57 protein-coding genes (2 of these 57 only partly in view) are annotated in these 57671 nt (G+C 45.1%); 40 read left to right on the top strand and 17 right to left on the bottom strand.

Going from position 1 to position 57671, the window contains the following annotated elements:
* Together ACQCN2_RS14425 and ACQCN2_RS14430 are read left to right on the top strand one after the other, a co-directional pair.
* Positions 1-196 carry the end of a hypothetical protein gene (locus ACQCN2_RS14425; protein ID WP_426929627.1) on the top strand. The gene continues 662 nt to the left of window position 1, outside the view, so 196 of the gene's 858 nt are visible here — the last part of the coding sequence; its start codon lies off the left edge, out of view; the stop codon is at positions 194-196.
* An 88-nt stretch (positions 197-284) separates the two neighbouring features.
* Entirely contained in the window at positions 285-1856 is a 1572-nt protein-coding gene (locus ACQCN2_RS14430) for an ABC-F family ATP-binding cassette domain-containing protein (RefSeq protein ID WP_426929628.1), read from the top strand.
* A gap of 327 nt (positions 1857-2183) precedes the next feature.
* Here ACQCN2_RS14430 and ACQCN2_RS14435 read toward each other — a convergent pair whose 3' ends face one another.
* Positions 2184-3221 (bottom strand): phosphodiester glycosidase family protein, encoded by a 1038-nt coding sequence (locus ACQCN2_RS14435; protein WP_426929629.1) that lies wholly within the window; start codon positions 3219-3221, stop codon positions 2184-2186.
* Positions 3222-3414: 193 nt separating this feature from the next.
* On the opposite strand from ACQCN2_RS14435, the gene ACQCN2_RS14440 reads away from it, so the two are divergent.
* The 6 genes from ACQCN2_RS14440 to ACQCN2_RS14465 all read left to right on the top strand — a co-directional run bounded on the left by ACQCN2_RS14440 (position 3415) and on the right by ACQCN2_RS14465 (position 7619).
* Positions 3415-3561 carry a hypothetical protein gene (locus ACQCN2_RS14440; RefSeq protein WP_426929630.1) on the top strand — a complete coding sequence of 49 codons (147 nt, stop codon included), beginning with the start codon at positions 3415-3417 and terminating at the stop codon, positions 3559-3561.
* Between the two features lie 124 nt (positions 3562-3685).
* Positions 3686-4912, top strand: coding sequence for a DEAD/DEAH box helicase (locus ACQCN2_RS14445; protein WP_426929631.1), 1227 nt, complete (start codon positions 3686-3688; stop codon positions 4910-4912).
* A 108-nt stretch (positions 4913-5020) separates the two neighbouring features.
* On the top strand, positions 5021-5176 hold the full coding sequence (locus ACQCN2_RS14450; protein WP_426929632.1) for a hypothetical protein: 156 nt from the start codon (positions 5021-5023) through the stop codon (positions 5174-5176).
* 158 nt (positions 5177-5334) lie between these two features.
* Complete coding sequence (locus tag ACQCN2_RS14455; RefSeq protein WP_426929633.1) at positions 5335-6441, top strand: DUF3900 domain-containing protein; 1107 nt, start codon at positions 5335-5337, stop codon at positions 6439-6441.
* A gap of 36 nt (positions 6442-6477) precedes the next feature.
* Positions 6478-7320, top strand: a complete 843-nt coding sequence (locus ACQCN2_RS14460; protein ID WP_426929634.1) for a DUF1444 family protein — start codon at positions 6478-6480, stop codon at positions 7318-7320.
* Entirely contained in the window at positions 7317-7619 is a 303-nt protein-coding gene (locus tag ACQCN2_RS14465) for a hypothetical protein (RefSeq protein ID WP_426929635.1), read from the top strand. Before ACQCN2_RS14460 ends, ACQCN2_RS14465 begins: the two co-directional genes overlap by 4 nt.
* Positions 7620-7654: 35 nt before the next feature.
* Here ACQCN2_RS14465 and ACQCN2_RS14470 read toward each other — a convergent pair whose 3' ends face one another.
* From ACQCN2_RS14470 to ACQCN2_RS14485, 4 genes are all read right to left on the bottom strand, one after another.
* Positions 7655-8623, bottom strand: a complete 969-nt coding sequence (locus ACQCN2_RS14470) for a prenyltransferase/squalene oxidase repeat-containing protein (RefSeq protein ID WP_426929636.1) — start codon at positions 8621-8623, stop codon at positions 7655-7657.
* An 83-nt stretch (positions 8624-8706) separates the two neighbouring features.
* Positions 8707-8847 (bottom strand): hypothetical protein, encoded by a 141-nt coding sequence (locus ACQCN2_RS14475; protein WP_426929637.1) that lies wholly within the window; start codon positions 8845-8847, stop codon positions 8707-8709.
* Positions 8848-8930: 83 nt separating this feature from the next.
* Positions 8931-9380, bottom strand: a complete 450-nt coding sequence (locus ACQCN2_RS14480) for a DUF441 domain-containing protein (RefSeq protein WP_426929638.1) — start codon at positions 9378-9380, stop codon at positions 8931-8933.
* Positions 9381-9422: 42 nt separating this feature from the next.
* A complete protein-coding gene (locus tag ACQCN2_RS14485; RefSeq protein WP_426929639.1) occupies positions 9423-9722 on the bottom strand; it encodes a DUF1811 family protein in 300 nt (99 codons plus the stop codon).
* A 284-nt stretch (positions 9723-10006) separates the two neighbouring features.
* On the opposite strand from ACQCN2_RS14485, the gene ACQCN2_RS14490 reads away from it, so the two are divergent.
* On the top strand, positions 10007-11338 hold the full coding sequence (locus ACQCN2_RS14490; protein WP_426929640.1) for an APC family permease: 1332 nt from the start codon (positions 10007-10009) through the stop codon (positions 11336-11338).
* Between the two features lie 342 nt (positions 11339-11680).
* Here the strand turns inward: ACQCN2_RS14490 and ACQCN2_RS14495 are convergent, their stop codons facing one another.
* Positions 11681-12247 (bottom strand): cell wall hydrolase, encoded by a 567-nt coding sequence (locus tag ACQCN2_RS14495; RefSeq protein ID WP_426929641.1) that lies wholly within the window; start codon positions 12245-12247, stop codon positions 11681-11683.
* A 367-nt stretch (positions 12248-12614) separates the two neighbouring features.
* On the opposite strand from ACQCN2_RS14495, the gene ACQCN2_RS14500 reads away from it, so the two are divergent.
* Positions 12615-14216, top strand: coding sequence for a peptide ABC transporter substrate-binding protein (locus ACQCN2_RS14500; RefSeq protein WP_426929642.1), 1602 nt, complete (start codon positions 12615-12617; stop codon positions 14214-14216).
* 68 nt (positions 14217-14284) lie between these two features.
* Here the strand turns inward: ACQCN2_RS14500 and ACQCN2_RS14505 are convergent, their stop codons facing one another.
* Complete coding sequence (locus ACQCN2_RS14505) at positions 14285-14953, bottom strand: peptidylprolyl isomerase (RefSeq protein WP_426929643.1); 669 nt, start codon at positions 14951-14953, stop codon at positions 14285-14287.
* A 194-nt stretch (positions 14954-15147) separates the two neighbouring features.
* On the opposite strand from ACQCN2_RS14505, the gene ACQCN2_RS14510 reads away from it, so the two are divergent.
* From ACQCN2_RS14510 to ACQCN2_RS14550, 9 genes are all read left to right on the top strand, one after another.
* Positions 15148-15729 carry an RNA polymerase sigma factor gene (locus ACQCN2_RS14510; protein WP_426929644.1) on the top strand — a complete coding sequence of 194 codons (582 nt, stop codon included), beginning with the start codon at positions 15148-15150 and terminating at the stop codon, positions 15727-15729.
* On the top strand, positions 15716-16807 hold the full coding sequence (locus tag ACQCN2_RS14515; RefSeq protein WP_426929645.1) for a TolB family protein: 1092 nt from the start codon (positions 15716-15718) through the stop codon (positions 16805-16807). The genes ACQCN2_RS14510 and ACQCN2_RS14515 overlap by 14 nt, the downstream gene beginning before the upstream one ends.
* 13 nt (positions 16808-16820) lie before the next feature.
* The gene (locus ACQCN2_RS14520; RefSeq protein WP_426929646.1) at positions 16821-19058 is read left to right on the top strand and encodes a hypothetical protein; all 2238 of its coding nucleotides are present in this window, start codon (positions 16821-16823) and stop codon (positions 19056-19058) included.
* A gap of 1 nt (position 19059) precedes the next feature.
* On the top strand, positions 19060-19986 hold the full coding sequence (locus ACQCN2_RS14525) for an ABC transporter ATP-binding protein (RefSeq protein WP_426929647.1): 927 nt from the start codon (positions 19060-19062) through the stop codon (positions 19984-19986).
* Positions 19986-20837 carry an ABC transporter permease gene (locus ACQCN2_RS14530; protein ID WP_426929648.1) on the top strand — a complete coding sequence of 284 codons (852 nt, stop codon included), beginning with the start codon at positions 19986-19988 and terminating at the stop codon, positions 20835-20837. Before ACQCN2_RS14525 ends, ACQCN2_RS14530 begins: the two co-directional genes overlap by 1 nt.
* A gap of 48 nt (positions 20838-20885) precedes the next feature.
* Positions 20886-21065: a hypothetical protein gene (locus ACQCN2_RS14535; protein WP_426929649.1), complete on the top strand. Its 180-nt coding sequence runs from the start codon at positions 20886-20888 to the stop codon at positions 21063-21065.
* 106 nt (positions 21066-21171) lie between these two features.
* Positions 21172-21498 carry a DUF1292 domain-containing protein gene (locus tag ACQCN2_RS14540; protein WP_426929650.1) on the top strand — a complete coding sequence of 109 codons (327 nt, stop codon included), beginning with the start codon at positions 21172-21174 and terminating at the stop codon, positions 21496-21498.
* Between the two features lie 74 nt (positions 21499-21572).
* Positions 21573-22118, top strand: a complete 546-nt coding sequence (locus ACQCN2_RS14545; RefSeq protein ID WP_426929651.1) for a GNAT family N-acetyltransferase — start codon at positions 21573-21575, stop codon at positions 22116-22118.
* A gap of 16 nt (positions 22119-22134) precedes the next feature.
* On the top strand, positions 22135-22695 hold the full coding sequence (locus ACQCN2_RS14550; RefSeq protein WP_426929652.1) for a GNAT family N-acetyltransferase: 561 nt from the start codon (positions 22135-22137) through the stop codon (positions 22693-22695).
* Between the two features lie 30 nt (positions 22696-22725).
* Here the strand turns inward: ACQCN2_RS14550 and ACQCN2_RS14555 are convergent, their stop codons facing one another.
* Complete coding sequence (locus ACQCN2_RS14555) at positions 22726-23112, bottom strand: YflT domain-containing protein (protein WP_426929653.1); 387 nt, start codon at positions 23110-23112, stop codon at positions 22726-22728.
* A gap of 427 nt (positions 23113-23539) precedes the next feature.
* Here ACQCN2_RS14555 and ACQCN2_RS14560 point away from each other — a divergent pair, with 427 nt between their 5' ends.
* From ACQCN2_RS14560 to ACQCN2_RS14580, 5 genes are all read left to right on the top strand, one after another.
* Complete coding sequence (locus ACQCN2_RS14560; RefSeq protein ID WP_426929654.1) at positions 23540-25495, top strand: DNA gyrase/topoisomerase IV subunit B; 1956 nt, start codon at positions 23540-23542, stop codon at positions 25493-25495.
* A gap of 2 nt (positions 25496-25497) precedes the next feature.
* Positions 25498-28056 carry a DNA topoisomerase IV subunit A gene (gene parC, locus ACQCN2_RS14565; protein WP_426929655.1) on the top strand — a complete coding sequence of 853 codons (2559 nt, stop codon included), beginning with the start codon at positions 25498-25500 and terminating at the stop codon, positions 28054-28056.
* 2 nt (positions 28057-28058) lie between these two features.
* Positions 28059-28385, top strand: a complete 327-nt coding sequence (locus ACQCN2_RS14570) for a hypothetical protein (protein ID WP_426929656.1) — start codon at positions 28059-28061, stop codon at positions 28383-28385.
* A gap of 145 nt (positions 28386-28530) precedes the next feature.
* Entirely contained in the window at positions 28531-28734 is a 204-nt protein-coding gene (locus ACQCN2_RS14575) for a hypothetical protein (RefSeq protein WP_426929657.1), read from the top strand.
* 167 nt (positions 28735-28901) lie between these two features.
* Entirely contained in the window at positions 28902-31214 is a 2313-nt protein-coding gene (locus tag ACQCN2_RS14580; protein ID WP_426929658.1) for a S8 family serine peptidase, read from the top strand.
* Positions 31215-31255: 41 nt separating this feature from the next.
* Here the strand turns inward: ACQCN2_RS14580 and ACQCN2_RS14585 are convergent, their stop codons facing one another.
* Positions 31256-32890, bottom strand: coding sequence for a PucR family transcriptional regulator (locus tag ACQCN2_RS14585; protein WP_426929659.1), 1635 nt, complete (start codon positions 32888-32890; stop codon positions 31256-31258).
* A 145-nt stretch (positions 32891-33035) separates the two neighbouring features.
* Between ACQCN2_RS14585 and ACQCN2_RS14590 the strand changes: the two genes are divergently transcribed.
* Both ACQCN2_RS14590 and ACQCN2_RS14595 read left to right on the top strand, forming a co-directional pair.
* The gene (locus ACQCN2_RS14590) at positions 33036-34538 is read left to right on the top strand and encodes a CoA-acylating methylmalonate-semialdehyde dehydrogenase (RefSeq protein ID WP_426929660.1); all 1503 of its coding nucleotides are present in this window, start codon (positions 33036-33038) and stop codon (positions 34536-34538) included.
* Positions 34539-34598: 60 nt separating this feature from the next.
* Entirely contained in the window at positions 34599-35963 is a 1365-nt protein-coding gene (locus tag ACQCN2_RS14595; RefSeq protein ID WP_426929661.1) for an aspartate aminotransferase family protein, read from the top strand.
* Between the two features lie 90 nt (positions 35964-36053).
* On the opposite strand, the gene ACQCN2_RS14600 is transcribed toward ACQCN2_RS14595, so the two are convergent.
* On the bottom strand, positions 36054-37322 hold the full coding sequence (locus ACQCN2_RS14600; RefSeq protein WP_426929662.1) for a cation:dicarboxylate symporter family transporter: 1269 nt from the start codon (positions 37320-37322) through the stop codon (positions 36054-36056).
* A 191-nt stretch (positions 37323-37513) separates the two neighbouring features.
* Here ACQCN2_RS14600 and ACQCN2_RS14605 point away from each other — a divergent pair, with 191 nt between their 5' ends.
* The 4 genes from ACQCN2_RS14605 to ACQCN2_RS14620 are packed head-to-tail and all read left to right on the top strand — an operon-like array spanning position 37514 to position 40798.
* Positions 37514-38794 carry an ATP-binding protein gene (locus ACQCN2_RS14605; protein WP_426929663.1) on the top strand — a complete coding sequence of 427 codons (1281 nt, stop codon included), beginning with the start codon at positions 37514-37516 and terminating at the stop codon, positions 38792-38794.
* 1 nt (position 38795) lies between these two features.
* Positions 38796-39713: a response regulator gene (locus ACQCN2_RS14610; RefSeq protein ID WP_426929664.1), complete on the top strand. Its 918-nt coding sequence runs from the start codon at positions 38796-38798 to the stop codon at positions 39711-39713.
* Positions 39714-39730: 17 nt separating this feature from the next.
* Positions 39731-40045 carry a hypothetical protein gene (locus ACQCN2_RS14615; protein ID WP_426929665.1) on the top strand — a complete coding sequence of 105 codons (315 nt, stop codon included), beginning with the start codon at positions 39731-39733 and terminating at the stop codon, positions 40043-40045.
* 24 nt (positions 40046-40069) lie between these two features.
* A complete protein-coding gene (locus ACQCN2_RS14620) occupies positions 40070-40798 on the top strand; it encodes a DUF4184 family protein (protein ID WP_426929666.1) in 729 nt (242 codons plus the stop codon).
* Positions 40799-40834: 36 nt separating this feature from the next.
* Here the strand turns inward: ACQCN2_RS14620 and ACQCN2_RS14625 are convergent, their stop codons facing one another.
* Complete coding sequence (locus tag ACQCN2_RS14625; protein WP_426929667.1) at positions 40835-41137, bottom strand: hypothetical protein; 303 nt, start codon at positions 41135-41137, stop codon at positions 40835-40837.
* A gap of 564 nt (positions 41138-41701) precedes the next feature.
* Between ACQCN2_RS14625 and htpG the strand changes: the two genes are divergently transcribed.
* Positions 41702-43579, top strand: a complete 1878-nt coding sequence (gene htpG, locus ACQCN2_RS14630) for a molecular chaperone HtpG (protein ID WP_426929668.1) — start codon at positions 41702-41704, stop codon at positions 43577-43579.
* Positions 43580-43681: 102 nt separating this feature from the next.
* Here the strand turns inward: htpG and ACQCN2_RS14635 are convergent, their stop codons facing one another.
* The 4 genes from ACQCN2_RS14635 to ACQCN2_RS14650 form a co-directional block, all read right to left on the bottom strand.
* A complete protein-coding gene (locus ACQCN2_RS14635) occupies positions 43682-44413 on the bottom strand; it encodes an NPCBM/NEW2 domain-containing protein (RefSeq protein ID WP_426929669.1) in 732 nt (243 codons plus the stop codon).
* Positions 44414-44886: 473 nt separating this feature from the next.
* Positions 44887-45456 (bottom strand): RBBP9/YdeN family alpha/beta hydrolase, encoded by a 570-nt coding sequence (locus ACQCN2_RS14640; protein ID WP_426929670.1) that lies wholly within the window; start codon positions 45454-45456, stop codon positions 44887-44889.
* Positions 45457-45593: 137 nt separating this feature from the next.
* A complete protein-coding gene (locus ACQCN2_RS14645; RefSeq protein ID WP_426929671.1) occupies positions 45594-46031 on the bottom strand; it encodes a hypothetical protein in 438 nt (145 codons plus the stop codon).
* 83 nt (positions 46032-46114) lie between these two features.
* On the bottom strand, positions 46115-46531 hold the full coding sequence (locus tag ACQCN2_RS14650) for a GNAT family N-acetyltransferase (protein WP_426929672.1): 417 nt from the start codon (positions 46529-46531) through the stop codon (positions 46115-46117).
* Positions 46532-46872: 341 nt separating this feature from the next.
* On the opposite strand from ACQCN2_RS14650, the gene ACQCN2_RS14655 reads away from it, so the two are divergent.
* The 3 genes from ACQCN2_RS14655 (at position 46873) to ACQCN2_RS14665 (ending at position 49431) form a co-directional block, all read left to right on the top strand.
* Entirely contained in the window at positions 46873-47334 is a 462-nt protein-coding gene (locus ACQCN2_RS14655; protein ID WP_426929673.1) for a hypothetical protein, read from the top strand.
* A gap of 108 nt (positions 47335-47442) precedes the next feature.
* Positions 47443-49086 carry a long-chain-fatty-acid--CoA ligase gene (locus ACQCN2_RS14660; protein WP_426929674.1) on the top strand — a complete coding sequence of 548 codons (1644 nt, stop codon included), beginning with the start codon at positions 47443-47445 and terminating at the stop codon, positions 49084-49086.
* Positions 49087-49242: 156 nt separating this feature from the next.
* Positions 49243-49431, top strand: a complete 189-nt coding sequence (locus ACQCN2_RS14665) for a hypothetical protein (protein ID WP_426929675.1) — start codon at positions 49243-49245, stop codon at positions 49429-49431.
* A gap of 13 nt (positions 49432-49444) precedes the next feature.
* Here ACQCN2_RS14665 and ACQCN2_RS14670 read toward each other — a convergent pair whose 3' ends face one another.
* Positions 49445-49837: a hypothetical protein gene (locus tag ACQCN2_RS14670; RefSeq protein WP_426929676.1), complete on the bottom strand. Its 393-nt coding sequence runs from the start codon at positions 49835-49837 to the stop codon at positions 49445-49447.
* On the bottom strand, positions 49834-50364 hold the full coding sequence (locus ACQCN2_RS14675; protein ID WP_426929677.1) for a hypothetical protein: 531 nt from the start codon (positions 50362-50364) through the stop codon (positions 49834-49836). Before ACQCN2_RS14675 ends, ACQCN2_RS14670 begins: the two co-directional genes overlap by 4 nt.
* Positions 50365-50572: 208 nt before the next feature.
* Between ACQCN2_RS14675 and ACQCN2_RS14680 the strand changes: the two genes are divergently transcribed.
* The 6 genes from ACQCN2_RS14680 to ACQCN2_RS14705 all read left to right on the top strand — a co-directional run.
* Positions 50573-51922 (top strand): NAD(P)-dependent oxidoreductase, encoded by a 1350-nt coding sequence (locus ACQCN2_RS14680; RefSeq protein ID WP_426929705.1) that lies wholly within the window; start codon positions 50573-50575, stop codon positions 51920-51922.
* A gap of 86 nt (positions 51923-52008) precedes the next feature.
* The gene (gene preA, locus ACQCN2_RS14685) at positions 52009-53268 is read left to right on the top strand and encodes an NAD-dependent dihydropyrimidine dehydrogenase subunit PreA (protein ID WP_426929678.1); all 1260 of its coding nucleotides are present in this window, start codon (positions 52009-52011) and stop codon (positions 53266-53268) included.
* A 78-nt stretch (positions 53269-53346) separates the two neighbouring features.
* A complete protein-coding gene (hydA, locus tag ACQCN2_RS14690; RefSeq protein WP_426929679.1) occupies positions 53347-54732 on the top strand; it encodes a dihydropyrimidinase in 1386 nt (461 codons plus the stop codon).
* Between the two features lie 24 nt (positions 54733-54756).
* Positions 54757-55653 carry a nitrilase-related carbon-nitrogen hydrolase gene (locus ACQCN2_RS14695; RefSeq protein WP_426929680.1) on the top strand — a complete coding sequence of 299 codons (897 nt, stop codon included), beginning with the start codon at positions 54757-54759 and terminating at the stop codon, positions 55651-55653.
* A gap of 5 nt (positions 55654-55658) precedes the next feature.
* Positions 55659-56204, top strand: a complete 546-nt coding sequence (locus ACQCN2_RS14700) for a hypothetical protein (RefSeq protein ID WP_426929706.1) — start codon at positions 55659-55661, stop codon at positions 56202-56204.
* 249 nt (positions 56205-56453) lie between these two features.
* Positions 56454-57671, top strand: the 5' portion of a protein-coding gene (locus tag ACQCN2_RS14705) for an ATP-binding protein (protein ID WP_426929681.1). 639 nt of this gene lie beyond the right edge of the window; only the first 1218 of its 1857 coding nucleotides appear in the window; it begins with the start codon at positions 56454-56456; its stop codon lies beyond the right edge, outside the window.

Raw genomic sequence — 57671 nt, forward strand, 5'->3', positions numbered from 1 at the left:
CCATAGTGGGAAGGCGTTGGGAACTGAGCTGAAGGAAGAGGTACGCATCCTAAGGCGAATGGCGAGGGCTACACTGTTGAATATGTATGCCAATCAAATGACCATTCAGGAATTAAAGAATAGGCTGGATAAAGCTATTTTGTCAGGAAAAAGCTACAGCGAACTTTATCCAACCGACTATTTTACGAAATATTAGGGGAAATGGGAGATTTTCGAGTTGCTTTTTTGTGCCTCTATCCACTACAATTAAAATATTGTGCAAAAAACAAGCGAGGAGGAGCGTCATGAGTGTATTAATCGTTGAAAATTTATCCCATGGGTTTGCTGACCGCACACTTTTTACGGATGTTTCCTTCCGCCTGCAACCGGGTGAGCGTGTAGGGCTTGTCGGGGCGAACGGAACAGGTAAGTCTACCATGATGAGCATTTTAACCGGACAACAAATGGCGGATTCTGGAACTGTAGAGTGGATGCCTAAAATCGAGTATGGCTATCTCGATCAACATACCAAACTGGAAGCGGGCAAGACCATCCGTGATGTGTTGAAGGATGCGTTTCTTCCATTGTTGGAGCTGGAAGCGGAAAATATGGCCATTGCTGAGAAAATGGCAGATGCAACGCCGGAAGAGCTGGAAGAATTACTGGAGCGTATGGGTGAAATCCAGGATCGTCTCGACCATAGCGGGTTCTATCTGATTGATGCCAAGGTGGATGAGATCGGGAATGCTTTAGGTCTTAGCGCCATCGGGATGGAACGGGATGTAGCCAGTCTCTCGGGGGGACAGCGAACCAAGGTGCTTTTGGCCAAGTTGTTGTTGCAACAACCAACTGTACTTCTTTTGGACGAGCCGACCAACTATCTGGATGAAGAACATATTTCCTGGTTGAAAAATTACCTGAGAGAATATCCGTACGCATTTATGTTGATCTCCCACGATACGGAATTTATGAATGCAGTCGTCAATGTGATCTATCATTTGGAGTTCACTAAAATGAACCGCTATACAGGAGATTATGAATCTTTCCTTTCTCAATCCGAGACGAAGCGTAATCAGCACATTGACGCCTATGAGAAGCAAAAAGAGGAGATTGCGAAGACGGAGGATTTCATCGCGCGTAATAAGGCTCGTTACTCCACTTCAGGACGCGCCAAGAGCCGTCAGAAGCAATTAGATCGTCTGGAGCGGATCGATAAGCCGGAAACTGCCGCGAAGCCAACCTTTACATTCAAAGAAGCCCGTGTAAGTGGTCGCTTCGTCTTTGAAGCGGAAGACATGGAAATCGGTTATACTCATCCGCTGATGCCGAAGCTCTCCATGGTGTTGGAGCGCGGCGACAAAGTGGCGATCGTTGGGATGAACGGTGTCGGTAAATCCACTCTCTTGAAAACGGTACTTGGATCGATCCAGCCGTTGAGCGGTAAAATTGATCGAGATAACTTCTTGTATCCCGCTTATTTTGAGCAAGAGGTTAAGCCGAAAAATATCACGGCCCTGCAGGAAGTGTGGAATGAATTCCCGTCCATGAACAACCATGAAGTTCGTGCGGCTTTGGCTCGCTGTGGATTGACCAACGAGCATATCAACCGCAATATGAGCGCGCTCTCCGGGGGAGAACAAGCGAAGGTTCGTTTATGCAAGCTGCTGCAGCGCGATAGCAACTTCATCCTGTTTGACGAGCCGACAAACCACTTGGACGTTGTGGCGAAGGAAGAATTAAAGCGTGCGTTAAAAGAATACAAAGGGACTGTACTGTTGGTATGCCATGAACCTGAATTCTATGAGGATTGGGTAACCAAGGTATGGAACGTGGAAGATTGGGCCGGAAAAGAGAAGAAGCAAACCATTCGTGCTTAGTTGAAACAATATCAAAAAAAAGCGTTGGGATATTCCCAACGCTTTTTTTCTTAACATGACGGACTGATTAATTACTTTACAGAGATAAAGTAATTAATCAGTCCTTCCATTCGCGTAAGCCCGTTGCAGAAAAGACTTCGTCCATTAAAGCTCATTTTAAGCGAAACAAAGCACAGTGAACGAAAGAAGGAAAAGAGTCGGCATTCTTTACATCAGACTGAGAAACGAAGTGATTTTCTTGTCGACTCCCTTCTGTAGTGAACGGAGCGGACAGAAGATACTTCATGCGAGCTTAAACAGAGCCTTAAAGGGACGAAGTCTTTTCCACTAATAAACCATCCAAGCATTCGGTATCCAGCGTCCGCGTGGATCTTCGATGCAGGATTTGGTGAGGATTTTATTATCTTGTATCATCATGGCGGATGTGCCGCCATCGAGCGCCATCGCGTTTACGGCCCCATACTCTTCAAACAAGTCGGCCATATCCTTCATGCTGGCGCCAGGGGAGTGCTGCTGGCGACCATCAATTACGATCATGATAATCGTTCCGTCAGCTGTCTGACCAATCGCGGAGCGGGGAGCGATTCCCCAGCTGGTCGCGTCTTTTCCGGCAAACAGGTTCTTGCCGTTGACAATCAGTTGAGGGCGAAAAGAGACGGCATCTCGAATGCCCATTTTAATCAGTTGTTGACTCGTGTAGTTTCCGGTCACGAGCTTGCCTGAATAATCAATCCCTACTGCCGTATCGCCATTTCGTGGATCATAATCCTGAATCAGTTTACCGTCTACGATCACAAGACCTGCCGCTTGACTGGCATAGCCCATGTAGTTAGGGTCATAGAAACCGGATGCGTTGATTCCGCCGAGTGCATGAGTTCGTTCGGAGAATTCGTCAATCCATTCTCCACGAGGTTTTCCTCTGTTCTTTTTCACGACCGTTTGCACCAGATGAACCCGGCTCGGATCCGATACCTTCATGACATAACCTTTGAAGTAATGATAGCTGCTGATGTTCTTCTCGATCGGTTCTACTTGAACAAGAGGTACATCACCCGCTGGCTTGACTTCCTGTGGCTTAGGCGTTTGAACAACGGTGGAGACAGGCTCAGAGTTGATCACCTCTGGCTGAGCGATCTCTTTCTTCAGTTTGTTGAGGGCATCTTCACCGACAAACGTATACTTCGCCCATTGAGAATGCTGTGTCACAAGCAACGAGCCAGCCAACCAGAGTCTTGCGTCATATGACAAGACGAATGCGGTCGTTAGCAGTAAGAACATGATTCCTGACATGATTACGGTTCGCTTGAATGATTTGCGTTTACGCTTTTTTTTTGTTTGGGGCGTTCGAGAGGCTCTTGGTTCCATCCAGTTTCTCTGCTCCTTTATCATTTCTAATCTGATGATTGTATCAAAATAAGTAATTATACGAATAGGAGAAAATGCTACCTGTATTAAGACGAATCAGAAAGCAAAAAGTTTCACTTTTTCAAGAGAACGTTCAGGGCAAGAAGCATGAGGGAGAAGGGCAAGGGAACAATAGCAACAGGAGGTGAGTGTCATGGAACGTGGTTACGATAAAGAGTTTCAGGATCAAGTGGAGGAGTATCGTACCAATCCGCGTGGAAGCCACAACCAGCTTTCCGAAAAAGACCGGCATGACAAGATGGAGAAACGCGAAACACGCCTTGATACGAACAATCGCTAACTTAAAGGAATAAGGGGCACTCTCATCTGGCTGTTTTTTTTGGCTATGCCGGGTGGGGGTACCCGATACAAGCGGAATATGGTAAGCTATCCCTTATGAATGTGTACGTAGGAGGATACTGAAGTTGACATCATTTCAATCATTGGAGTTATCAGACAAACTGATTCAAACACTGCAAACTTATCACATAACGGAACCGACACCGATTCAGGCCCAAACGATTCCTGCTATTCTTCAGGGGCGCAACGTCATTGCTGCGGCTCCGACGGGCTCAGGGAAGACGTTCGCCTACCTGCTGCCGGCTTGTCATGCGATTGATCCTGCCAAAAAGGAACTGCAAGTGCTCGTTCTTGCCCCAACTCACGAGCTTGTTATGCAAATCGCCAAAGAAGCGGAGAAATTGCTAACTCCACAGGGCTTGCAAGTGGTTCCGTTAATTGGCGGGGTGGATCCGAAACGTCAAATCGAAAAATTAAAGCAGCATCCGGTTCTGGTCGTAGCGACTCCCGGACGTTTAAGGGAACTGCTTGAGCAACGAAAAATAAAAGTACATACCGTTCAAACGATCATTGTCGATGAAGCGGATCGTTTAATGGATGAAGGCTTTAAAGGGACAGTTGCCGATATCCAGCGCCGCTTGCTTCGAGATACGCAGCGGTTATATTTCTCGGCTACACTTTCTTCACAAATTTTGACCTACCTTGAATCAATTGTTCAGGAACCGGTGATCATTAATGTGGACCGTGAGCAGAATAGTGAGCAAGTGCTTCATTTTTATATTCTCACGGAGATGCGCAAGAAAGTGGATACCTTGCGACGCCTGATTCGTTTGCTCGATGCGAAACGTACCATTGTCTTTATTAATCATCTGGATCGTGTTGACGAGATTCAAGAGCGGCTTACCTATCATCAGATTGAATGCCGATTAATTCACCGAGACACTCCAAAAGAAGAACGCGCCAAAACTATCGAGGATTTCCGTGAAGCTAAGTTTCCAGTGCTGCTCGCAACCGATGTAGCGGCTCGCGGGATTGATATTCCCGATATTGAAGCGGTCATTCATCAGGACCCGGCCATTGACGCGGATGCGTACATCCACCGAAGCGGACGCACGGGCAGGATGGGAGCAGCGGGTTTGGTGTTCTCGATTATTACACCGCAGCAAAAGTTCATTTTGGACAAATTCCAGAAACAGACCAAGATCCCTATCGTTGAGAAAGCAATGTCCCACGGGACTCTTGTACATCCGGGTTCCATACGTAAAAACTCCGGTGCTTCCAAACAAGCTTCATCCAAAGCTGGATCAACAAAAACAAAAGCAGCCAGATCCCCTAAAAGACCACGGCCCTAGCCGTAAGGAGACTCTTCGCCATTTCACCCGTACAGATACATAAGAATGCCTTGGGTTGAACAACTTAGGTACAGGGAGTTCATGATACAGACTTGAGGAGGGTATCTGATGCGCAGAGATCGATTGTACGAGGAGGATCTTCTCGTCAATGGGCGAGTAGGCGGAGAGGTTCTGTCCAAGCAGGAACGGCAAACATTGAAGCGTGAATCCGCTGAGTTGAAAACACTGATGGAAGAAGCCAAGAACCAAGAAATTGTCGAATAATAGTTGTATACGTCTTCTCAAACAAAAAGCAGTTCAATCCCGACTGCTTTTTGTTTGTTTTATTTTATAAGAAAATGTGCTAGCTATAAACGCAAGCGGACCGTTTTTTGGTATAATCATCTCTGAATTTCTAAACGGTCGGTAAGGAGCAACATACCATGAATTTTAATATTGATTGGCTCTCGTTTTATTTACTAGAACAATCTGACGGAGATACCAAGAGAGTCGCCTTGTCCAAAATGCTAACCCAGTACGATTATGAGCGAAGCGAGCTAAAGGAATTTCTGGATGGGGAATTCACCAAAATCGCCAAGCGAAAAGTAGAAATGAATCCGAAAAGCGATGGAACTCCAACCAAAATCGGACAATTTATCGTAGAGGCTGGACATCCCCTGGAATCGAATCCTACCTATGGAATGTTCCAACGTTTACTGCAGGCAGAGACAACAGAATCCATCCAAGCGGCTTCGCAAGAACTGCTTCATCTGTACATGCGGACTTCGCAGGTGAGGGGTGGTGTTCTTTTATTTGTGAAGGCGCGACTGGATAAATATGATGACCGTTTTTTGTTCATATTAAAGTGTGATTTTGAACAGAAGACAGCTGTCATCACCGATGATAAAAGCCTAATTGCCAATGTCAACATGGCGATCAATGCGAAGAACATGAAATCGATTCTCTATCCGCATCTCATCGAACCGGGAATGGTCGATTTTTATCATATTAAAATCCATCAATTTTCTCATGCGCGGTATTTCGAAGAATTCTTAAAATTTATTGAGTATCCGGAAACAGTCCATGACGTTATGTCTAGAGAGGTTCTCTCTCTTGCCAAGCAGCACGTGGAGATGAACTATCCAGAGCCAACGGAAGAGAGGCTTCGGGAAGAAGAAGAGTTGGAACGGATCGCCGCAAGCCCCAAACGAGAGCTGGCCGAAAAGTGGGATCACGAGACCGTATTGGAGGCAGCTAACTGGTTTACAGAGCAACAGCCTGAGCTGGAGCTGAAACTGAAGCTGGATCATATGCAAATTCGCGCGCTGTTGGCTGACTATGGAAATAAAGTACATATCGCTAAGGCAAACGGTCGTTATTTTGTTCTCCTAGAGGGCGATTCAATCCTATTTGAAAAAGGATGTTCACCGGTTGAGTTTTTAAAACCTCAGGAACTTCATGAAGTATTGGAAACAATTCAATCTCAGCCGGCTGGTTCCATGAATATTCCCATGACTCATAATGAACAGGAAGATACACCGCCGTGGTAAAGTAAGAATACGTATGAAAAAAGAAAGGAGCTTCGCATGTCAGCAAATGAGTTAAATCGTATTCGAGTGTCTCTACAACGTCGAGTAATTGAGCTGTTAGAGCGGGAGCTCTCGGCAGGCTGGGAGTGTCGAGCCGTTCAGCAGGAGATTCTTTTGGTGTCAAACGCAACCGAACAGCCCATGGAGATTCCGATCTCATTAGAGAACTTGTATCAACGAGTAGAAAGCTACCCAGAACAAAGAAGAGAAGCTTTATATTCGTTCGTTTCCCATATCGTAGCCAGATTGAATGGTTTGCTTGACGACAGGGATCTTAAAAACCAAGAGAATCATGTCTACCCAGTGCTTCGACACATCTCGTTCACGTCCAATCATCCACAGAACAAGTTGGTCACCTCTCGGCATACGTCTGAATCGGTTGTGCTGTATGCGGTTGATTACGAGAAGGGGTATCGGCTGATCGATCAGACAATGCTTGAAGATGCAGGCTGGTCCAAAGAACAGCTGCATGAATACGCGATGAGGAATCTGCGCAAGCTTCCCTTTACGGTTCGGACACAGGTGGTGGCTGGAAACACGATTCATTTTATCAGTCCCCGAGATGGATTTGCGGCGAGCCGTGTTTTAATGACCGAGTTATTAGATCAATATGATCGAGAGAAAAAAGGGAAAACTTTAGGTGTAGCAATTCCTCATCAAGATGTACTTATCGTGGTCGATATCCAGGACGAATCCGGGATGCAATTGCTTTCTCGTCTCACATATGATTTTGCGAGCAAAGGTGATGTTCCGATCACTCCATTTCCATTCTTCTACGAGAACCAATCTTTAGAATCCTATATTATTGTGCAACATGCCAAGAAAGAAGGACAAACATGAATCAATCCAACTACCCGAGAAAACAAGTCAAGACGACGAATCAAGCGAAAACAAATAACCCAGGTAAATCGGCTCAACCAGTCAAGCCCGCTAGACCCATCCAATCAAAGACAGCCGGACAGGCTTCAGGCGGGGCTTTGACCAAGCAAGAGAAGGAATTGCTTGAAGAGTGCTTGGATGAGCTATATGAAGATTACGGGACATATCGCAAATCACTCAAACCTGGCGAAGAAATGAACGTGACTTATCAAATGTTTGCCAGCATTGTCAAGAAACTGGGTTTGCGTCAACCCAAATAGAGAAACTTCCTATTTTGTCGAGAGAAGGAAAAAGGTTACTTCCTTTCAAACGAGCTGATCGAATCGTGAGCAAGGAGTGCAAGGGCTAACTGTATGTATCTTCCTGATTCATGGAGGAGCCAATACGGCTTCTTAGGTCCTTGTATGTATTGCTCCCAGGCTTGATTAAGCATCCGCCGAACGCGCTCCCAGTCATTCATCTGGGCGGCCGCAAGCCCGATAAACATCCACGGATAGGGGTCACCTGTCTCAAACTCGTCAAACCGTGGAAAATGAGTGGTTAACTGCTGATAGAGATACGTTGCTTCTTTGGAGTCCGGTGCAATTAAATGATAAACGATCGGGAACATTTGACTGGTTGCATCGGGATACCATTTGGACCAAACAGGATAGGTAGAGTCGTACATCGCGAACGTTCTTTTGGAAGGATTATACATACCCTGTATTCCTGTCTGGCTGGCCTTCGCTCGAGCTTGTGCCTCTTCGGCAATGTGGGTCTCTCCAAGAATGGCAAAAAGCTCGGAAGCATCTACCAAGCCCTGATACACTTCGCAATTATCCATCAAGTACTTCACTTTGTAGCTGTGTTTGGCCCAAGTTAAACCATCTTTTTGTTGAAGCTCAACCAATGCGTAATAAATCCGCAGAAGTGTATCACGGACGCTTTGTAGCCACTCTATTTCCTCGGTTAGTTGGATGTAGGCTAAGAGCAAGCTGAAGAACGTGGCATGATAGCTGTCTTCACTGTCAGCCGATTTTGTGTTTATCTCTTGTCCTTTAATCAGACGGTAGTCGTTCACATAGCCATCGGAGGAGAGATGATTCATGTACCAGTTGAGATGTTGTTTCACTGGCTCATAATCGCCCAATTCGATTAATGCCAATAAACCTAGGTTCGTAAAATAAGGATTGATTCGATCACTTGTAGGCGATAAGCGGAAGGTACCGCTTGGCAATTGGCATTGAAGGAGATAGACATGCTGATGGTCAATTCGTTCTTCCATTCCACAGACTCCCTTCATCATGAATAGAATCGCTTTCTTTGCAGTTGAAAAAAGACCCTTATGATCAAGGGTCTTTTTGTTTTTTAGCCGATCATTTCCAGTACCATCAGGGTTGTGAGTAAACGTTTTTCAGCTTCTTCTGCTGTTTTTCCTGTTTTCACGAAACGCTCAGACTGGTATTCGATTTCGGCAAAATAGATACCGTTTTCTTCATAGATGTGCATCGTCCTCAACCCCTTTACTCGATACACCATTTCCTCATTGTATGCAGCTTGGGGGAGGTTGATTCCATTTCATAAATAAATCGTTATTTAGGAAAGACCTGCAAGACGAGCGACAAAATTCCGGCTGCAATTAATGGCCCGACAGGTACGCCTCGAAAGAAGGTGACTCCCAGAATTGTACCTACCACTAGGCCCGAAATGATCAAGGGATTTTGTGTCATCAAAGCTGTACCTTTTCCGCCAAGATACGCAACGAATATTCCAATGGCGACAGCGAGAAGCGACTGCCAATGGGTAAAGGTTTTGAGTATGGCGTCTGGAGGAATTCTTCCACTTGCGACAGGGGTAATTACCCCGATGGTCAAAATTGTGATTCCAATCTCCAATCCGTGTTGTTCGAGAAAGGGAAACATCCGATCCACGTGTAACAAGCGAATGAGCAGCAAGAAGATCGTTGCGATCGAGATGGCCGAATTATGTCCGACTACACCGAGCGTAAGGAGGATGATCAAGATGAGATTGGTCATATCCATTGTAGTATGTAAGCTCCTTTATCTTCACGATTTCGGTTTGTGTTAGCTTAGCATGCCAACAGGGAAACCAACGCACTCATTGGTGCCATCCAAAGTTCCCCAAGCGAACACCCCATTAAAATATTCAATGGTAAATGGCTGGTCATGACCATGTACTTTATAGGATTTGCCGATGAAGAATTCATTCGTCCCGATATAATATGATTTGGCCATAAAGAATTTTTGCTCCAGAATGCCAAATCCCACAAGATCTCCTTTTACTTTTTTCTCCTCTGCCTCTTTGAGCAGTTTTTCCATTTCCATTTGTAATTCAGCTAACGTCATTTGACTAAGTAGACGCATAAGACAACCTCCTTTTTCCTCATGTTGCATTGTAACAAGAAATTGCCTTGGAGGCCAACTCTCCAGCACAGTCTTTCACACATTGTAGAAAACAGTGTTGGATAAAAGAAGTCAATGGCTTATAAGAAATGGAGAGAATGGTAAACATAAAGTGAAACAAGTAGAAAAGACTTATTAAATTGCCGAGTATTCAAAATAGAACAAAAAAATAAACGAAAATAAAAAGTGTGGTATGATGTCTTTGTGCTCAATAGGTGGACAAAAGTATCTTCGAGGTGAACAAAATGCAAACCGACAACAAGGCTCAACTGAAAAAGGATGTAGGATTAACGCTCGCCATTTCATTGGTTATTGGGACCGTGATTGGCTCCGGTGTATTCATGAAGCCAGGGAAAGTAATTGAATACACCGGTGATTCATCAATGGCATTATGGGCCTGGGTTCTCGGGGGGATTATTACGCTCGCTAGCGGCCTTACCATTGCGGAAGTTAGCACGCAGATTCCCAAAACCGGAGGACTGTATGTCTATCTTGAGGAAGTCTACGGCAAGATATGGGGTTATTTATGCGGCTGGGTGCAAACGGTTATCTACGGACCTTCGATTATCGGGGCACTGGGGCTTTATTTCGGCTCACTTTTAGCCAATTTGTTTAGTTGGGGAGATGAGTGGAAGCTGCCGCTTGGGATTGCCGCGGTTGTATTCCTCGCACTGATTAACGGCTTGGGAACGAAGTACGGTGGATATATTCAGACCGCAGCTACGATAGGTAAATTAATACCGATTGCGCTCATTATCGTATTTGGTATCTGGATGGGCAATTCACAGGTTCTGCATATGCCGAGTGGTTTACCTGCTACCCATATCAGTATGGGGGCCGCCATACTTGCTACCTTATGGGCTTATGACGGTTGGATGCTTGTGGGATTTGTAGCAGGTGAAATGAAGGATCCGGGCAAAATTCTTCCTCGGGCGATTATCGGAGGATTATCGATCGTAACCGCGGCGTATTTACTGGTTAATATAGCACTTATGCATATACTTCCTGCCGATCAGATTGCAGCCTTAAAAGAAAATGCTGCAAGTACAGCTGCGACGATGATTTTTGGGGATGTAGGCGGCAAGCTAATTGGAATAGGGATTCTCGTTTCCATCTTCGGTTGCTTGAACGGTAAAATTCTATCGTTCCCACGTGTCCCATATGCAATGGCCGAGCGTGGACAGCTACCGGCATCCGGCTTGTTATCACAGGTTCATCCGAGATTTAATACACCAGTCGCTTCGATTATCCTTCAGGTGATCATTGCGACCATCCTAATGGTAATGAGTAACCCGGATCACTTGTCGGATATCGCTATTTTCTCCGTCTATCTATTTAACATTCAAGCCTTTGCGGCAGTATTTATCCTGCGCAAACGGAACAAAGGGGCTAAACGGGTATTCAGTGTGCCGCTTTATCCGATTATCCCTGTTGTTGCGATCATAGGAGCCGCTTATATCATTGTTAGTGCGATCATGGATAATCCGGCGGACATGCTGTCGGCGATTGCGATTACGGTCATTGGTCTCCCAGTCTATTGGCTGATAAATCGTCGCAAACAACAGCAAGTCGGGTAATGTGAAGCGAAAAACCACCTTTCAACTGTTGAAAGGTGGTTTTCGTTTTAAAAAAATGCATTCCGTTCGAGTTATCGAAGGGAATGCCAAGTTTGGGGGTTTTGAGAAAAAGCCGAATCGTCCTGAATATCGTATCGCTCTCACCCGATTGGATATCCTCGAAAACTTCGCACGCGGTAGGCATAATCAAGTCCTTGGACATGAGCATGCTTACCGCGTAGGCATGCTTTACCTGGAACGATTCAAAGCCGAATCTCACTTACGTTGAAACGTTGCTTACAAAAAGAATGATAAACCACAAATATAAAATGCCAATTAATTAAAAATAAAATATCATGAAAATTACTTAGCAAAAATGTGATTTCCTATCTTGACAGTCTGTGGTCGACTCCATATCCAGCTCGACGTTGCTGTTTTGGGATTGAAAAAATAAAGGGAACCCCTAGTAGGATCTTGTCCACTGATTGCGGCAGCCACTGCTTTATGCGCATTGTCATCTGATTGGGATGTAAGTTTACCGCCATGAACAGAGCTAAAGGCATTCTTCTGGAAGATGACGCTATGCAATTCATTCGGAAACTGGGGATCTTTCATCCGATTAAGGACAACAGCCGCAATCGCAACCTGTCCTTCCATTCGTTCGCCGCGACCTTCCGCATAGACTAACCGAGCTAATTCATCCTGTTCAGCTTTTGACAATGGCACAGCTTGTTCGCTTTGTGATTGAACGTCTTCTTGTTGATTAGGTCCGTCTTCTTTTTCGGTGGACGGGGAAATCGTCGCTTTGTTGTGCGCGATAGGTTCAGGAGCAATCGCTTCCGTAGGGGGAACAAGCACTCCAAATTCACTGCACAACAGAAACATGACACAAAATAAAAAGCGCATGAGCGCCTTGAATTGACGAATCATTTATTACACTCCTTTTCGCTAACTTTTCTCTTGACAATCAAGCGAATTGGTCTCGTGCCAGTATACGAAAGGACACTTTATTGACTCAATAGGGGATGGTTGGGATGAAATGCAAGATTAACCAGAACAATTGTCGCAGAAAAGGAGTATTTGACTATTGACGTATGGGAGAAAGTGTAGATGTCCTGAGGGATGGTGCCGATTGCTAAGGAAATTGGTGACTGAAAAGTAGAGTAACAACGAATGGATAAAAACGGGTCAACTGGATTTAACTTTCACCAAGAAAAATAGGAATTATTGGAATTTAATGGCTTGTTTATGGTATTTTAAGGAAGGTTGTAAAAATTCAATAGGTTCTGGAGGAATTATGAAGAAAATTCTCTTTTCATTGCTCTCTACCTTTGTGGCTGCGGGCTCTTTAACAGGATTGGTCCATGCTGAAGCTGGCACACTACAGACTTCACAGAAGGAAAAAGTACTCAAACTCAACCTACGCTCTGACGTGCCGTCAACTGATCCAGCATTAGCGGAAGACAACACATCCATAGCCATTGTCCGTGCTACCTTCGATGGATTGACCCGTACCGGGGTGGATGGTAAACCGCACAATTCAATGGCGAGTAAGATAGACGTATCCGAAGACTTGCAAACCTACACGTTTACCTTGCGTGATGCCAAATGGAGCAACGGTGACCCAGTTACGGCTTATGATTTCGAGTATGCTTGGAAACACGTTATTGATCCACAGTCTAATGCCAACTATGCCTACATGATGTATTCTATTAAGAATGCGCAGAAAGCCAATAGGGGTCAGGTCAAGTTGGATGAGGTAGGGATCAAAGCCCTCGATGATAAAACATTAAAGGTAACTTTGGAGAAACCAACGCCTTACTTCTTAGAGTTAACGGCGTTTTCTACCTATTTTCCTGTGGATAAAAAAATTGCCGAGAAAGGTCCCCAGTGGGCATCGGAAGCCAAGACTCACATCGGCAACGGCCCATTCAAGATAGAGCAATGGGAGCATCGAAAAAAGCTGGTTCTCGTAAAAAACAAAGCCTATTGGGATGCAGCCAATGTCAATGTCGATCGAATACACTTTAATTTGGTGGAAGATGAAAAAACTGAACTTGCCATGTTCGAAAAAGGGGAGCTTGATTGGGCTGGAAGGCCACTAACTGATCTCCCGATAGATGCGATTCCAGGATTAAAAAAGAGCGGAAAACTAAAGACGCAAGCAATTGCTGGAACCTATTGGCTGAAGCTAAATACAGAGAAGGCGCCATTTACCAACCCGAAGATTCGCAGAGCATTCTCCTATGCGATCAATCGTCAGGCAATCATTGATCAAGTGACACAAGCCAACCAGCTTCCTGCTACAGGCATTGTCCCGCCTACTATGCAGTTAAAGTCAGAAGGATATTTTAAGGATAACGATGCGGCTACGGCAAAAAAATTATTACAAGAGGGTCTCAAAGAGATGGGTCTCAAACAATTGCCGCCAATTACCTATTCATTCAATACTTCGGAGGGGCATTTGCGTATTGCAGAAACCATCCAAAAACAATGGAAAGACACTTTAGGAGTAGAGGTTAAGTTAGAGAACAAAGAATGGAAAGTTTACATTGAAGACTTGCATAATGGTCAATTCCAGATAGGACGAATGGGGTGGTTAGGAGATTTTAACGATCCGATTAACTATCTGGAACTGTTTAAAGATAAACAGGGAGGTAACAACGATACACTCTGGGAAAACGCCAAATATAAAGAACTGTTGAACCAGTCTGATAAAGAAACGGATCCAGCAAAGCGAACGGAGATTTTAGAGCAAGCAGAACAAATTATCATGGATGAGTCACCGGTAATTCCGATCTACTTCTATACCGATTCATGGGTCCAAAACGATAAGGTAAAAGGTGTAGTCATTGACGGTTTAGGCAACATCGATTACAAATGGGCTACGGTCGAGTGATGAAGCAGTAACTAAATTTAGTCAGGTTAAACACAAAAGAGGGAACTCCAAGGAGCTCCCTCTTTTAATTATTTCTCTTCAATGGTGATGTTTTTAATGGAGACGGTTTCCGTCGGCTTGCTTGGTTCTCCTGAATTCGGGTCAGTGGTAACTGGTGTGGAAGCGATCTTCTCAACTACGTCCATACCTTCAACCACTTTTCCAAAAATCGTGTAGTACGGCATGTTATTCAAATTCTTCACATCGGCACCTGTTCCGATGAAGAATTGGCTGCCATTCGTGTTGGTATTAGGGCCGGAATTCGCCATGGCGACCACGCCTGGCTCATACTGGTGTCCGTTGTTTAACTCATCCTCGAATTTGTACCCCGGACCTCCTGCACCCGTACCTGTTGGATCCCCGGTCTGAATCATGAAGGTTTTAAGGATCCGGTGAAAAACGATATTGTCGTAGAATTTGTCTTTGGACAAGAAGACGAAGTTGTTCACGGTTTTGGGAGCGTCTTTGGCAAACAGTTCGATGGTAAAATCACCTTTTGTGGTCGAAACCTTTGCCCGATAGGTTTTGTTTGGATCAATCTGCATGTCAGGTGCTTTTGCATACTGCTTTTTGGGTTGGGCTGCCTGGTTTGTATCCGGTTGTGCAGCAGGATTTTGTGGTGCGGGATTTTTGCCGCAGCCGACCGTAACGAGTGCTACCAGGAGAAGAATTCCAAGACCTTGCCAGAGTTTCTTCATAGAATGACACCTTCCTAACTTTGATGTTCTTATGTAAGTGAATCTACCGAAGGATTATAGCATACAAGGCTACGTTTTTTCTAATTTAAACCATGTTTAGACACTTCATGATAAAATTATTTTTGCTAGTCAGTGACGTTTTTGTTCAATCTCTCGTCAGTACGGATAGTTAGATTGAGCATGGAGGAAGAGGGATGGGAATGCCATTGAAACAGGAGGAAAATAAGTTTTCTCCAGGAAAGAGCCATCCGACAGGACACTACGAGAGTAGAGATTTTTCTGAGCTCTATGACGAGTATTTTGATCGGGTCAATCGTTACTTGCGCTGTCGTGTTTTTAATTCATGGGATGCAGATGATTTAACTGCTGTCGTGTTTATCAAAGCATTGGAAAAATTCGATCAATACAGCCGCACCAGTCCATTTGCTTCGTGGATCTTTCGGATTGCTCACAATGCGTTTGTTGATTTTTTACGCAAGAATCGGGAAGTGCCAGTTGAGCACGAGGAAATCCTGGAAAGTAAGTCTGACGATACCTGGCAACCTGAGCTGCAAGCTTTGACCAATGAAGAGATTCGCCAGTTAAAAGATCGGCTGGATCAGTTGACAGCAGACCAGCGAGACGTACTGAGCTTGCGGTATTTTGCCGATCTGAAAATTCAACAGGTGGCTGAAGTGTTGGGCAAAACCGAATCGAGTATCAAAATGATATCCCACCGAGGAATTCAACAGCTACAAAGATTATACATGGAGGGAGACTGCCATGAGAGACGATGAACGCAGTTTAGACCAAGACTTGCAGGACAAGACGATATCACAACTCCTACGACACCTCAAGCAAATTCGTCAGGCAGTGCCCGTAAATTACCAATTGAAGGCGGATTTGAAACAAAAATTACTGGAACAGATGCGACAAATGGAAGCGACGAAGCATTTGGAACGCCAGTCGGAAATACAAGCTCAACCATCAAAGCAATCACGCTGGAAGCGCTGGGTGACGCTCAGTATCGGAGCAGTTGTCGTCGTGACCGCAGTCGTTACGATCACCATGTTTGGGAGCCATTCGATTCGTCTGGATCACATTCAACCTGTCTCAATTCCGAACGCCAAGTATTCAATAGAAGAAGCAGCGATTTCTCCAAGAGGGGATCAGCTAGCGTTCATTACGAACGAGGCTAAGGTTCGCACCTATTCAATAGAAGACAAGTCCATCGTAAGGGAATTTGCTTTGCCGCAAACTAATGGGAGCTATCAGGCGATTGCTTGGTCAGCAAACGGAGCACAGCTGGCGATGATCGAACAAACTTCTGATGTCGCACGGATATGGGTAGTCGATATGGATCAGCAGCCACGTCAGTATGGAAGCCGATTAATCTACGAAGAAAAGAATGTCACACTGAGACATCTCTCATGGAATCCGAATGGCAATCAGATTGCCTTCACCAAAGATCAGAATGGCGTGCAGGAAGTTGATCTGGTAAGTACTGCTACCCTTGCTGTGGAGCCTCTTTTGGAAGGAAGTCAGGCGGTTTGGTCACAAGACGGCAAATCACTTGCTTTTGTTCAGAATGGACAAGTGATGGTGTTGGATATTCCAACCAAGAAGACTGAAAAGATTGACAATGGCTCGAGTCCATCATGGCTATCGGATCATGAGCTTACCTACATAGGGAGCGATCAACAGCTAATGGGTGCCTCGGTTAATCTTGAGAAGTATGCCTTGGAATCCAAAGAGCCCGCGCATACCCAAAACCAGACAATGAAGCAAGCAAGCTGGTCTCAAGACGGCAAAACGGTTCTGTTCTTGGCGAATCAACAGAAGAACGAATGGTTTATCGCACAACGAGATCGATAAAGGAGAGAATTTCATGTGGAGATGGTTTCTGATCGTAGCAGTTTTCTTGATTGGAATGCAGACGCATCCAGTAGCTGCTGAAGAGAACATAGAGATGCAGGTTAACATGCCGCTTAGCGGGATCATGAAGTATGGAGAATGGTCAAAACTTGAAATTAACCTGAACAATAACGGTCCAGAATTTGATGGGATGGTAGTGCTGGGAAGGTCTGAGGGCTACCGTAAATCAGATAAAACATTCAAGCAGCTTGTCCATTTATCCGCTGGCGAGAACAAAAAGGTTTTCTTTGAGATTCCCAATGAGATTCTCCAGAGTGGTTATATGAAGGTTCAGCTGGTGAAAAACGATTCAGTAATCGACGCGAAACAAGTCTATCAGGAAAATAGTGATAGTTGGGGGGCAATTGTAGCTCCTAACCCCAATGCGTATTATTTCTTAAACATGAAAAATGAAGATCCATCCAAAAACCCGTGGCTGCCAAGTAATTGGAAATCATTATCTCCAAAAGCATTTCCGGAAGAATCTTGGGTTTTGCGTAACTTACAATTGTTGGCGGTAGGCAATGTCGATTCGTTTAATGACAATCAAATTCAAGCGATAAAAGATTGGGTTCGTCAAGGTGGACAATTGATCATCTCCGCTGGGCCCAACCAGGACGGAGTGCTCTCCAAGTATCAAGATGTGCTCCCAATTACAGCGGGGCACAGTGGTACCACAACGAAGCTTGACCTTTTGAAGCAGCTTTCCGGACATGATCAGCTGCCGATCTCGTCCCTTCCGGTTTATAACACGGATGAGCCACTTTTTGTAATGAAGCAAGTAGGCAATGGACGAATACTTTTTGCCAATTATGATGTAAATGCTGAACCGCTTGCATCTTGGCAATATAATCGGCAATTGTGGAAACAAATCCTTACGAAAAGCAGCATAGGAATCGACAAAACTCAGATGAATACAGTGAATTCGCTCGACTTTTCCCTGATGGATTTAAGCCGTGTGATTCCTGGAGTCTCTTTACCAGCGACGGAGTGGCTTGCCGTAATCTGGGGAGTGTATATCCTCCTTGTCGCACCTCTTCTTTATCTTGTATTAAAAAGAAGAGACCGCAGAGAGTGGGCGTGGGGATTAATTCCTTTATTCGCAATTTTGCTGTCTGTCGGGGTGTATACCATCGGACGTCTGCAAATCTCCAAACAAGATAGCAGTAATAGTGTATCTAACATCAATATAATTGACAATGATATGGCGAATGTAACAAATGTCACTTCATTCTTGGCCGTTTCGGGCGGTACCTATAACATTCAAGCAGCCAAAGGATTCCTTACCATGCCGCTTGATTTCAAATCACAGAGGTTAGAAAACAGTCAGATCGCTTATGATTCGGGCAAGGGCAATACCATTACGTTTGAACAGGTGCCATACTTATCTGAGAAAGTGGCGGTGGCATCCGGTATTCAACGGGGATTGGGCTCCTTCCAATCCAAACTCTCGGTTGAACAAAATAAGCTGGTGGGTTCGATTACCAACCAGACAACAATTGATATGCAAGAGGTTTACATTGATTTAGGGATCCAGCGAATACCGATTGGTTCATTGAAGAAAGGTGAAACCAAACAGGTGGAAAAGGAACTGAAAGAATTCTATTTGCCGAATCCAACTGAACAAGTGAATCCGCTCAAAGGGCCTAGTGTAGAGGAACTTTACGCGAATATGAAGTCGGCCGTTGTAAGGACAGTACCCAACACATTGCGGATTGTCGGTGTTTCTACCGAGCCATTATCCGTGATGAATATGGTTTCTCAAGATAAAAAAGAATTCTATTACAATGTGTTCAATCAAGGCTTCCGTCTGAGTCCAAGTCAGGATGGACGTATTCATTATCCGTCGGGCACACTCGAGGCGAATGCGGTACAGATAGATGGTAATGCGCCCAACAATGGCAATGGCTATTGGGAATTTGGACGTGGTTCGGTAACCTTTCATTTGCAACTGGATTCCTGCAATCTTGTTGTGAAGCGGGTTGTTATTCCGTTTGATCAGACGCCATATCGACCTTTATTAAAGGAAATTCATAATATCAAGGCCAATAAGTGGGAAAAACTAGATCGCTCACAACGAGTCGTCCTTGATGATCGGTTGACAGATTATCTGAACAGTGATGGCAATCTTGAAGTGCGTCTCACGAATGAATCTGCGCAGCGTCTCTCCGTGCCAACCCCTTACTTTGCTGTAGAAGGAGAGGAGAAATAAGATGATCCAGACAGAGAACTTATCCAAGCGGTATGGCAAGCTCCATGCGCTTACGGATTTGTCGTTGAAGATTGAACAAGGAAAAGTGTTTGGTTTTATCGGCCCTAACGGAGCGGGTAAGTCCACGACCATGATGATCCTGTCTACTTTACTGGCTCCTTCCTCAGGTAAGGCTTATGTGGCGGGATATGACGTCGAGAAAGATCCCAAAGCTGTCCGTCAGTCCTTGGGTTATATGCCTGACTTTTTCGGGGTGTACGACAATTTAAAAGCAACAGAGTATTTGGATTTCTACGCGGGAGCCTACAATATCCCGGAATCCAAACGCACGTCTTTAATTGCCGATTTGCTGGAGTTGGTGAACCTCTCCAATAAGGCGGATGCCTATGTCGATTCACTCTCTCGCGGGATGAAACAGCGCTTGGGATTGGCCCGCTGCCTTGTGCATAGTCCAGATGTGTTGATTCTGGATGAACCGGCTTCCGGCTTGGACCCGCGAGCAAGAATTGAGATGCGAGAAATCCTGAAGCAACTTCGATCGATGGGAAAAACGATCCTCATCAGCTCCCATATTCTCCCGGAACTATCCGAGCTGTGTGATGAGATTGGTGTCATTGAAAAAGGCAGACTCATCGCCTGTGGTTCCGTAGATGAAGTAAGCGTGGGAACGAGAGGAATCTCCGTCATGCTGCTCAAGGTCTTGGAAAAAGAGGAACTGGCGGCAAAAATCATGCAGGCGTCTCCCTATGTGCGTCGTTTGGACAACAAAAACAGTCACTTCCGGTTTCATTTTACTGGCTCCGAGCTGGATAAGGTCACGTTGCTTCAGCAATTAATGGCAGCGGATGTACCCGTCATTCACTTTGGAGAGTCCAAAGAAAATCTGGAAGATGTCTTCCTGGCAATTACGGAAGGAGTGGGGAATTAATGGGCTCCTTTTTTACGAACCCCTTAATCGTTAAAGAAATGCGGGAGAGATTCCGCACTAAAAAAACGGTCTGGATTCTCGGACTCTATTTGCTGGTGATGGGGGCGATCTTGCTCGGCTTCATGTATGTATCAAAGCTTGGCGGGATTCGCGTTCCAGGAGAAAGTCGAGAGGTGTTTTACCTCATCGCAATCATCCAATACGCCATGATCTGCTTTATCGCGCCAGCTCTTTCAGCCGGGGCAATCAGTGGAGAGCGGGAGAAACAAACCCTCAATATCCTGCTTACGACACAGCTGACGCCAGGTAGGATTATTGTGAGCAAACTTTTGACATCACTTGCTTTCATCTTCTTGCTGATTGTTTCTTCCTTGCCTTTGTACAGCTTTGTATTCTTGAGCGGTGGAATCTCCCCGACGCAGCTTTTGACTTTGTTCTGCTTTTTTGCGGTCAACATCCTTTTCTTCGGCTCACTCGGTTTGTTCTGTTCCACATGGATTAAACGGACCGGAGTCAGTACGATCACGGCCTATGGATTAGCGTTATTTGTTGTGGTGGGAACAGGGCTACTCTTCCTGTTCATCGGCATGTTGCTGCATGAGATGTATCCAGACGCCTTTATGGGGGATGAAGTGTTTGCGCTTCCGGCATTAAAGGTACTGGGTGCGTTGAATCCGGTAATGGTAATGTTCGATACGTTGGGAGAACCGCTTGGACCATCCATTAACTTTTTCATGCCGCAATGGTTGTTCTTCACCATCGTCTACAGCTTGATTAGCTTCCTGATTGTTGCCTGGAGCGCCTATCTGCTTCGTCCCATAAGAAGAACTTGGCTTCGTTGGAAGAAATAGCGGATTTCGTGTACAATAAGACGTGTAACAAGTAGAGGAGGCGAAATCATGGAGAATCCGAACAAACAAGAAGTCCAAATTGTCGATTTTGAAGAGTTGTTACAATACATTGAACAACGTCTGGAAAAGGCGCAAATGAAAGTTGGACGTGATGAAATCATTACGATCCTGCAAGCGGAAGAAGCCTTTTTGATGGAGAAGGGACTCATCGAAGAGATCGTGGAATAGTCATTCTCGTATATAGGTCTGTCCTTTTGGCGGTTGTGTCAACAGGATTGCATCTGTATACTGTAATGGAAGTACACCCTATCTATACTGAAGGACGTGAAACCAAATGACTGAGAACAAAGGGTTAGAAGTAGGAGACGTTATTACCCTCGACGACGAGAATGGCGAGCCGATTGGCGATTTTGAAGTACTTGCATTGTTTGATCTGGAAGGCAAGGAATATGTAGCTTTGACTCGTCCATTGGATGAAGAAGAGCTTGAAGAAGAAACAGATGAAGAGCTTGAGATTTTCGTTCTGGGCATTGAGGATGGCGAATTGGTGCCACTTGAAGAGGATGAAGAAACCAAAGCCTTCGCGAAGCTCGATGAAATTCTCGAAGATATTGAAATCGTTGGCGGCCATGACCACGATCACGATCACGAACATAAATAAGCATAAACGGATTACATAAGGGAGGGCACATTTTCGTGCTCTCTTTTCATTAGGTTTTGTGAACGGGGGATAGCATGATCATACAGCAGCAAGAATTATGTGTGAATGGGCTAACGTATACGATTCGATCTGCAATCGAGAAAGATGCGAAAGAATTGTCAGCGTTAAGATTACAGATTGATGGAGAGACCGAAAATTTAGACAGAGAAAAAGGAGAGGCGTTTATCGACCCATCAGGCTTTGAACACCTCATCCAAATAGATACATTAAATCAGCGGAATTTATTCTTGGTGGCGGTCGTTCAAGATCGGATCGTCGGGTTTTCCAGATGCGAAGGAAATCTTCTGAAAAGATTCTCTCATAAAGTCGAATTCGGCGTATGCGTCTTACAAGAGTATTGGGGCTACGGGATTGGGAAAAATCTTTTGAATGAGTCGATTGCGTGGGCTGACGCCAATGGCATTAAAAAAATGACGTTGAATGTTTTGGAAACCAACGAAAAAGCCATCCAACTGTATAAAAAGCTTGGATTTGAAATAGAAGGTGTATTAAAAAAGGACAAAATCCTCTCTGACGGACAATATTATAACACGGTTGTCATGGGAAGATTTCATGAATGAAGAAGGGGGCATTAAGGTGAACAACTTTCCTAGACTTGAAACGGATCGGTTTATTCTAAGACAATTGCGCTTAGAAGATGCAAAGGATTTATTCCAATATTTTTCTTTGGATGAAGTAACAGAATATTATGATTTAGCGTCGTTCGTCGAGGTGAGTCAAGCCGAAGAACTGATCCGTAGCTGGAATGAGCGATTTGAGAAGCAACAAGGGTTTCGTTGGGCCATTTGTACTTCCACAGACAATCGAGTAATGGGGACATGCGGCTTCCACAACTGGAGTAAGGAGCATTACAAGGCGGAGATCGGCTATGAACTAGCACCGGAATTCTGGCGGCAAGGCGTAATGACCGAAGTGGTTGGACAAGTCATAGCCTTTGGCTTCGAACAGCTAGGCCTAAATCGAATCGAAGCCTTTATTGATCCAGGGAATATAGCTTCGCGGAAGTTGTTGGAGAAGGTTGGTCTTCATGAAGAAGGTCACTTGAAGGAGTGTTTTTATGAAAAAGGACGCTTCGTGGATGCCGTTTTGTTTGCTGTCGTGAAAAATGATTGGATGTATTCAAAAGTCCCCTTGTAAAAAAGGGGACCTTTTTACCGTCTATTTCCATTAAACTGACATACTCGCCCCAGGAATAATATTATCCTTCAAATCATGAACGGCCAGGATACAGGTAAAATCTGTTTCTTGAAGCTCGCGTACAAGTGCGGAAGCTTCATCCTTGGTTAATCCCAAATGCTCCAATTTGGTCCGAAGTTCCTCGCCGCCGTTGGAGAACACATGGGCTTTGGATTCAATATTTCCCACCGCATCGTCTTTATGCTTACTGTACTTGTAATAGTTATCCCGTTGGTTGGAGTGATTGCGGGTTGGACTCCATTTCAGGACGTAAATATCGTCTTTGGCGTATCCGGAGGAATTGAGGGCAGCAATATCTGAAACAAGCTCCTGATCGAACTTATGGAACTTCACAAACGGTTTGGTCGCACTGATCATTCTGGACATCCTCCTTTGCTGCTAAGTGAAAGTCATGTCTTATTGTTACCGGAAAAGAAGTGGATTACCCGAGACGGAATCGATTTCTTTGTTCCCTTGAAAAGGGGGAACGAACCGCATACAATAAGAAAGGCTTTATGCGGGAAGAATCGATTTTTCACTTAGGCAAAAGCAGGTTCTTTAGCAAAAGAAGGAACTACATAAGGTCATGCCGAATAAAAACGGGTGCTACCACTTAATATGCAGATTGTGTATGCGAACGATTAAATCGACGAAGGCATAAAGTTAATGAGATAAGGATTAACTTGCCATCTTGCACGCGCAGGATGGCTGTTTTTTTCGTCTGTTGTTTTTTCTTTTGCTGATATGGTATAAAATAGCGATTAAGTGTTCGTATCGTGTTGATTCAAGTAGAGGGGAGAAGCGAATGACAGAACCTAATACACTTTCTTATACAGAAGATGATATTCAAGTCTTGGAAGGCTTGATTGCTGTACGCAAACGACCTGGCATGTATATTGGTTCAACGGGATCACGCGGGTTGCACCATTTACTTTGGGAAATTGTGGATAACGCGAAAGATGAAACCTTAGCGGGTTTTAACAATAAAATTATTGTGACGTTGTTTCCAGATGGCAGTGCGCGTGTAGAGGACTTTGGCCGAGGAATTCCAACAGGTATGCACAAAACTGGGCGACCGGTTCCAGAAGTTATCTTTACGACACTGCACGCAGGAGGAAAATTTGGCGGTGGAGGATATGCCAAGAGCGGCGGATTACACGGGGTAGGCTCCAGCGTGGTCGTAGCGCTTTCCAAATGGCTGGAGGTAGATATTCACCGCGAAGGCAAAATTCATAGGCAACGCTATGAATATGTCGTCGATGCCAACGGAGTGGAGCATGTAGGGAAACCTGTCACCGACTTAGAGATCGTTGGAGATACCAAGCGAACAGGGACGACCGTTACTTTTCTCCCGGATGAGAGTGTATTTACCTCCAATCGCTTCGATTTTGATCTCATTCGGGATCGCTTCCGGGAAACGGCTTTCCTGTTGAAAGGACTCAAAATGGTCCTGATCGACAAACGTGGCCCTCAGGAACGCAAAGAAGAGTTCTACTTCGAAGAGGGATTGAAATCATACGTCGAGTATCTTAACGAAGGCAAGCAAACTCTTCATCCAATCGTTTACTTCGATGGTGAGAAGGATAACATCTACGTTGAGCTCGCGTTTCAATACAATGATGGATACAGTGAAACACTTGTGTCCTACGTAAACTCTGTTCCAACTAATGACGGCGGTACACATGTGACCGGATTTCGAAACGGAACAACCCGTGTGTTTAATGAGTACGCTAGACGCAAAGGCTTCTTGAAGGAAAAGGATGCCAACCTGACAGGAAACGACCTGCGAGAAGGCTTCCTTGGGGTATTGTCGTTGCAGATGGGCGAAGTGCAATTTGAGTCCCAAACCAAAGACAAGCTGGGGAATGAAGAAGCGAGAACCATTGTCGAGCAAATCGTTTCCGAGAAGCTGGGCTTCTTCCTGGAAGAAAATCCGGAGATCGGTAAGCTCCTCGTGGAGAAAGCGGTTCGTTCAGCCGAGATTCGCGAAGAAATGCGTAAACAACGGGAAGCGCTTCGAGCGGATAAAAAGGGCAAAAATAATAAAAAACGCAAATCCATCTCCGAGAAGTTCGCGCCTCCGCAATACAAGGATCCGAAGCGTAATGAATTGTTCCTTGTGGAGGGAGATTCTGCGGGAGGTTCGGCTAAGCAAGCGCGGGACTCCGAATTTCAGGCAATTTTTGGCCTGAGAGGGAAGCCGCTTAACACAGAAAAAGCGAAGCTCTCCGAAGTCCTCTCCAATGAAGAATTCCGTACCATTCTGGAAGTCATTGACACCGATTTGGGAGAAGAATTTTCACTGGAAGATTGCGCCTTCGATAAAATTATCATCATGTCTGACGCCGACGTTGACGGTTCCCATATCCAGACGCTCCTTTTAACCTTCTTCTTCCGCTACATGCAGCCGTTAATCGCTTCGGGCAAGCTGTTCATCGCTCAGCCTCCGCTGTATCAGGTGTTAAAAGAAGGCAAAAATCCTCAAGCCATTTATTGCTGGGATGATTATGAGCTGGAACAGGCACTGAAGAAACTGGGCCGAGGAACAACGATTCAGCGTTATAAAGGTTTGGGGGAAATGAACCCTGATCAATTATGGGATACGACGATGAATCCAGAGACGCGCAAGTTGATTCAGGTCAACCTTGAAGATATGGCTCACAGCGAGAAGCTGGTTACTGTACTAATGGGCGATAAAGTTCCTCCTCGCCGTGAATGGATTGAAACCCATGTCACATTTGAAGTGGGAGAGGATGAATAAACATGCTATCCAATCGAATTATAGAACAAAGCTTCACCGAGATTATGGGGAAACGCTTCGGGGATTACGCCAATTTGGTCATTCTCTCCCGCGCGATCCCAGATGCTCGTGACGGCTTGAAGCCAGTTCAACGCCGAATTTTATATGCGATGTATCAAGAGGGCAACACAAACGACAAACCGTACCGCAAGTCTGCCAAGACAGTCGGTTATGTGATGGGTACCTTCCATCCACACGGCGATAGTGCCATCTATGAGACGATGGTACGGATGGCGCAATGGTGGAAGATGCGTCAGGTGTTGATTCAAGGACACGGGAACTTCGGTAGCTTGGACGCCGACCCGGCTGCGGCGATGCGTTATACGGAGTCACGGTTGTCCGCACTAGCGAACGAGATGTTGCGTGATATTGATAAAGATACCGTTACCTTTATTCCTAACTACGATAACTCGACCGAGCAGCCGGCCGTTCTGCCGTCGCGGTTTCCGAATCTATTAGTCAACGGAGCTTCCGGGATTGCCGTAGGTTTTGCCACCGATATTCCAACCCATAACCTGGAAGAAGTGATTGACGCGACCATCGCGCAGATGAAGAATCCGGCGATTACGCTAGATGAACTGATGGAGTTGGTGAAAGGCCCCGATTTCCCTACTGGAGGAATCGTGCAAGGGGTTTCGGGTATCCGCAAAGCCTTTGAAACGGGACGAGGTCAATTTATTATCCGCGGACGCACGGAATTGGAAGAGCCAAAGGGCGGCAAGGTGAAAAAAATCGTCATCACCGAAATCCCATACGAGGTGGTCAAATCTCGATTAGTGGCTCAGATTGATGAATTGGTGATGGAACGCAAGATTGAAGGAGCAATTGCGGTTCGTGACGAGACGGGGCGCAAGGAAGCGGAACAGAAAAAGGTTCGAATCGTGATTGATCTGAAAAAAGAGGCGGATCCAACGCCGATATTGCAGTATCTTTACAAAAACACGGATTTACAGATTTACTACAACTACAACATGAACGCGATCCATGAAGGTACGATTAAGCAGATGGGGCTAAAAGCGCTTCTTGACGCTTACATCGTGCACCAGAAGGAAGTCGTCACACGCCGCTGCCGATTCGATCTCGAGCGCAAGCAGAATCGTGAGCACATTGTAGAAGGGTTAATTCGCGCTAAGTCTATCCTGCGTGAGATCGTCGATACGATCATGGCTTCCAACGACCGTGCCGATGCTAAGCGTAACATCATGGAGCAGTACGGCTTCACAGATATCCAAGCAGACGCGATTCTGAATATCCAATTAGCTTCCTTAACTCGAATCGATATCGTCAAGCTGGAAAAGGAACTAGCTGCCTTGGCCAAGGAGATCAAGGAACTGCAAGCGATTCTTGACAGTGAGAAAAAGCTGATTCAAGTAATCGAATCCGAATTGACCGAAATTCGTAAGAAATACGCAGACCCTCGGAGAACGGAGATCCAGGGCGAGATTGAGGATATTAAGGTTAATATCGCGATGCAGATTAATGCTGAGGACTGTATCGTAACGTTTACCAACGATGGGTACATCAAGCGGACAAGTCCTCGTTCCTTCAAATCCATGGGGGGAACTATTGAGACCTGCGGGGTCAAGGAAGGCGACAAGGTGAAGAGCTTCATTGAAACTAACACCTCGCATACCGCCTTGTTCTTTACGCAGGACGGCAAATATTTTGTCATGCTGGTTAACGATATCCCGGATACCAAGTGGAAAGATATTGGAACGGCGCTGATCAACGTCATCCCGCTAGAGAAGCAGCAATCGATTATCGGCTTTACGATCATCGAGAACTTCCAGCAGCCGCTCTTCGTTTATCATCTGTCACGTTCCGGTTTAATCAAAAAAACGCCATTGACTGAGTATGAGACCAATCGTTCCAGTGCCATTGTGGCAGCCAAACGCAAATCGGATGAGGATTTGTTCGTCAAGTGCTTCGTGGCGGGGGAAGCAGAGAACATTCTAGTGATTACAAGAGAAGGCATGGGAATTCGCTTCCCAATTCTGGAGGTATCGGCTACTGGAAGAGCTTCCTCTGGTGTCAAAGCGATTGCTTTAGCGCCGCAAGATGAAGTAGTGACAGCCATCCTCTCTAATCCGGAAGATGATCGGGTGGTCAGTGTTCTTACCCAGGAAGGGGTACTGAAGCGTACCTACATCCGTGACTTCCCATTGCAAGGCCGTGCGGGAAAAGGGGTTATCCTTATTCGTAAGCGCAAAACCGCCCCGCACCAGATCATTGCCGCCATGCGGGAAGATGTGAATCGTGACAAACTAATCGTTTTGACTGAAACGCATGAGATGGTACTGATTGAACCGGATCATATCTCCATCAACGAACAAGGCGGAATCGGGCGAATGGCAGTCGAGCATAAGATCGTCGATGTTCTATTCGAAGCCACCTTGCCAACAGAGAATGGCCGAGGAGAACCAACCGTGTCAGAACCATCTAAAGCACCTGTCTCTCCTTTGGATGAATCGCCAGTGAAGCAGGCGAGTCTGTTTGATGATACGGATAAAAAGGAGTCGTAACCATGTCCCTTCCATTTGAGTCATTTACGACAGAATTAAATTATTTACAGGTGTCCTTGTTGTTAGATACCGTCTCCTATTTTGAGGAGTCACCTAAGCTGTTATCGATCCCTAGTCAACAGGGATCGGTAGCGGTACCTTTATTACCAGCTGCTTTGCAAGCCATGCTGGAGGTCCTTGAGAAGGATTCTCCCGCTCAAAAAAGCGAATTTTCCTTTGCTTTTGAATGGGTGGATGAGTCTTCTCAAAAAGGATTGGTTCGAATTGGGCTCCCCACTAAAGAGACGATCGAGCAAGAGACTGATTGGCAGGCGTTTTCGGCGGTCTAGAGATCAGACTTCTAAGTAAAGTTCCATGCGTCCACTTGACACCTAGGTATTTCCTGGGTAAGCGCAATTTTCGCTGTTTATTGACACATCTCGCGTAGGTTTTTATTTGGAGCTATTGGGAAAACTATGCTCGGAGGTGATCGGCATGGAACGAAATATGAAAGTCCGTGGACGTGAACTGAATTTTGCGTCCACGTATGATGGAGATGCGCAGTATAATGTCCAGGTGCGAAGTGGTGACAAGCTCATCACCATGTTCAAGGTGGCAGCTGAGGAAGAGGATGAGGTCTTCGATTCGGCTATTGCGCAGTTTACCGCAGAGGTTGACTTGGGCCACATTAAATTGTGAGATGACCTATTGGTTAAGAAGCTGTCGGGGGTTTCCCGGCAGCTTTTTTCGTGTGTAATATCGGAAGTAAAGAGGGACGAAGTCTTTTCTTAGATCTTTAACATTCGAAATATGCGGTATATAATGGAATAGTCTTAATTTACAGGTAGTATGAAGGGGTGCTCTAGTTGAACAAAACTGCAAAACGAGCAATATTCACAGCATTTGCCTTATCACTTACAGTTGGAAGTTTACCAGTATTCGCGAAACCCGACATGTCTACCAAAGAAGCAGGAAGCCTGTCAATTGAAGCCGAACAAGGGCTTTCCTTACGTTCCGCCGGACTTGTAAAAAAGTTATCCCAATTCGATTCATCTTCTAAATTAGTCATCATCCAACTGGAAGGACCGGTAGAAGAGGAATGGAAAGAGCAAATGGAAGATATGGGAGTAGAGCTGGGAGATTACATACCTGATTTTGCTTTTATCGCTAGGCTTCATAACCAAAACGACCGAAAGAAGCTGACAAAACTTTCTTTTGTCAAAAGAGTGACTCCTTTTCAGCCGGCGTACAAGCTGTCACCAGAACTCGCCAAAAATATAGGCAGTAAAAAACAGCAAAAGCTGGCGGTGATTGGGTTTGATTCTGATGAAGATGCAACCCGTTTGGTGAAGAGAATTGCTCCTAAAGCTGAGAATATTGAACGGACAAACGTGAAGCATATGGCGACCTTGTCCGCTTCGGGAAATGATGTTTCCAAACTGATTGAGTCCGATGATGTAATCGCAGTTGTTCCTGTTGGAGAGCGGCACTATTCTAATGATGTAGCAGCAGGTATTATTCACTCTGATACTTTGAAAAGTACGGGTTATACCGGAAAGAACCAAATTGTCGGAGTTGCAGATAGTGGTTTGGATACCGGGAATATTCACAATATACACCCTGATTTTGTAGGCCGAATTAAGAACTTGATTGCCGTTGGGCGAGAAGACAATAATGATTCCAGCGATCCTGATGGTCACGGGACACACGTAGCTGGATCCATTGTGGGAACTGGAAAAGCGTCGAACGGAAAAATTACAGGGATGGCTCCGGATGCAATGCTAGTGTTCCATGCGATGGATGATGAAAATCAGAATCTTCAAGGTGACTTGTACGAGATGTGGGATGAAGCGTATCAGCAAGGGGCGAGAATTCATTCAGATTCTTGGGGCGCTTCAGACTATGGGGCATATGACTATTCGTCCTACGAAGCGGATAAATTCCTCTGGGAGCACAAGGATATGACAGCGCTTATCGCTGCCGGCAACGATGGGAAATCTGGCGACGAAACGGTTGGTAGTCCAGCGACAGCGAAAAATGTCATCTCCGTTGGGGCCTCTGAGAATAATAGACCAGAGTGGAGTACTTTACCTGAGTGGAGTAAACTGCCTATGTGGAGAACAATTGCAGATAATCCCGACGAGATCGCTTGGTTCAGCAGTAGGGGTCCAACCATAGATGGCCGTATCAAACCAGACATCGTAGCACCTGGTACCGCTATTCTGTCGACCCGTTCTTCATTAGCACCTGATAAAAGTTTTGATTTAAATTTTAATTCCTATTATGCCTTTATGAGTGGAACCAGCATGGCAACTCCTGTACTAGCGGGAGGAACAGCACAGGTGCGTCAATATTTGCAGGAAAATGGCGTGAATGATCCAAGCAGCGCTCTGATTAAATCCATGCTTCTTACAGGAGCAGACGATTTAGGCTTGTACCTAAAAGATCAAGGCTTCGGACGAGCTAACTTAGTGAATGCGATCCATACCACATTCGTTGATGAAACCAAGGGACTGCAAACAAAAGGTACAGCCTCTTATTCAGTAGACGTGTCGGACTCCGGCAAACCATTTGCGCTAACGTTATCATGGACGGACTATCCATCCTCAGTCATTACCGGACGAGCATTGGTCAATGACTTGAATCTAGTGGTAACTGCACCGAATGGCAAAGTGTATAACGGCAACGATTTTATTGGCCCCTCAACAAGTGATCAGGTCGATAATCTGAACAATGTGGAACAAGTCTACGTCAAAAATCCGATCAAAGGCAAATGGACGGTAAAAGTAATCGGCTACAACGTTCCTAAGGGGCCGCAACCTTATGCTATTGCAACGAACGGAAAATTGGCGAACGCCGCATCTCCAGGCGTGAAAATGGAGACGAAGAAGGGAACAGTAACCGCAACGACTGAATCTGACAATCCATCATACATCGATTACACCATTTCCATTAAGAAAAAAGGACCATTCAAGGCGACTCTCAATTGGGAGGGCGATGGTGAATTAAGCGTCTCCTTAAAAAATCGAAGAGGGAAAGATTTAGTCAAATCAGTTCCTTCAGACAAGCCGGAAACGATTGAGTTTAATGTGACCACAATGGCCACGTATATCATTCGGGTGAGTGCCGATAAAGGAACGGGTAATTTTACCTTAACCTACAGTTATCCCAATAAATAACGTTCCGCTATAAAGAGATGCTTCCCCAAAGGAGCATCTCTTTATGTTTTTCGTTGTAACCAATCATATACTTGGATCGCTAATTCAAGGCACCGACGATGATTAGGCTCGAGATAGGTGCTTCCGATCAGCTCGCTGATTTTGCCCAGTCGGTGATAGAGTGTCTGACGGTGGATAAAGAGATGTTCGGCCGCTTCCTGTTTGGAGCCATGATGATCCAGTAAGGCGCGTAACGTTAGGAGCAGTTGGCTGTGGTAGGATCGATCCTGTTCAAGCAGAGGGCCTAAATAGTCCTCTACGAACGCCTCTAGCACGTACTGATCTGGAATGGCAAGAAGCACGCGATGGAGTCCTAGATCATCGTAATAGGGACTACTAAAGCAATCCTGATTCGTCAAGACTTCCTCGGCCTCCAGGAAATGTCGTTTTACCTCGAGATAGCGATTGGACGGACGGCTCACACCGAAAGACACCCCGACATCAGCGCCAAGCGAGCGTGATGTACTGTTTTTTAACTCTCTCACGACTTTTTCCATCGCTTGACGAATCTCAAGGGCTGGATTCAACTCCATCAGCAGCAAATACAAGCGATTCCCTTTACTGCGAATTAATGAGCGGAATCCATTGCGGCGCAAGATCGAGCGGTAGACATTCAATAGATCGTAAAACGGAACACCTAGCTCATCCTCGTACAAGGTTTTATCCTGATGTAACTGCATGATTAACACGGTATACCGTGGCGGTTTGGCAGTATGCTCAATCCCGAGCATCCCGAGAATTTGCCGTTCATTCTCCAACTGTCCCATCAGCAAATCATCGATGATTCGACTTTGCTCATCATGGGCGCGTTCCTCCACGAACATGCGACGAAGCAAAATCTGCGTCATGGCAGTCGCCGCATAATCCGTCGTCAGCTGCAACAGCTCATCCGCCTCTCGTTCGTATAAGACCACTCCCAAATACGCCAAAACATGCCCCATGGCAGAGATCGGCTGATAGAAAATCTGTTTTTTCTCGGCAATGGTAACGATCGCTTGTTGTTCTAAGGAGATTCCGTCTTTATCCTGAAGAAGTGTAAATCGCTCCGTTAATTCGTTTTGAACAGATTGTGGCATAGCAGGCGAGAAGAACGAAGGACCATCCAGACTCATGAAAAAAACCTGTGTCTGCACCTTTGCCTGCAACAGATTTAAGATTTTGGGGATACCTTGGCCTTCCAAGGTGATTTGCTGCAAACTCCGTGAGAATGCTTCTAGTTTACGCAACGAATACGTGTGATAGCTGACAATCGATTCGTGAAGCTCCATGGTGATGTCTACAAACCGAACAGGCACATGAAACACAATCAGCGGAAATTCTAGATGATCCGCAAGCTCTTTCATCTCAGGTGGAATACAAGGAAAATGATCTCCAAGCTCTATACATAAACCAACAGCTTTGCGAGCAATCAAATCCTGAAGGTAGCTGACACTGTGCGTTGGATCTCCACCGAGCCCAACGCCAGTAGACAAAATCAACTCTCCTCCATTAAGGAACGTGACAAAATCAGGACGTTCCAGGATATGTACCCAACGAATGGATTTGGTTAATCCACGGCTTCCAGCGACACACTCCGCCTGCTGAAATTGTGGGCGTTTGAGAATATCTCCAACTGTTAGTCCCCAATTCGAACGCATATGTTCATTCATCCTTTTCGTTAGACATTATGTATCAAATGTATCAGATAATTCTTTACGGTATGTATCATGAAATTTATTAAAATCTTCTGATAAAATAAAAGAAAAATCAAGAGGTATGAGGTAAGGAGATGATTTATCCGTTATGACAACGACTGGGAACAAGCTTAAAAACTACATTGGTGGTAATTGGATTGCTTCAGAAACTACTCATTATGAACCGATTCCGAATCCAGCAACAGGCGAAGTACTCTCTCATGTGCCTTTGTCCACAAAAGATGATGTTGATCAGGCTGTACAAGCCGCTAAGGAGGCATTTCCTGCTTGGAGCGCGACACCTGTTGTAGATCGGGCAAGAATCATGTTCAAATATCAGCAGCTCTTGATCGAGAATCAGGACGAACTGGCCAGAATGATCACCCTGGAGAATGGTAAAAACACAGCGGAAGCACAGGCAGAAGTCCTTAGAGGCATTGAGATGGTGGAGTTCGCTTGTGGAATGCCAACTCTTCTCATGGGGGATACGCTCCCAAATATCGCGAAAGGCATTGACTGTCAGGCAATCCGCTTGCCGCTTGGTGTTGTGGGCGGAATTGTACCATTCAACTTTCCGTTAATGGTCCCCATGTGGATGTTTCCAATTGCGATCGCAGCAGGTAATACATTCGTTCTAAAACCATCAGAGCGGACGCCATTATCGACTGTGCGCGCCATTGAATTGTTTAAACAAGCAGGTTTGCCAGACGGAGTAATCAATGTCGTCAACGGGGCGCATGACGTGGTAAATGGCCTTCTGGAGCATCCAGATGTGAAAGCGATTTCGTTTGTCGGCTCTCAACCTGTTGCCGAGTACATCTACAAAACGGCGTCAGCTCATGGCAAACGCGTGCAAGCACTCGCCGGCGCGAAAAACCATCATTTGGTGATGGCAGATACCGATCTTAAACGTGCGGCCAAAACAATCGCCAGCTCCGCTTTTGGATGTGCGGGAGAACGCTGTATGGCAGCCAGTGTTGCGGTTGTCGTAGAGGATGCTGCTGATGAATTTGTCGCCCATCTGATCGATGAGTCCAATTCCCTGCGCATGGGGAACGGATTGGAAGCAGGAATTGATTTGGGTCCAGTGATTCGGGCTTCTCATTTGGAGAAAGTCCACCAACTCATCGCCCAAGGTGTTGAGGAAGGCGCACAACTGGCTCGTGATGGAAGAGAAGATGCCAAAGCACATGACAACGGTTATTTCCTCGGCCCAACTGTTATCGACCATACCAATCCGGAGATGGTTGTGGTTCGTGAAGAGCTTTTTGCTCCAGTTCTGAGTGTCGTACGAGTGAAGAGCTTTGAAGAGGGTCTTCATGTCATCAGCCAATCTCGTTATGGCAATGGGGCCTGTATCTACACGAACAGCGGCAGATTGGGACGCGAATTCTCGCTTCGCGTAGAAGCCGGAATGGTCGGTGTCAATGTTGGGGTACCTGCACCAATGGGCTTCTTTGCCTTCAGCGGTTGGAAGCAGTCGTTCTATGGTGACCTGCACGCAAATGGCAAGGACGGTGTGGAGTTCTATACCAAAAAGAAAACCATTACCTCTCGCTGGCTTGATGATGGAGATTCCAGTATCGGCTCACAAAAAGTATTTGTTAAATAGAGGAATTACTGCGAGGTAGTGCAGGTAAGCCAATCGTAGGAGAGGACAGGTGAAACGAGGATGGAAAAAGAACAATTACTACAAGCAGACCGAGAACATATGTGGCATCACATGTCGCCTTACAATCCCAATCCAATGATCGTGACCCAGGCGGAAGGTTCTTGGATAACCGATATCGACGGGAATCGTTATCTGGATGGGATGTCCGGTTTGTGGTGTGTCAATGTCGGGTACGGACGACAAGAACTAGCGGAAGCGGCCTATGAGCAATTGAAGTCGCTCGCTTATTTTCCGCTTACCCAAAGCCATGTGCCAGCCATCAAACTATCGGAAAAAGTAAGTGAATGGCTGGGGGATGAATACCGTGTCTTCTTCTCCAATAGCGGATCGGAAGCCAATGAAGTAGCGTTTAAAATCGCACGTCAGTATCACCATCAGAATGGAGAACCTGGTCGATATAAGTTTATCTCTCGTCATCGCGCTTATCACGGCAATACGATGGGGTCGCTTGCGGCGACAGGCCAATCGATTCGCAAAACCAAATACGAACCGCTTGCCCCTGGATTCCTGCATGTCTCTCCGCCATACTGCTACCGCTGTCCATTCGGCAAGACCTATGGCACCTGTAATTTGGAGTGCGCTCAGGTATATGATGAAGTCATCAACTGGGAAGGCTCCCAGACCGTAGCAGCGGTAATCATGGAACCAACCATTACCGGTGGCGGAGTGATTGTCCCACCGCCTGAGTATATGCCAAAGGTAAGAGAAATCTGTGACAAATACGGCGTTCTGTTAATTGTGGATGAAGTCATTTGCGGATTCGGTCGTTCTGGACGCAAATTTGGTCATCAGAATTTTGGCGTTAAGCCTGATATTGTGACCATGGCTAAGGGAATTACGAGCGCTTATCTTCCGCTATCAGCAACGGCTGTACGCAAAGAGATTGCGGACAAATTCAATGAAAAAGGAAACGACATTCACTTCCGTCATGTAAATACGTTTGGAGGAAACCCTGCAGCCTGTGCGCTGGCACTCAAGAATCTGGAGATTATGGAAGAGGAAGATATGATCGAACGCTCTGAGCAGTTAGGAATAGAGCTGCGTCAGAAACTGTCCGTCATTGAAGATCACCCGAATGTGGGAGATATCCGAAGCTTTGGATTCTTGTGTGGCATTGAGATGGTAGAAAATCGCCAGACCAAAGAGCCGGCACTGCCCGATAAGTTGACCAAAGTGATTGTAGAATGCAAGAAGCGTGGGTTGATTATTGGACGTAACGGGGACACGGTTCCAGGCTTTAACAACATCTTGACGCTTTCCCCGCCGTTTTCCACAACCAGTGAGGATCTTGATTTTATTGTTCGAGTATTGAAGGAAGCGCTTGAAACATTGAATGAAGCGCTTGAAACATTGAATGAAGCGTAATCGATAGAAAAGGAAAAACCTCTTCATTGAGATCCCTTGTGGATTCCTAATGAAGAGGTTTTTGTTTATGCTTACTGAATGGAGCGGTGATTAAGCCGCTTTCTTTTCATAGGTAGACAGGTACTTCTGCGCTTTAGCGTTGTCGTATTGGCCTTCCCATTTGGAGATAACGATTGCCGCCAAAGAGTTACCAATTACGTTTACGACTGTACGCGCCATGTCAAGGATACGGTCGATACCAACGATGAAGGCAAGACCTTCAACCGGAATCCCTACTGATCCAAGTGTGGCAAGCAATACAACGAAGGATACTCCCGGAACACCGGCAATTCCCTTAGAGGTAACCATCAAAACAAGCATGAGCGTGATTTGAGTACTGATTGGCATGTCAATTCCGTACATTTGCGCGATAAAGATCGCAGCCAGCGCTTGATACAAGGTGGAACCATCTAGGTTAAACGAATATCCAGTAGGGATAACAAAAGAAGTGATGGCTTTTGGGCATCCGAATTTTTCCATTTTCTCAATTAATTTAGGAAGTACCGTCTCGGAGCTTGCTGTGGAGTACGCAAGAATCAATTCATCTTTCAAAATTTTGATGATGGAAAAAATGCTTGTCCCACTCAACTTAGCAACAATACCAAACACGACGATTACAAAGAAGAACATGGTTCCGTACACCAGCAATGCAAGTTTGCCGAGGTGAACAAGCGAACCTAAACCAAATTTGGACACCGTAACTCCGATCAATGCGAATACACCGAATGGAGCGAATCGCATGATCCTATCCGTTACCCAAAACATTGTGTCAGCTACACCTTGGAAGAAGGCTAGCACGGGTTTTCCGCGTTCGCCAATGGCAGCGACACCTAATCCGAACATAACAGAGAAGAAAATGATGGCGAGCATATCACCGTTTGCCAGTGATTCAAAAATATTTTTTGGAACGATGTTAACAAACGTATCGATAAAGCTGTGATGAGTCGCTTGCGTTGTAGTTTCTACATACTTGGAGATATCGGATTTGGTCAATGCATTCATATTGACCCCAACACCTGGTTTGAAAAGATTGGATGCGGTTAGTCCGATAAGAATCGCAACGGTAGTGATGATCTCAAAATAGATCAGTGTTTTACCACCGATTTTACCAAGCTTCTTCAGGTCTCCTACACCTGCAACCCCAACAACGAGGGAAGCGATAACAATTGGTGCTACGATCATTTTAATTAATCGCAGGAAAATATCTCCAATTGGTTTGAGGAAACTTTCGACTGCAGGATTCCCATAAAAAAGTGCACCTACGACAATACCGAGGAGTAAACCAATAAAGATTTGTAAAGCCAGACCATATTTTTTCATATTCCTCTCCTTCCTTTGCTTTTCAGTTGATTTGATGTTATGTTCACCATATGAAAGCGGATTCTAAATAAAGTGTAAAAGCTAATCTATGAAATCCTACAAAAAACTACAAATGACTAGATAAAAATTTTTAACGAAATCGTCAAATTTAGATGTTTATTCCGAATAAAATCACAGAAAGTGTGCTTAAATTGAAAGAAAGAGTTTATATTTTTTTATTAATGATCGTTGGGGTTCCGATTGCGGGTGAGCTTAATTTTCATCCGTTTGGTGACACTTTTCGGGTTAGCTTTGGTACGACGGCTTTTTTGTTCTTCTTGCTTTGGATAAAGAATATTCCCCCTTGGCTTTCTGGTTTTGCGGTGGGAATAAGCGTCTTCAGCTTTCGGATTCTCCTGGATTTATTGGGGCGGCAGCCGATTCACGTGGAACCGATCATTTACAATCACTTGCCAGCGCTCGTTTTTTATGTTTGCTATGCGGCTTTATTCTCATTGATGCGCATCAATCAACTCTATCAACGTCCGCTTTTAGTTGGTTTGCTCGGAGTGGTCATAGAGGTCATATCCAATCTCATGGAGTTGACTTTTCGCTGGGCACCGATTGAGAGTGTCATGAGCCTCGAGATTATCAGCAAAATTACGTTGTTTGCCGTCATCCGTACCTTCTTTGTCCTTGGATTTTTCAATATGATCCAGTTGAGACATGCCATCATCTTGGAAGAACAGCAGCGCAAACGCAACGAACGCACCATGCTTTTGATCTCTGACTTGTATGTGGAATCGATCCAGTTAAAAAAGACGCTGAATCAAGTGGAATCGATCACCCGAGATTGTTATGATGTATATCGGGGACTGCAAGCTTCCTCAAATGAACAGGCAGAAAGCTATGCCAAGCGAGTTTTGCATATCGCTGGACAAGTTCATGAGATAAAAAAAGATAATCAACGGATCTATGCGGGATTGTCCAAAATGATCTCTAGCGAAGATGTCCCGAACTATATGAGTATGGAAGCGTTGGGACGAATTGTCGTGCGTTCGAATCAGAAGTACGCGCAACTATTGGCGAAGGAGATATCATTCGAATTACAGGTTGTGGTGACACAAGGCAACTATCACATGTACACCTTGTTGTCGCTGATGAACAACCTGGTCGCGAATGCTGTAGAGGCGATTAAGGAAGCAGGAACCATTCGTATAACAATCAAGCAGCTGGAAGATTGGCTTGAGGTATCTGTACACGATGACGGACCAGGAGTGTTGGTAAAAGACAAAGAAATACTGTTCAAGCCGGGATTTACCACCAAGTACGATATTTCTGGCATGCCATCAACCGGAATCGGATTAAGCTACGTCAAAGAAATGGTTGAAAGCTTAGGGGGAACCATTACGGTTGAGAATGAAGCAATTCCCCGAGAAACCGTTTTTACCATCCGGCTACCCATCGAGAGCATTATTCATCAAGGAGGATAGTATGCGATTTTTCATTGTGGATGACGATCAGGCTGTGCGGTTTATGATCTCTCATATAATAGAAGATGAAGATTTGGGGACTGTTGTGGGTGAGGCTGAGGACGGTTCCTTTATTGATGCCGACATATTGTCTGTGAAAAAAGTGGACATCTTACTGATCGATCTTCTCATGCCCATTCGGGATGGGATCGAAACGGTTCGCCAGATCTCTTCGTCCTTTGAAGGGAAAATCATCATGATTTCCCAAATCGAATCCAAAGAAATGATTGCCGAAGCGTATACAAATGGAATTGAGTATTACATAACCAAACCGATCAATCGGCTGGAGGTAATCAGCGTCATTCAAAAGGTAAGTGAACGGGTGATGCTGGAGCGATCCATTCAGGATATCCAGAAGTCCTTAAGTTTACTAGGAATGGGGATGTCTAAAGACAGACGGGAGAATCCTTTTACCGAAAAAACGATTGTGACCACAGGCAGATATCTGTTAACGGAGTTGGGGATAATCGGGGAATCAGGCAGCAAGGATTTATTAGAAATCGTGGACTACCTGTACCAGAGCGAAAAGGAAGACTCCTATGAATACGATTTTCCTTCCTTGAAGGAGATTTTTCATAATGTCGCGCGCAAAAAACTGGGACAGCAAGCAACGGCAACGGAAGTGCAAAAAGAGGTGAAAGCAGCCGAACAGCGTATTCGCCGAGCATTGGCACAAGCGTTAACCCATTTGACGTCCATTGGATTAACCGATTACTCGAATGCCAAGTTTGAGAAATACGCTTCAACGTTTTTTGATTTTAAAGAGGTCAGAAAGCGTATGCTGGAGTTGGATAATGATGTCGAACTGTCCAATGCCAAAATCAACACCAAACGCTTTATACTGGTTCTCTATCTTGAGGCTAAGCGTTTATTAGGGTAAGAAGGGATTTGTATTCATTGTCTATTAGTCCACATGTCCATCCAGAGTGCGCCCAAGCCATGGGGCGTCTCATGCGGATGACGAATCCAAAGTTCCAAGATTTTATTGAACTGCGAACCTACGGAACCGACAAGTATTCAGCCATGGGCTGGGAAGAACTGAAGAGGTACGTAAACGAACAGACCGTTGTGATTGTTGAAGAATTTGAAGATGAAGCCAATATTTTATCGGCCTTGAGATGGGTGGCGAGGGGGCTGCCTGTCTATTTAGCGGTTCGGAAGGTGCGTTCTGATTACTCGATGTATCGATACAAGACGCCGAATCGAGAGTAGCTTTATTAAAACGGAGGAAGGTTCATGCCATTTACATTCTCTCACACGCTTTATGCGGCTCCCCTCAAGTGGATCAAACCCAAATGGTTTAGCCTTACCGGATTAGTGGTAGGGAGTATGTCTCCCGATTTTGAATACTTCATTGCTTTGGAACCATATCAATCGATTGGGCATACGATTCAAGGTTTGTTCTTTCAGGCAATACCGCTTAGTATCATCGTTTCGATTCTTTTTCATAAGATCATCAAGAAGCCACTCATCATGAACTTGCCTTTCTCATTTCACTTTCCTATCCTTCAGACAGATAGGTTGTGGAAGCAAGGCTCAGTCGCCCAATGGGTGGTTTTCTTGTGTTCGGTCATCATCGGCTTCTTTACGCATCTATTTGTTGATTCGTTTACACATGTCGGTGGTTTTTTCGTCATGCATAGCCAGATTCTTCGTACCAGTATGCTTGGATTGCCCGTTTATAAATGGCTCCAATACAGCTTGTCATTGTTCGGATTATTGTTTCCAGTTGCGTGGCTTATGTGGAAAAGATGGATATTATTAGATGTTCGACAATTCCGAGGCCTTCGCACGACCAATCGGAAGATCATTCAATATTGGTTTCTAGTCCTTCTCGTTTCGGTGGTGACACTGCTTCTTAAACTACTGCTTGGTTACCACGGGAATCTCATTGGGGTTTTGGTCGTTGCGCCAATTACGGGAGGATTGATTGGGATCTTAGCTGCATCCGTTGTTTATCGATGATGGAATGTAGGCATAGTGGGTAGTTCATGCAGATATTTAATAGGGTCGAATTGAATCAATATGAACCGTACCTAAGAATGAAACATATACAGTTTTTTTCTTATGGAATTGAGGTAAATTCAAAGCAGGCATACAAACATAATCAATTTCTACAGAACGACCAAAAGGAACTTTTACCGAACGAATGGCTGTATCTGAACCGCAACCATCGATCGCTCCAGTGTATTGATTATTGAAACCTGATACTGCTCTGGTTTTGGAAAAATCATCCGTTATCCAGGGGCACCAGAAACACAAAACAACACAAAGCACCACCATAGCAATTAATTTCAGTTTCAACCTGACCACCTCTAACCGGATATTCAATCAAATCAGGCTCACCGTTTAATCAACCAAACCATGACGAGGTAATAAATAAAGCAGTGTAATCAATTTTACTAACGTTACGAATGAAATCAACAATTGGTTTCGTTATGTTAAGAAAGCAATTATGATTGTAATTTATTTCACAAAGTCTTCAAACAGACCTCTAGCATATCACTCCATCTTCCCTCACAATGAAGGTAGAAGAGAAAATCTTCTAGTTCCACCACAGGAAGGAGTGTCTTGGTATGATTCTCAAAAAACGTTTAAAAGACACATGGGCCATGTATGTTCCTGCAACATTGTTTCTCAGTTTACTGATTACAGCGATCTTGACGAGCAATTAACGGATGACAAACTTTATACGGTACTGAATGGGAGAGCTGATCAAATTCGAAGCTCTCCTATTATTTTTGATGGTTATTGACACATCCAAGCAAGATATGATATTTAAAAAGAGATTAGCACTCTCTTGATTAGAGTGCTAAATATAACGGAAACATGATAATTTGAACTCGTCTGTGAGAGGGGAATTAAGGAATGGAAAAGAAGCAGTTCCAAGCAGAATCCAAGAGATTATTAGAAATGATGATTAACTCGATCTATTCACAAAAAGAGATCTTTTTGCGTGAGCTCATTTCCAATGCAAGTGACGCCATTGATAAAATCTATTACAAAGCGTTAACGGATGAGTCTTTGCGTTTTGAACCGGATCAATATTACATAAAGGTGATCCCTGACCAAGAAGCCAGAACGCTGAAGATCCTGGATACGGGAATTGGGATGACCAAGGAAGAGCTGGAGAATAACCTTGGAATCATAGCCAAGAGCGGATCTTTAGCCTTTAAATCTGAAAACGAAATCAAAGACGGTCATGATATTATTGGCCAATTCGGTGTCGGGTTCTATTCGGCTTTTATGGTCGCTGACGAAGTCACCGTTGTTAGTAATGCGCTTGGAAGTGATGTGGCCTATAAATGGGTTTCTTCGGGTGCTGATGGGTATACGATTGAGCCTTGCGAGAAGGAAACCGTCGGTACGGAAATCACCTTGCAAATCAAAGCGAACACGGAAGACGAGAATTACGATGATTATCTGAATGAATACCGACTCCGCAGCATTATTAAAAAATACTCTGACTTCATTCGTTACCCGATCAAAATGGAAGTGGCAACCAGCCAAAAAGTAGAGGGTAGCGAGGACGAGTATCAAAATGTCCAGGAAGAGCAAACCATCAACAGCATGGTTCCGATCTGGAGAAAGAATAAACAAGAACTGACGGAAGCGGACTACGAGAGCTTTTACCATGAGAAGCATTACGGCTTTGACAAACCGATTAAACATATTCACGTTAAGGCAGACGGTGCCGTACGCTACAATGCGATTCTCTTCATCCCGGAAAAAATGCCGTTCGACTACTACACTAAAGAGTTTGAAAAGGGCTTAGAGCTTTACTCCAATGGGGTTTTAATCATGAGCAAATGTGCCGATCTGCTTCCTGATCATTTTAGTTTTGTGAAGGGGATGGTAGATTCTGAGGACTTGTCGCTTAATATCTCGAGGGAGATTCTCCAACAGGATAAACAGCTGAAGCTAATCGCCAAAAACATTAAGAGCAAAATCAAGAGCCAGCTGCAAAGTCTCCTAAAGGATGAGCGAGAGAAGTATGAGGAATTCTATCGTTCGTTTGGCAGACAGCTGAAGTACGGAGTGTACAGTGATTACGGAATGAATAAGGAAGAGCTTCAAGACCTGATGTTGTTCTACTCTTCCAAAGAGAAGAAGCTGGTCAGTCTGGACGAGTACGTCTCCAGAATGCCTGAGGACCAAAAATACATCTATTATGCTTCCGGAGAATCAATTGAGCGGATTGAAAAGCTGCCACAGACAGAGTTGGTGTCGGAGAAAGGGTACGAAATCCTGTATTTCACCGACGATATTGATGAGTTCGCGATCAAAATGCTAATGGGATACAAAGAGAAGGAGTTCAAGTCCGTAGCAAGTGGAGATTTAGGAATTGAAGCGGGAGACACTAACAGCAGCGAAGAGGCAGAGACTGAAAACAAAGAACTATTTGAGTATATGAAGAACGTACTGGCCGATAAAGTGAAGGATATCAGAGCCTCTAAAATTCTAAAGAGCCATCCGGTTTGCTTCACGACCGATGGTGAAGTCACAATCGAAATGGAAAAGATCCTGAATGCGATGCCGAACAATCAAGGCATCAAGGCGGAAAAGGTTTTGGAAATTAATACGAACCATCCAGTATTTGAATCCTTAAAGAAATCGTTTGAAACAGATAAAGAGAAGGTAGACTTGTACACCAAATTATTGTACAACCAAGCACTTTTAATTGAAGGACTTCCAGTACAGGATCCTGTTGAGTTTACGAACGATATCTGCAAGATTATGGTGTAAATCAGAAAAAGCATGGGATAGCCCATGCTTTTTTATTTGGTCTATGTAATGGATAGTGGAGTATGTTATGTGGGTGGCGTTACGCTTAATGAAAACTTCCCATTACTGGAGCAATGCGTTTCCAAAGAAGGCCCAGATGTCCTTTTTCTTCTCATTTTCCGTGAGACGTCTGATTTCGATGGTCAGGGTTTTCACTCCAGTGAGATCTACATCGGCCATCTGGCTCATGCCGGCTTTTTGCTCCCCGCTTTCAAAAAGTACTTGGTCATCCCCTGTTATGCGCCAGAGAACTGTATCTTGTTTGGCCGACGACTTGTCATCAGTTGCCAGAATGCCTGACAGCTTGGAATACTTCCCATTTAACTGAAACGAGAATACTTGACAGGTCGAATTAGGTAGTTTGTCATCGGCGACCTCATGAACATAATCGTAACCGATGCCGTTCAGATATGTCTTTCCGCCTACGGAAAATTTCCCTGTCTTCCAATTATCCGTATATGAGTGAGAATACTTCAACCCGTAAGGCATCGAGTAGGGCAAGGAAGACAAGCGGATCGGCGCCTTCACTTTTGCTACGGCTCTCCCGATTGTGATCGTCGAGTTCTTGGCATCCCAGGTGACCTGTCTGCCTACCTTCTCTCCAACAAAGGAAGCCGGTACGTAGGGGACACCATTGTAGAGGAAAGATGCATTGCTTTCCTGTAGACGCCCATCCACCATGAATTTGATCGGTTGGGTATCGACGGTAATCTGTTGGGTTGCGGCAAACGCGATGCCAGAGAAGAACAGAGAGCCTGTCAAAAAACCAGCGAGGTAAGTACGGATATTTTTCAAAATAATCGCCTCCTTCAGAAATATCAAATTGTAGTATAATGGAAAATTCTAATCTTTTGATGAGAAGAAATACCTTTTTATACCATTCTTTACAGTAAATAAGTCCTAAGGAGGTGTGATCCGAATGATAACCCAAACTGGCCGAATCAGAGGAAGTTCTCCAAATTGTGTAGGGGAGATAAATGATAAGGCTTTTGAAACGGAAGAATGACAAAAACCCGATCTATTCAATCGGGCAAAAGTAAGCCTAAGAATTTACTAAGAGATCAACTGCAATTGTAAGGCACATTACAAAGACATAAATGTATTCCTGGATCTTTTTGGACAATGGATTACACCTCCAGAAAAACAATTTACCAAATGGTACCTTAAACATTTCGTTTTATAAAGTAGATATTCAAGGACTTGCCATAATAGTTAGGAAGTGACCAGTAACACAAAAACACTGGGAACTCCCCAATTGTCACATAACATTATGTAAAACTAAATTCCTTCTTGAGGCATGTATTTAGGATCCATGGCCATTCACCATGACCAGAAGCTGTATTCAAGTGTCCTGATTTTGGAAAAGCGATAGCAGGTAGCCCTAATTTTAAAAAGAGAGTAGATTCCTCAATACTACAAAACGGATCATCCGTTGACATAACTAACCATGTACTCTCTGCCGCATTTACTAGTTGCGCTTCGTCTAATGGTACCGGAAAAAAAGTCTGGGCATCAGAAAGTGTACGAACCGGTGAAGGAGGAGCGACAAGAATAACCTGACGTACCTTTGATTTTAGAGGAGTAGCTGCATAATGCATCCAGAGAATGGATCCGAGACTATGAGTAAGAACGATAATCTCATTTTCAGGGGGAATATTTTCAAGACAAACTGAGAGTTCTTCTAACCATATATCCTTTACAGGGCGGTCAAAGTCAGAAAAAGTTGGGAAGTGTACATCAAATTTTCGTTCCTCTAGTTGTGTGTACAACCACGATTGCCAATGTTGAGGGCCGCTACCGCCGAGGCCATGGATGAGAAGAAAACTTGTTTTTTTCATTGTTCCACACCTTTTTATAATTTTCTCAACTATATCAGTAAACCACACGCTCTTCCAATTTGTGAAATTATTATATTGTAACAAGACGGTAATTGAAAAAACCAATAGAGCCGAATGAAAAAATAACCCGAGCTCGACTACTGGTTATTCCCCATGTACATTTGAGATTTGATCCATTTAATGATTTCGTTGATTTCTTTTTCTCCTCCTCGGCAGAGATAAAACTGTTGGTTGTATATCAGAACAATATTTTTAGCTGGATCTTCGGGAATGAGGATAGTGAGATCAGAGTACGAAACAGCTATGTAATGTTCCAATTGATCATAGGAAATGGGATTTGCTTCTCTTATAAGTTCAAGCGTCGGAATCAAGTGATCCATTAAGCTTTGAATCTTATTCCAACCTTCTGGAGACCAATCCATTTGTTGAAAATCAAGTGGCCTTTTTCCAAGTTGGTTATTTAGTACGGCTGTGACTTCCGTTTTTGCTTTTTGATTGACTGGTTCTTGAAGATTCGTTGGCATTCCAGAAAACAAAAGCAATAAAAGGGCAATTAGGGAAAAACCAGCTTTCATCGAGATCACCTTTTAAATCAATTATGTAAGTGAGAAAACCGTGTAAGCAGACCGATTCTACCTTACACGGTTTAGATTCGATTCTATTCAAGTGAATAGTCGTAACGAATGAAGCCTTTGTGATGAGCAATTTTGTCATAGAGAGCACGAGCCGTGGAATTATCCTGGCGAGTTTGCCAGTAGAGCCCAGAAGCGTTTTGTTCGCGCGCAGCTTGAGCTACTCGCTCTATGAGTGCACGGGCCACCCCATGTCCACGAACAGCTTCATCGACGAAGAGGTCTTGTAAGTAACACACATCTTTATTCCAGATAGTAGGCTGAAAAACATAGTGGGTGATCCCAATCAAGTTTCCATGAAGGTGCGCGCCGAAGCCAAATATCCTATCACCAATTAGCAGACGGTGCCAGATCTCGTCGTATTTGGAGTCTGGGAGCTCTGTCTCATAAAAGGCCTTGTACGCTTCGAGCCAATACGTCCCAACGGATACGGTCTTCTGCACTCAATGGGGAGATGTCAATCTTGGTTTGTTTGTTCGATTTTTCTTCCAATTAAAATCAACCTCCAAATCGTCACAATGAAAGATTTACACATGTATGTTATCACGAATCTTTCTCTAATGAAGGGTGCAGAAAATCGTTTCTATACCGGGTCAGAGAAGGTCTCAGCGGATGGTTTAGTTAAGTTTTTAACAATACATTGCTTGTGTTAACTTAACTTTTTCCGCTAAAGGGCTAACAGCAGGAAAGGCGAGAGCCTAATAAGAATAAAGTGTAGTATCGTGAAAGATTGGTTGATAAAAAGGCAGAATGGTGCAACGGGCTATTAAAGGGAGGGGATATCATGAGTTCCTACAACGTAAAAGAATCGAGGGAGATCGAAGCTGAGCCAGAGTTCATTTACAATCTTCTAAGGAATTATGTAGATGGACACCCAAAAATTTTACCTGTTCAGTATTTCGATTCTTTAGAAATTGAACAGGGGGGATATGGAGAAGGTACAGTTGTCAAAGTTCAGACGAAAGCGATGGGCTTAAAACAACAAATGCGGCTGACGGTAAGTGAACCAGTACCAGGGGAAGTGTTGCAAGAAGAAGATGTTGATCTTGGGTTAGTTACTCACTTTCATATAGTCCCTCTCACCTCTCAAAAAAGTAAGGTTACCATTCAAACAACCTGGATACAAAAAAATGGACTTATGGGGATTATTGAAAAATGGTTCATTCGATTCATAGCTAAGAAAATGTACCAAGAAGAGTTAGAATTAATTAATACCTATTGTTTAGAAAATAAAAAGCAGACATAACATTTGGCCTCCCACAAAAAATGTTGACCTGAAAACCAAAGGTATTTTTGCTAATACTCAGAATTAAAATCAAATGATGCCGGATTCGAATATGAGGGGGTTCTTGAAATGATGGAACAAGAAAAACCATGGCACCAACATTATCAGGGGCACGTGAATGAGAATTTTGCAATTCCAGAGGTTTCGCTGACACAGGTCTTGCAGAATGCCGCGATTCAATTCGGAGATCAGATTTCCATCACCTTCTATCAGAAGACTTGGACGTTTAAACAGGTGTATGGTATGGCGGAGCACTTCGCAAGCTGCTTGGCCGAGTGGGGATTCACCAAAGGAGATCGACTCGCCTTGATGTTGCCAAATACCCCTCATTATATATTTTCTTTTTTTGGCGCGCTTCGCTTAGGCGGGATTGTCACACAAGTGAATCCGATGTACGTGGAACGTGAAATCGAGTATGTGTTAAATGACGCACAAGTGGAGCACATGGTGGTATTCGACGCGTTTTATCATCGGGTGAAAAGCGTCCAGCATCGCACATCGTTAAAGCGATTAATTGTAGTGAGTTTAGGAACTTCCTCCCTTGAACTCGAAGAAGATGATGTATTCTTTGATGATTTTATGAAAGCGCCTACAGAACCCGCACCGCAAGTGGAGATTCATCCCAAAGATGATCTGGCTGTCCTGCAATATACAGGTGGCACCACGGGAGTCTCTAAAGGCGTCATGTTGACACACTACAATATTGTGGCGAATATCGAGCAGCTTCATGAGATGATTTGGCGTCATTTGAAGAACGCGCCAGACAATGCCAAGGTCATGAACGTTACGCCAATGTTTCACATTTTGGGCTTGTCCTGCATTACGTTACTCAGTTTTCGAGCGGGAAGCAATCAGATTGTGCTGCCTCGTTTTGATCTGCCTGAGGTCATGGAGACCATTCGGAGGGAACAGCCGTTTAAATTCCCCGGAGTCCCAACGATGTTCATTGCTTTGAATAGTGTCCCGAACCTAGGGGAAGCAGGAATTGAGTCCATCCAGTATTATGCTTCGGGTGGTGCAGCCATGCCAATCGAGCAATTGCATTTACTAGAGCGACAAACAGGTAAACATTTATATGAGGGATATGGATTATCCGAGGCAGCGCCGGTTACACATTTCAACCCGCCATTTAGAGAGCGACAAGCGGGAAGCATCGGGATTCCTTTGCCATTGACAGATGCGCGGGTTGTAAGTTTGGCTGATGGACGTGAAGCGCCGTATGGAGAAGTTGGGGAGCTGGTAGTGAAGGGGCCGCAAGTGATGAAGGGCTATTGGAGGCGTCTGGAAGATACAGCAGCGGTATTGAAAGATGGATGGCTGTATACCGGAGATTTGGCAAGGATGACGGAGGATGGGATCTTCACGATTGTGGATCGGAAGAAAGATATGATTATCGCAAGCGGCTATAATGTCTATCCGCGTGAAATTGAAGAGGTTCTCTATCAGCATCCGGCTGTTCTGGAAGCGGTTGTAATTGGGATTCCGGACGAATATCGAGGCGAGACAGTGAAAGCCTATATTGCTCCGAAGCCAGGTGTATCGGTAACCGAAGAAGAGATTATCGAGTATTGCAGAATTGAACTTGCCGCTTACAAAGTACCTCGTCTGGTTGAATTCCGCCAGCAGTTGCCCAAATCGGCGGTGGGTAAACTTCTCAAGCGAACCTTCCGGGACGAAGAATTGAAAAAACGAAGTCAAACCGCAACGGAATAAGTTGCTTTACGTAAAAGATAGTAGATAGCCGCCAAGTGGCTGTCTACTATTTTTTTCATTGCAATTGCTATATGATTGGCGTATTGTATTTTCTTGTTAGCCTGAGATTGCTGGCTGAAGTGATTTCTAGTGTATCATTGAAAGGAGCTACTATAGATGATAGATATTGGTGGAGTCTCAGTGGATTGGAGAACCATGTTGTATCAAATGTCGATGTTCTTTATTCCGATCCTCGTTGTCATTGGTCTACTCATTATGATTTCCAAACGATCCAATCGAACACAGGAGTTGGAAGAGCGGATTAAAGAATTGGAAGCTGAAATCAAGCGTTTAAAGCAGGAATAGTCTTTCGAAAGGCTTACTCCTGCTCTCTACGATAAGCGCGCATGCCACGAATGAACATTTCGAGAATGACGTCGTGTTGGGTTTTGCTTTGGACATGCTGACGGATTTGTTCCAGTTCGGCGACCAATTCGGAATCGAGATGAAGGTTTATCGTTTTACTTTTGCTTCGGGGATGGATCTCGTAATGTGTAGTGGTTTTTTTTACCAGGCCATTAATTGTCGCATCCTTGGGCAACAGCTTTTTATCTGGAATATAGAGAATGGCCGCTTCCAATACAATCTCGGTTGCTTCATCACGAAACGTAATCAAGAGCGGTTGTTCCAACTTCTTGTGATAGCGGCGGATTTGACGGCAGATGTCCTGATTCTCCACTGTATTCTCAAAAGTAATCGATACACGGGTCATGGTTCCTCCTCAACCAAACGAAGTAAATGTTCTGCGATATTCGAGATGATCTCACGATTCTGTTCGAGCTGCACTGTATACACAAACTGATCCTCTACGAGCTGGTGGGAGATAATGACGCCTAGTTGTTCCTGACTCGTCATTTGATGTTGAACCATAATCTGATCGAGAATCTCAAACCGAGGGCGGATCAACATTTTCATTGCGAGAAACGGATAAACCGCCTCTTTGGGAAACAAGAAACGTTTGTTCCCTTGCTTGTGAACCAGTAATGAAAAGTACTCTTTTTCCTCGATTTTTTCTCCCAGTAATCCTTGGTCCGCCCATCGTTTAATGGTTGTCATATTTTTTTCTTGCCCGCTCTTTTCCCTGATCAGATCGAGGATTTCGATAGAAGACAGATACCGAGTGCGGTTTCTTAGTTGCTCCTGCAAGCTCCTCCATTCTTCTTCAAGCTGAATAAGCTCCTCACGATGCGCGTCGATTTTCTCGCGTAAACGTTGTATTCGCTCTTGCAACTCCTCCATGAGATATAACCTCACTTAAGCGGTCTATTCTTGATACAAAATATGTGAAAATGTAATCAAACATGAGCTTTTTTTCGATTGATTACCTAACTGGCTATTGAAAAGTGAAATGATGATACATAAAAACCTCCACTCACACATTTGTTAGTAATATCAGGTGAAAATGGATGTGAGAAACGGAGGAACGGCCATGACCAATCAGCAGTCAATGAGTGCTTCGGTTGAAGAGTTGCGCAAGAATTTTGTGGAAGTAGTTCCCGCGTTGAAACCCAAAGAAGCGATTGATGAGGCGAATCGATGCCTGTATTGCTACGATGCCCCCTGTATCAAAGCGTGTCCAACCGGGATTAATATTCCGTCATTTATTCAGAAAATTGCGACAAGAAATCTGATTGGGTCAGCCCGAACGATTATGGAGTCGAACCCGGTTGGCGCCAGCTGTTCCCGAGTATGTCCAACAGAAGAGTTGTGTGAAGGGGCTTGTGTACTTAACCATGCTTCCAAGCCGATCATGATTGGATTATTGCAGCGGCACGCAACCGATTGGGCGATGAGGTCCAACGTTCAGTTGTTCCAAGCGGCTCCATCCAATGGTCATAAAGTTGCCGTTGTGGGAGGTGGACCGGCCGGCTTGTCAGCAGCTCGGGAGTTAGCGCGGTTTGGTTACGAGGTGACCATCTATGAAGCCAGAGAAAAAGCAGGCGGGCTCAACACCTATGGCATCGTTCCATTTCGCTTGCCGCAGGAGATTGCCTTATGGGAAGTGTCTCAGGTGGAAGCGCTTGGGGTGAAGTTTCACTACGGTACACAGGTGGGTCTTGATGTGAAGGCAGAGGAGCTTTTAGCGGAGTATAACGCTGTCCTCTTGGCAGTGGGGATGGGCGAAGTGCCGCAACTCGGGATTGAGGGTGAAGAGCTGAATGGGGTACTCGATGCGATAACGCTAGTAGAGGAGGTTAAGACCAGAGAGCTCTCCACACAGTTCATCGGCAAAAAAGTAGCGGTAATCGGCGCGGGAAATACCGCGATTGACGGGGCTACCTGTTCCAAACGTCTGGGTGCCGAACAAGTGCAAATACTGTACAGACGGACTCGTCAGGAGATGACGGCCTACGAATTTGAATATGAATTCGCCAAACAAGATGGCATTGAGTTTCGATGGTTGGTAGCTCCGACCAGAATCCTTGGAAACGAGGGAAAAGTAACAGGTCTTGAATGTATCCGCATGGAACTTGGCGAGCCGGATGCCAAAGGGCGCAGGAAGCCAGTTCCTGTTGCGGGTAGTGAGCATGTCATCGAGGTGGACTACGTTGTTAAGGCGATTGGTCAGAAGCGCCATCTTGGATTGATTGATCTGTATGGCCTGGAACATGACAACGGGGTCGTCCGTGTAGAACAAGAAACTTTTGCGACATCAAGAGAGGAAGTATATGCGGCGGGGGACTTTGTGTTCGGTGGCGGTCAGACCGATGCGATGGTCGTCGATGCAGCTGAGCAAGGGAAGAAAGCCGCTTACGCAATCCATGCAAGCCTTCAAGCCAAATCAACAACCATATAGATACAGTTCAGGATTACAACCGAGTAGACAACACTGTGAATGATTCAAAATGAATCTCTCATTATCCAATACAAGGAGGTAAGAACATGGCTGATTTGCGTACACATATCGCTGGAATTGAGTCACCCAATCCATTCTGGTTGGCTTCTGCTCCTCCAACGAATTCTGGGTATCAGGTACAAAGGGCATTCGAGGCGGGCTGGGGAGGGGCGGTTTGGAAGACATTAGGTGAACCGATTATCAACGTGACCTCTCGTTTCGCTGCTTTTCATAGAGGGAATCAGAGAGTCCTTGGGTTTAACAACATTGAACTTATTACCGATCGTCCGCTGGAAGAAAACCTGAAGGAAATATATGAAACCAAGAAACTATTCCCCAAACACACGGTGATTGCTTCCTTAATGGTAGAACCAAAGCAGGAGAAATGGCACGAAATCGTCAAGCAGGTGGAAGCGGTCGGAGTGGATGGATTGGAATTGAATTTTGGATGTCCACACGGAATGGCAGAACGTGGTATGGGGTCTGCCGTTGGCCAACAGCCTGATTTGATCAGACAACAGACGGAATGGGTGAAAGAAGTCGCGCAGACACCCGTGATCGTAAAGCTGACACCGAACATTACCGACATTCGCTTTACCGCACGTGCGGCCTCACAGGGTGGAGCCGATGCCGTAAGCATGATTAACACGATCAACAGTTTAATGGGCGTGGACCTTGACAGGTGGCTGCCGATTCCGCATGTCGATGGGAAGGGCGCCCACGGTGGCTATTGCGGACCCGCCGTGAAGCCGATCGCTCTCAACATGGTAGCCGAGTGCGCGAGAGATTCGTTGGTAGGCATTCCGATCTCGGGCATTGGCGGCATCTCCACATGGAGTGATGCCGTTGAATTCCTCCTCATGGGGGCTTCCAACGTGCAGGTATGCACTGCGGCGATGCACCATGGCTTCCGAATCGTCGAAGACATGATTGATGGACTGAACAATTATTTGGATCAACGGGGAATTGCCTCGGTGATGGATCTAGTCGGCAAGGCGGTTCACACCTACTCCGACTGGGGCAATCTCAACCTGAATTATAAGATCGTGGCACGTATCCATGAGGAGACCTGTATCAACTGCAACAAGTGCCATATCGCTTGTGAAGACACCTCCCACCAATGTATTGACATTGTGAAGGATCAGGATTTAGGTAAAGAGCGCCTAGTGGTACGTGAGGAGGATTGTGTCGGGTGTAATTTGTGTTCCATCGTGTGTCCAGTTGAAGGAACGATCGAGATGGTCGAGATCCCTTCAGATCAACAGCCGCTAAGCTGGAACCAACGACAATCTGCTTTGGGAAGCTAGTCATGATAAACAGTCGAGAAGCATAGGTTGAAGCAGGAAGGCTCGTCTTAACATACCAAGGAAGCGGGGGGATTGAACATGCAGAAGGTGATCCGTGGAGGCACAGTGGTAACGGCAGCGGACACATTTATGGCGGATGTAGCCATTCAGGGCGAAACCGTTGTGGCGATTGGGCATGATTTGCCTACAGATGGGGCGGAAATCATTGACGCAAGCAGATGTTACGTTTTTCCGGGAGGGATTGATCCGCATACGCATTTGGATATGCCTTTTGGGGGAACGACAACGGCTGATAACTTCGAGACTGGGACAAGAGCAGCGGCCTTCGGTGGGACGACGTCGATCATTGACTTCTGCTTAACGACCAAAGGCAAACCCCTTCAGCAATCAATCGCAACCTGGCACGAGAAAGCAAGAGGCAACGCGGTGATTGATTACGGATTTCATTTGATGGTAGCCGAGGCGAATGAGCAGGTTCTTCAGGAGTTAGGCGACGTTGTGAAAGAAGAGGGAATTACCTCCCTTAAGGTTTTCATGGCTTATAAAAATGTGTTTCAGGCAGATGATGAGACATTATTCAAGACTTTGATCAAAGCCAAAGAACTGGGAGCGCTCGTTCAGGTGCACGCCGAGAATGGAGATGTCATTGACTATCTGACGAAGAGTGCCTTAGCGCAAGGTCATACAGAGCCGATTTATCATGCTCTGACAAGACCTCCGGAAGCGGAAGGGGAAGCAACAGGTAGAGCGGCCGCGCTTGCCGCCTTGGCCGATTCCCAGCTCTATGTGGTGCATGTCTCTTGTGCCGATGCAGTGTCACGGATCGCGGAAGCTCGGGAAAAAGGCTGGAATGTCTACGGTGAAACCTGTCCGCAATATCTCGCTTTGGATATCAGCTATCTTGAGAAGCCAGACTTCGAAGGCGCCAAATACGTGTGGTCACCACCCTTGCGTGAGAAGTGGAATCAAGAAGTCCTCTGGAACGCTCTGAAAAGTGGAATCTTGCAAACGGTCGGTTCCGATCAATGTTCCTTCAACTTCGAGGGGCAAAAAGAACTAGGTCGTGGAAACTTTACCAAAATTCCCAACGGAGGGCCAATCATTGAAGACCGATTCGGCATTCTTTATTCCGAGGGTGTCTATAAGGGCAGGATCAGTCTCAATCAATTCGTCGATCTCACGTCCACTAAAGTCGCCAAACTATTCGGTCTTTACCCGCGAAAAGGAACCATTGCCGTTGGAACCGATGCCGACCTGGTCATTTTTAACCCCAACGTAACTCGTACAATCTCCGCCATGACTCACCATATGAACGTGGACTATAACCCCTTCGAAGGTATGGAGGTTCACGGTGAGGTACGAGATGTCTTGTCTCGAGGAACATATGTCATCGCCAACAAGCAGTTTGTCGGCACCAAAGGAGCAGGGCAATACCTGAAGCGGGCTACTTTTTCTCGGCCATAACTTTTCCATTGGAGGGGATTATCCATGCCTAATAAAGTGAAAATCGGTTTGATTCAAGCTAGACATGAAGTGAACGGTGATGAACCTGTCCACGTTCACAAGGAGAAGGCAATCGAGAAGCATGTCAGAATGGTTCGTGACGCAGCTTCCCAAGGAGCACAAATCATTTGTTTGCAAGAGATCTTTTACGGGCCCTATTTCTGCGCGGAGCAAAAGACTAAATGGTATGAATCGGCAGAAGAGGTGCCCAACGGACCAACAACCAAACTGTTCCAGGAGCTGGCGCGTGAGCTGGGAACCGTGATTATTTTGCCAGTATATGAAGCTGCGGGAATCGGGATTTACTACAATACTGCCGCGGTGATTGATGCGGATGGCACGTATTTGGGCAAATACCGCAAACAGCATATCCCGCATGTGGCGGCAGGAGAACCAGAAAAAGGCTGCGGGTTCTGGGAGAAATATTACTTCAAGCCAGGCAATCTCGGCTATCCTGTGTTTGAGACGGCCTTTGCCAAGGTTGGTGTATACATTTGCTATGATCGCCATTTCCCAGAAGGAGCAAGATTGCTAGGTCTTAATGGAGCAGAGATCGTGTTTAATCCGTCAGCTACCGTAGCGGGGCTCTCTGAATATTTGTGGAAGCTGGAACAGCCAGCGCATGCCGTAGCGAATGGCTATTATGTCGCAGCGATCAATCGGGTAGGCTTTGAGGGGCCGTGGAATATGGGAGAATTCTACGGGCAATCCTATCTGGTCGACCCTCGTGGACAGTTTGTAGCTGTTGCCTCTAGAGATCAGGACGAGGTCATTGTGGCTGAGATGGATAAGAACCTCATCCACGAAGTGCGTGACCAGTGGCAATTTTATCGGGATCGTCGCCCCGAAACCTACGAGAATATGGTGAAACTTCTTCCGTGAACCCGATGAAAACCCCTATCGTTGTAACCGCCTACCGAGGAGTAGAGTATCAAGAGGCCTTGCATGCCATCAAGCGACAGCAATATTTACGAGATGAACGGCGCTGTTTTGCCGATGGTATCCAAGCCAAAGCAGTATTTGGCTCCGGAGTGTATCTCGTGAGCAACCAGCAAGTGGCGGCGGAGTACGCATACTGTCACGCCGAGTCCTCCTGGGATCAAGCGGCCATACTCGAACAGCGGCTTGAATTGCGTCGTCCCAAGGTACTGGATTCGAGGTATGGAGAAAATGAATTGCGAGATGAGGCCCTCTACTGGAAATACAGCAAAGAAGAGATGGATACCGTAGCTTCCATCCTTCAGCCTCAAGATTGGCTGCGATGGAGTGGGGAACAGATTCGCGAATATTTGATAGAACGAGGCTACGACAGTATACTGTTTCATTTACGTTCCGATCTTCTATACTATGTTAGTTATGAACCCGCTAACCAAATCAGCAATATTCGACTGCTGCATCGCTTTGCCATCTCCCGTCTTGAGAATACTCGCTAGCCAATACTCGAAAAAATGTTTGTATTTAAATAGATCACGAATCCCTGCAGAAGGAAGGGAGCGTGATCTTTTTTTGTAAATAAGAGGCCCCAAGGCTTAGGCATCGAGTTTTCAAAGGGGAAAGGTAACCGAGAAGAAATGTCGAATCTTTAGACAATCAGTAATTTTCGGAAAAATTATATACTGTCATAAAAAAGGTACTCTCTTGGGAACTGCATGTACATGATGATCAAATGAGGGAGTTGACGGATGATCAAAATTTTCAAATTTCCCAACCTCAAGTTTCTCGGCAGATTTAACTATTTTCAGATGCTCGCCCTGATTGGTGTTATTCTGTTTGTTCCCACTCTTATCGGAGGTTATTTATACTTGAATCAGCTTCAAACGGAACTGGTCGCTGTCAAAAAGCGTCAAATTGGAATTGAATTAAGTCGGTTACTCATCCGTTATGTGGAGGATTTGCAACTCTCACGGGGTCTGATGATCGGGGCCATGAATCATGATTCACTTTATGAAATGAAGTACAACGGGATTCATTGGGAAACCAAGAAAGACATTCGAGAGATAGAACAATTTATCCGAAAAAAAGAGGTAGAATCACAAACGGTTAGTAAATGGACGACCCTCAAAGCGCGCTCGCATGAAGTGAAATTATCGGATGGGGCTAACTCTATTGACAAGGAGATTGAGCTTCAAACAACATACATAAAAGATATCCTGGAATATGTTAATTATGTCAAAGAAACCTCTAATTTGGCGCTAGACTCAGAAAATACGAGCTTATATTGCATTGACCACATGTTGGAGACCATTCCAGATTTAACAGAGGTACTAGGGAAGTTCCGTGTAATAAGCCAGATGAGTTACTATCAGCCTTCCTACCAGGAGAGTCAGCGATTGCAGATGATCTCCTTACAATCACTTCTAGCCGCTAAGCTAAATGATTTACAACATCAAACTGAGATGATTGATCAATTGGTTTTGCCGAATAATATGAATGACGAAGCCATTGAGAAAGAGTTGAAGGAAAAAAGTCAAATGATTGTTCACCAAGTCAAGCAAGTCGATTTCCAAGCACCGAGTGGACAATTTGAACGGATCACAGACACAATCACCGACTGTTTTTCCTTCTATCAAACAGATTTAAATATTTTACAAGAGATCTATTTTGATAAAAAATATGCATTAATGAAAAAAAGAAATTCTATTTTCATCTTGTTTGTTGTTATGTTAATTGTAATGATCTATGGATTTTATCGGGTTTACTTTTCGTTGCAAAAAACGGTCCGCAATTTAAAAGACGCCTCGCAAGCGATCATAAGCGGTGATCTCCCTCCGTCATCTAAGGTGAGCATTTCAAACGATTTTCTGGATCTTGGGGATAGCTTTAATCAGATTACCCAGAATCTTCATCAGCAAAAGATTAGCGTTATGGGTCAGATGGCAGCAGGTATGGCCCATGAGATT

The organism is Brevibacillus ginsengisoli, assembly GCF_050113715.1.
GTDB lineage: Bacteria > Bacillota > Bacilli > Brevibacillales > Brevibacillaceae > Brevibacillus_H > Brevibacillus_H ginsengisoli.

Bases quoted from the DNA above. Each gene is read 5' to 3' on its own strand.
- ACQCN2_RS14655 (WP_426929673.1), top strand. From the start codon at position 46,873: ATGAGTTCCTACAACGTAAAAGAATCGAGGGAGATCGAAGCTGAGCCA.
- ACQCN2_RS14645 (WP_426929671.1), bottom strand. From the start codon at position 46,031: ATGAAAGCTGGTTTTTCCCTAATTGCCCTTTTATTGCTTTTGTTTTCT.
- ACQCN2_RS14435 (WP_426929629.1), bottom strand. From the start codon at position 3,221: ATGGAACCAAGAGCCTCTCGAACGCCCCAAACAAAAAAAAAGCGTAAA.
- hydA (WP_426929679.1), top strand. From the start codon at position 53,347: ATGCAGAAGGTGATCCGTGGAGGCACAGTGGTAACGGCAGCGGACACA.
- ACQCN2_RS14465 (WP_426929635.1), top strand. From the start codon at position 7,317: ATGAATCAATCCAACTACCCGAGAAAACAAGTCAAGACGACGAATCAA.
- ACQCN2_RS14695 (WP_426929680.1), top strand. From the start codon at position 54,757: ATGCCTAATAAAGTGAAAATCGGTTTGATTCAAGCTAGACATGAAGTG.
- ACQCN2_RS14520 (WP_426929646.1), top strand. From the start codon at position 16,821: ATGTGGAGATGGTTTCTGATCGTAGCAGTTTTCTTGATTGGAATGCAG.
- ACQCN2_RS14675 (WP_426929677.1), bottom strand. From the start codon at position 50,364: ATGGAGGAGTTGCAAGAGCGAATACAACGTTTACGCGAGAAAATCGAC.
- ACQCN2_RS14665 (WP_426929675.1), top strand. From the start codon at position 49,243: ATGATAGATATTGGTGGAGTCTCAGTGGATTGGAGAACCATGTTGTAT.
- ACQCN2_RS14535 (WP_426929649.1), top strand. From the start codon at position 20,886: ATGGAGAATCCGAACAAACAAGAAGTCCAAATTGTCGATTTTGAAGAG.
- preA (WP_426929678.1), top strand. From the start codon at position 52,009: ATGGCTGATTTGCGTACACATATCGCTGGAATTGAGTCACCCAATCCA.
- ACQCN2_RS14450 (WP_426929632.1), top strand. From the start codon at position 5,021: ATGCGCAGAGATCGATTGTACGAGGAGGATCTTCTCGTCAATGGGCGA.
- ACQCN2_RS14470 (WP_426929636.1), bottom strand. From the start codon at position 8,623: ATGGAAGAACGAATTGACCATCAGCATGTCTATCTCCTTCAATGCCAA.
- ACQCN2_RS14495 (WP_426929641.1), bottom strand. From the start codon at position 12,247: ATGATTCGTCAATTCAAGGCGCTCATGCGCTTTTTATTTTGTGTCATG.
- ACQCN2_RS14640 (WP_426929670.1), bottom strand. From the start codon at position 45,456: ATGAAAAAAACAAGTTTTCTTCTCATCCATGGCCTCGGCGGTAGCGGC.
- ACQCN2_RS14455 (WP_426929633.1), top strand. From the start codon at position 5,335: ATGAATTTTAATATTGATTGGCTCTCGTTTTATTTACTAGAACAATCT.
- ACQCN2_RS14555 (WP_426929653.1), bottom strand. From the start codon at position 23,112: ATGATCAGTGCGACCAAACCGTTTGTGAAGTTCCATAAGTTCGATCAG.
- ACQCN2_RS14490 (WP_426929640.1), top strand. From the start codon at position 10,007: ATGCAAACCGACAACAAGGCTCAACTGAAAAAGGATGTAGGATTAACG.
- ACQCN2_RS14570 (WP_426929656.1), top strand. From the start codon at position 28,059: ATGTCCCTTCCATTTGAGTCATTTACGACAGAATTAAATTATTTACAG.
- ACQCN2_RS14600 (WP_426929662.1), bottom strand. From the start codon at position 37,322: ATGAAAAAATATGGTCTGGCTTTACAAATCTTTATTGGTTTACTCCTC.
- ACQCN2_RS14430 (WP_426929628.1), top strand. From the start codon at position 285: ATGAGTGTATTAATCGTTGAAAATTTATCCCATGGGTTTGCTGACCGC.
- ACQCN2_RS14515 (WP_426929645.1), top strand. From the start codon at position 15,716: ATGAGAGACGATGAACGCAGTTTAGACCAAGACTTGCAGGACAAGACG.
- ACQCN2_RS14610 (WP_426929664.1), top strand. From the start codon at position 38,796: ATGCGATTTTTCATTGTGGATGACGATCAGGCTGTGCGGTTTATGATC.
- ACQCN2_RS14585 (WP_426929659.1), bottom strand. From the start codon at position 32,890: ATGCGTTCGAATTGGGGACTAACAGTTGGAGATATTCTCAAACGCCCA.
- ACQCN2_RS14620 (WP_426929666.1), top strand. From the start codon at position 40,070: ATGCCATTTACATTCTCTCACACGCTTTATGCGGCTCCCCTCAAGTGG.
- ACQCN2_RS14545 (WP_426929651.1), top strand. From the start codon at position 21,573: ATGATCATACAGCAGCAAGAATTATGTGTGAATGGGCTAACGTATACG.
- ACQCN2_RS14680 (WP_426929705.1), top strand. From the start codon at position 50,573: ATGAGTGCTTCGGTTGAAGAGTTGCGCAAGAATTTTGTGGAAGTAGTT.
- ACQCN2_RS14670 (WP_426929676.1), bottom strand. From the start codon at position 49,837: ATGACCCGTGTATCGATTACTTTTGAGAATACAGTGGAGAATCAGGAC.
- ACQCN2_RS14510 (WP_426929644.1), top strand. From the start codon at position 15,148: ATGGGAATGCCATTGAAACAGGAGGAAAATAAGTTTTCTCCAGGAAAG.
- ACQCN2_RS14440 (WP_426929630.1), top strand. From the start codon at position 3,415: ATGGAACGTGGTTACGATAAAGAGTTTCAGGATCAAGTGGAGGAGTAT.
- ACQCN2_RS14590 (WP_426929660.1), top strand. From the start codon at position 33,036: ATGACAACGACTGGGAACAAGCTTAAAAACTACATTGGTGGTAATTGG.
- ACQCN2_RS14475 (WP_426929637.1), bottom strand. From the start codon at position 8,847: ATGCACATCTATGAAGAAAACGGTATCTATTTTGCCGAAATCGAATAC.
- ACQCN2_RS14540 (WP_426929650.1), top strand. From the start codon at position 21,172: ATGACTGAGAACAAAGGGTTAGAAGTAGGAGACGTTATTACCCTCGAC.
- ACQCN2_RS14595 (WP_426929661.1), top strand. From the start codon at position 34,599: ATGGAAAAAGAACAATTACTACAAGCAGACCGAGAACATATGTGGCAT.
- ACQCN2_RS14525 (WP_426929647.1), top strand. From the start codon at position 19,060: ATGATCCAGACAGAGAACTTATCCAAGCGGTATGGCAAGCTCCATGCG.
- parC (WP_426929655.1), top strand. From the start codon at position 25,498: ATGCTATCCAATCGAATTATAGAACAAAGCTTCACCGAGATTATGGGG.
- ACQCN2_RS14575 (WP_426929657.1), top strand. From the start codon at position 28,531: ATGGAACGAAATATGAAAGTCCGTGGACGTGAACTGAATTTTGCGTCC.
- ACQCN2_RS14560 (WP_426929654.1), top strand. From the start codon at position 23,540: ATGACAGAACCTAATACACTTTCTTATACAGAAGATGATATTCAAGTC.
- ACQCN2_RS14460 (WP_426929634.1), top strand. From the start codon at position 6,478: ATGTCAGCAAATGAGTTAAATCGTATTCGAGTGTCTCTACAACGTCGA.
- ACQCN2_RS14660 (WP_426929674.1), top strand. From the start codon at position 47,443: ATGATGGAACAAGAAAAACCATGGCACCAACATTATCAGGGGCACGTG.
- ACQCN2_RS14700 (WP_426929706.1), top strand. From the start codon at position 55,659: ATGAAAACCCCTATCGTTGTAACCGCCTACCGAGGAGTAGAGTATCAA.
- ACQCN2_RS14500 (WP_426929642.1), top strand. From the start codon at position 12,615: ATGAAGAAAATTCTCTTTTCATTGCTCTCTACCTTTGTGGCTGCGGGC.
- ACQCN2_RS14485 (WP_426929639.1), bottom strand. From the start codon at position 9,722: ATGCGTCTACTTAGTCAAATGACGTTAGCTGAATTACAAATGGAAATG.
- ACQCN2_RS14530 (WP_426929648.1), top strand. From the start codon at position 19,986: ATGGGCTCCTTTTTTACGAACCCCTTAATCGTTAAAGAAATGCGGGAG.
- htpG (WP_426929668.1), top strand. From the start codon at position 41,702: ATGGAAAAGAAGCAGTTCCAAGCAGAATCCAAGAGATTATTAGAAATG.
- ACQCN2_RS14505 (WP_426929643.1), bottom strand. From the start codon at position 14,953: ATGAAGAAACTCTGGCAAGGTCTTGGAATTCTTCTCCTGGTAGCACTC.
- ACQCN2_RS14480 (WP_426929638.1), bottom strand. From the start codon at position 9,380: ATGGATATGACCAATCTCATCTTGATCATCCTCCTTACGCTCGGTGTA.